Source organism: Prevotella multiformis (assembly GCF_018127985.1).
Lineage (GTDB): Bacteria > Bacteroidota > Bacteroidia > Bacteroidales > Bacteroidaceae > Prevotella > Prevotella multiformis.
On the sequence record NZ_CP072357.1, the window covers coordinates 1,441,372 to 1,499,042 of the forward strand.

Below are 57,671 nucleotides of genomic sequence, written 5' to 3' on the forward strand. Positions count from 1 at the left end.
ATTGGTCAATGGGCGGAAGCCTGAACCAGCCAAGTAGCGTGCAGGAGGACGGCCCTACGGGTTGTAAACTGCTTTTATGCGGGGATAAAGTGAGGGACGTGTCCCTTTTTGCAGGTACCGCATGAATAAGGACCGGCTAATTCCGTGCCAGCAGCCGCGGTAATACGGAAGGTCCGGGCGTTATCCGGATTTATTGGGTTTAAAGGGAGCGTAGGCCGGGGATTAAGTGTGTTGTGAAATGTAGGCGCTCAACGTCTGATGTGCAGCGCATACTGGTCCCCTTGAGTACGCGCAACGCCGGCGGAATTCGTCGTGTAGCGGTGAAATGCTTAGATATGACGAAGAACCCCGATTGCGAAGGCAGCCGGCGGGAGCGCAACTGACGCTGAAGCTCGAAGGTGCGGGTATCGAACAGGATTAGATACCCTGGTAGTCCGCACGGTAAACGATGGATGCCCGCTCTCGGCGCCTGGCGCCGGGGGCCAAGCGAAAGCGTTAAGCATCCCACCTGGGGAGTACGCCGGCAACGGTGAAACTCAAAGGAATTGACGGGGGCCCGCACAAGCGGAGGAACATGTGGTTTAATTCGATGATACGCGAGGAACCTTACCCGGGCTTGAATTGCAGGAGAACGATACAGAGATGTTGAGGTCCTTCGGGACTCCTGCGAAGGTGCTGCATGGTTGTCGTCAGCTCGTGCCGTGAGGTGTCGGCTCAAGTGCCATAACGAGCGCAACCCCTCTCCCCAGTTGCCATCGGGTTATGCCGGGCACTCCGGGGACACTGCCGCCGCAAGGTGCGAGGAAGGTGGGGACGACGTCAAATCAGCACGGCCCTTACGTCCGGGGCTACACACGTGTTACAATGGCCGGTACAGAGGGCTGGCGCTCCGCGAGGCGCGCCGAATCTATAAAGCCGGTCTCAGTTCGGACTGGGGTCTGCAACCCGACCCCACGAAGCTGGATTCGCTAGTAATCGCGCATCAGCCACGGCGCGGTGAATACGTTCCCGGGCCTTGTACACACCGCCCGTCAAGCCATGAAAGCCGGGGGTGCCTGAAGTCCGTGACCGCGAGGATCGGCCTAGGGCAAAACTGGTGATTGGGGCTAAGTCGTAACAAGGTAGCCGTACCGGAAGGTGCGGCTGGAACACCTCCTTTCTGGAGCGGTCGTCTTTCCGCTTCAGGCGACGGGGGCGTCTCGGGTTCGTTTCCCTTCCTGTGCTGCTCTGTCTCTGTCTTTTCCTTTTCCAGGAGTCCGGGTACGAGGCCCGCATGCGTGAGGTTCGAGTCCTCCGTCTCCGCCAGCGGGGCCGGCCGGCTCCGGGAGCAGGGTTCCGCCCCGCGTCCCCTTCCGGCCGTTTCCACACGATCTTTGACATATTGACACAGGCAAGACTGTAAAGCAGAGCCGGTCTCCTTTCGGAGTCCGGCGTTCTCCGGGGGTTCTTTCCCCCGGATGGAATCTGAAAGACAGCTGAAAGTATGAGCTGCCTCCCCGCGTTTTTCCGCGGGGAAGGCGAAGAAAGTAAGAAAGGGCGCATGGCGGATGCCTTGGCTCACGGAGGCGATGAAGGACGTGATAAGCTGCGATAAGCCCCGGGTAGGTGCAAATGACCGTTGATCCTGGGATTTCCGAATGGGACAACCCGGCAGGCTGAAGGCCTGTCATCACTGCATATGCAGTGAGGCGAACGGAGGGAACTGAAACATCTTAGTACCTCCAGGAAGAGAAAATAAACGAATGATTCCCCCAGTAGCGGCGAGCGAACGGGAAAGAGCCTAAACCTGCTTTGTGGCAACGCTTAGCAGGGGTTGTAGGACCACGCTGTCGTACTTAGATTGTGAGGAGAATCTACTGGAAAGTAGAATCATAGAAGGTGATAATCCTGTATCCGAAGCATGACGAGACGTAGTGGTATCCTGAGTAACGCGGAACACGTGAAATTCTGCGCGAATCTGCCGGGACCATCCGGCAAGGCTAAATACTCCCGTGAGACCGATAGTGTACGAGTACCGTGAGGGAAAGGTGAAAAGCACCCCGCGAGGGGAGTGAAAGAGTTCCTGAAACCGTGCGCCTACAAGCGGTCGGAGCCGCGCGAGCGGTGACGGCGTGCCTTTTGCATAATGAACCTACGAGTTGCCGTGTCCGGCGAGGATAAGCGTCATGAGACGCGCATCCGCAGTGGAAGCGAGCCTGAAGAGGGCGTCGAGTCGGACGGGGCAGACGCGAAACCAAGTGATCTACACTTGCCCAGGCTGAAGTCCGGGTAACACCGGATGGAGGGCCGCACGGATAAGCGTTGAAAAGCTTCCCGATGAGGCGAGTGTAGGAGTGAAAGGCCAATCAAACTTGGAGATAGCTCGTACTCCCCGAAAGGCATTTAGGTGCCGCGTGCGGCGATATCCATGAGAGGTAGAGCGACCGATAGGTCGAGAGGGCTTCACCGCCTGTCGAGACCTGACGAACTCCGAATGCTCATGGACTGCAGCCGTGCAGTAAGGGGGCGGGTGCTAAGGTCCGTCCCCGAGAGGAGAAGAATCCAGACCGCCGTCTAAGGCCCCGGAATTCTGCCTGAGTTAGTCTAACGAAGTCTGGTCCCCGTGACAGCCAGGATGTTGGCTTGGAAGCAGCCATTCATTCAAAGAGTGCGTAACAGCTCACTGGTCGAGGGTCCGGGCGTGGATAATAATCGGGTATAAGGCAGATGCCGAAGGCGCGGGATAGCGATGTGCATTGCAAGTATCGGTAGGGGAGCATTCCATGCCCGCTGAATGGTGAGGGCGACCGATCCTGGAGGGCATGGAAAAGCAAATGTAGGTATGAGTAACGATAAAAAGGGTGGGATTCCCTTTCGCCGAAAGACCGAGGTTTCCCGGGCGATGCCAGTCAGCCCGGGGTCAGTCGGGTCCTAAGCCTCAGCCGAACGGCGATGGCGATGGCAGATGCGGTCAACATTCCGCAACTCGCATTATCAGTGACGTGGAGACGGAGCAGTGACACTGCCGCGCCCTGACGGAACAGGGCGTTTAAGTGCGTAGGCTTTGACAGCGGCAGGCAAATCCGCCGCTGGAGCTGAAACACGAAAGTACGGCTCTTCCTCCGGGAAGGGCCGAGCGCAGGTAACCATACTCCCGAGAAAATCCGCTAAACTTAATGGTACTGCGACCCGTACCGCAAACGGACACACGTGGTCGGGTAGAACATACTGAGGCGTTGAGAGATTCATGGTCAAGGAACTAGGCAAACTGACCCCGTAACTTCGGGATAAGGGGTCCTCGTGGCGACACGAGGCGCAGAGAATAGGTCCAGGCAACTGTTTAACAAAAACACAGGGCTGTGCGAACTCGAAAGATGAGGTATACAGCCTGACACCTGCCCGGTGCCGGAAGGTTAAGAGGAGACGTCACCAGCGATGGGAAGCGTCGAATTGAAGCCCCGGTAAACGGCGGCCGTAACTATAACGGTCCTAAGGTAGCGAAATTCCTTGTCGGGTAAGTTCCGACCTGCACGAATGGTGTAATGATCCGGACGCTGTCTCGACCATGATCTCAGTGAAATTGTAGTATCGGTGAAGATGCCGATTACCCGCGATGGGACGAAAAGACCCCGTGAACCTTTACTGCAGCTTAGCACTGACCTCGGTCATCCGATGTGTAGGATAGGCCGGAGGCTTCGAGGCGGGCGCGCCAGCGTCCGCGGAGCCGCCCTTGAAATACGGCCCTTCGGCTGTCTGAGGTCTAACGCGCCTGTGGCGCGGACACTGCTTGGCGGGCAGTTTGACTGGGGTGGTCGCCTCCAAAAGCGTAACGGAGGCTTCCAAAGGTGCCCTCGGGCCGATCGGTAACCGGCCTCATGGAGTGCAATGGCATAAGGGCGCCTGACTGGGAGGCAGACATGCCGAGCAGGTGGGAAACCAGGGCATAGTGATCCGGCGGACGTGCATGGAAACTCCGTCGCTCAAAGGATAAAAGGTACTCCGGGGATAACAGGCTGATCCCCCCCAAGAGCTCATATCGACGGGGTGGTTTGGCACCTCGATGTCGGCTCGTCACATCCTGGGGCTGGAGAAGGTCCCAAGGGTTGGGCTGTTCGCCCATTAAAGTGGCACGCGAGCTGGGTTCAGAACGTCGTGAGACAGTTCGGTCTCTATCTATCGTGGGCGTTGGAGTTTTGCGTGGTGCCGTCACTAGTACGAGAGGACCGTGGCGGACAGACCTCCGGTCAGCCGGTTGTGCCGCCAGGTGCACCGCCGGGTAGCTGAGTCTGGATCGGATAAGCGCTGAAAGCATCTAAGTGCGAAGCCGGCCGCAAGATTAGAACTCCTCATGAGGGCCGTCAGAGACGATGACGTTGATAGGGCGCAGGTGTAAAGACGGCGACGTCAAAGCCGAGCGCTACTAATTGCCCGAGACTTTCTTCCGGGTCTCCCCCGCCTTTCCGGCGCCGGGGAGGCCGGCGCTCACTCTTCCGGCTGTCCCCTCCCCCCTCCGGGGGACGGGTTCCTGTCCTGCCTGTGCGATACGTCACCCATACGGGCGCCGCGTCCCTGCGGAAGGACATTCCGCGGGAGCGCCGTCCCGGATACATTCAGGTGGTTATTGCGGCGGGGTCCCACCTCTTCCCATTCCGAACAGAGAAGTTAAGCCCGCCTGCGCCGATGGTACTGCAATGCAATGCGGGAGAGTAGGTGGCCGCCTCCTTTCAGACACGGGAGAGCCCCGGAGAGAAATCTCCGGGGCTCTCCCTTTTTCTGTTGGGGGCAGGCGGTGATAAGCGATGTTAGGCGGTTATAGGAGGGAGAAGAGGGTCAGTAGAAAATAAGGGGTCAGTCCTAAAACCCAGTTGCAAGCCTACCCGCTTAAACACACAATTTCATAAGCCTATATAAAAAGAAAGGAATATCTGTAACTCCTCTGAACTGTGCCCTGAATGCCTTAACCTTAGCATTGAATGACTCGGCATTTGCATTCGTAGCTCTGTTTACAAAGAAATTGAGTATGGTTTGATAATGATTTTCAAACGTGTCAATCACTGTGTAGAAATTGTCCACTCCCAGCTCTTCAACCTCATTAAACCATTTTGCCAGCTTCAGCCTTGCAGCATCCTTGATGCTCTTGATGTTATAAATGTCGGTAAGTTTCATAGCCAAATCATATGCCTTTTTCAGTGTCGGATAATGTTCAAAGATGATCTGTGCCCTACCTTTCTGTGTTTCAGTCCACTTGGTCTTGTGCTTGGTCAATATGAACTTTGCTCTGGCGAGCAACTGCTTGCGCGTGTCACCATTGCTGTATCTAAATGGTATATATTCCTTTCCCTTACTTTTAGCTTCTTTTATCTCCTCATTCTCTTTATCTCTTGCCATCCATCGGTAAGCGATACGCATGTCATCCAGAGCATCATAATATAGTTTCTGCACATGAAATCTGTCATTGGTAATAAGTGCTTTGGGAAAAACAGAGCGGGCTATGCGCATCATCGAAGATGACAAATCGAGTGTTATCTCCTTGACAGTCTTCCGTTTAGAAAGGTTTATCTTCTTGAGAACCTGGATGACGTCCTCAGCCTTGGTCCCTTTAACCACAGCCACTAAAGTCCCTTTTCTGCCCTTTCCCGCCTTGTTGGTCAGAAAAGTATAAACCTCGCCACTGCTTAGACAGGTCTCATCGATACTTAGACTCTCTCCTATGTTATCTTCAAACAATAGCCAGTCTTGAGCATGATCCAACTGATTCCAGCTACGATAATCACTGAAATGTTCCTTGTACTGTGTGGATAACAGCTTGCCATTTACGCCATAGTGCGCACCAATGCTTGCGATGCTCTCTGCAGTGGACTCAATTCTATTCTTTTAAAAAAGAAACGAACTCGGGGGATAGTTTACTGCCCTCGGCCGTCAAATCATCATATGAATAAGTAAATATCTCTCCGTTGGAACTGTCACGCCACTTGCGACGGCGAACATGGAGGTAAACTGCTTTGCCACGAAGGGGAAAGTCCTGAATAACACGCTCGCTGGTAAAACCATAACTGCTTACAGTGCCTAACTTATGGTCTGACTTTTCCATGAAGTTACGCTCGTCAAGCCAAAAGTCAAACTGGGAAACACTCTCTTGAATATCGACAACATCAAAGTAGTCGGCAAGTACATCTGGAAAGATGCAACGTAATAATTGGTGACTCTTCATGATGCAAAGGTAATAAATACTTATGAGATTGTGTGCTTAAGCGGATAGACTTGCAACTGGGTTTTAGGACTGACCCAAAATAAGGGGGAGAAGAGGGGCAGTAGAAAAAAAGCCTCATTAGGAAATAGGGGGGACAGTAGATATTTAGTCGGTGATAAGCGATGATAGGCGGCGATAAGTGATAATGGGTAGTGATAGACGGTAATAGGCTGTGATAACATAGCCATTTAAAAATACTTTGTTTTGATGCAACGCAACAAAAGAATTGATGTACATGATGTATAAAAGGGTGGAGAAGGAGATTTTTTCTTATTTTTTTATGAGCATTGTATTTTTCTTCTCAATATTTAATACCTTTGTCAAAGAAACAATCTGTGTAGAAGGACGGTATGATGTTGAGGATATGGAACCAGAATACTGCTTAACTTGAAACTATAAATTTGCCGTTTATGGAAAAGTCATTATTGTATCTGCTTGTTTTACCTGTACTTATGTTGTTATTGGCAGGCTGCCATAGTGAAGAGGACGACTTTATTGATAAGCCAGATCCGAAGAGTCTTATTGTCAAAGGTGTTGCCAGAACGTCAGGCGGGCAGCCGTTGCCGAATATAGAGGTGAAGTTGGATTTCAGAGAAGCATCTCTGATTACTACCAAGGTGTACCATAAAGCAAAGGCCACGACTGATAAAGATGGCAGCTATATTATGTTTTTCAATTTAAGTGATGAAGAATTAAAGTCTTTGACAACTTTTGTAGGAGATGCCCGTGTCTCATACAATCTGCAACTTACATTGGACTTGAATGAATTAGATGACAGAGAGTATCTTTTACCTTCAGATGATTCATCGGTGCGTGACCCGAAAGAAAAGAAACTTTTCTACTACTCCTATAGACCACAAGGAGCGTTGCAATTAGGAAAGGTTTATGAGGAGAACATATTTATCCCTCGCAAGCAGCTGGTGAGTGTAAGGATAGAAAGCAATGGAACAATAAACGAAAAGGATAAGTTTGCTGTCAGAAATAGGGTTAAGTATGGTTTGGAAAGCCAGATGCCTGCTCAATTCGACCTTGAAGGCGGATTGGTTGTTTTCTACAGACCAGTAACATTGAAGAATACCCATAGCCAAGTTATTCAGGTAGCTTGTGCCGTTGCAGAAGGAAGTAAGATTGCTTTGTACCGTATGCCTGAAGGAGAATATAATTATAAGGCGTTCTCTTCAGAGATTGAAGTGCCTGTGACAAAGACGGTGGGAGGGGGCGTATTCAGGACTTATTAAGGTTGCCCCGTAGTTATGTAGATTTTTCTTGTTGGCATAAAGTATCATGGGGCTGATTTCTAAGCCCCTATGAATGAGTTGTCATTTGGCGTAGAACGTTATCTCCTTTGGTATCTTCACCCACTTGTTATTGACGACAATCTTCATCGTACTGCCGGCAAGGCGGGTGAGGGTGTAGGTTCCGTCAGGATTACGTTTCAGTTCGGCCGTGAGATCTTCGCTTCCATAATCGTTGATAATGGTCAGGAATGCTTTTCCCCCTTTGATGGCAGCATCTGATATGATCCATTTGCGTGTATCCCTTTTTGCGCCGAAGTAGCCGGGAACTTCACCGAATATCTCCTGCCGTGGCACGGTGATGTCATTGTGATAGAAGTCTATGTCCATCCATACCTGATATTCATCATTGACGAGATGCGCCTTGAAGATAGAGTCTTTTTCCTGTACGGTTCCGGCACATTGCATACAGGATGCTGTCCTGTCGGTTTCCGGCAGATTGCCATATGCTCTGAAGCAGGAAGAGGCAGCCAGTAAAGCCGTTATTGTGAGTATGTTTCTTTGTCTCATGTCCGTGAATGTTTGGTTGTTGCAAAGATAATGCTTTTGCGTAATAATTTATGATTCATACATAAAAATATGCAGTTTAAATTGTTGTTTCCCTTATTTTGTATTACCTTTGTACACGATACGTATCAATTGTTTAAAGGAGAAGATGTTGTTTCCGGATTATATTTTTGAGACCAGCTGGGAAGTGTGTAATAAGGTCGGAGGAATTTATACCGTACTTTCCACCCGTGCGAAGACTTTACAGGACAGAATAAAAGATCACGTGATATTCCTCGGGCCCGACTGCTGGCACGATTCGCCATCCCCTTATTTCAAGGAGGATGAAAAGCTCTTTACCGCCTGGCAGCAGAAGGCTGCATCCGAAGGGCTGCCGGTCAAAGTCGGCCGTTGGGATGTTCCCGGTGAGCCGATTGCCATGCTCGTTGATTTCCAGACATTCTTCAGCCGGAAAGACGAACTGTACGGAAAGCTGTGGGAGTATTACCATGTGGACAGTCTCCATGCGTACGGAGATTACGATGAATCAGCTCTGTTCGCTTATGCTACGGCACTTGTCGTAGAAAGTTTCTATAAGTTTTATCTCAGTGAGAACGACAAGGTCGTCTTCCATGCGAACGAATGGCAGACGGGATTCGCCGCACTCGTTCTGCAGCACCGTCAGCCACAGATAGCTTCTATCTTCACAACCCATGCCACCTGTATCGGTCGCAGTATAGCGGGCAATAACAAGCCGTTGTACGAATATCTTTGGGCATATAATGGCGACCAGATGGCTTCGGAGTTGAATATGGAGAGCAAGCACTCAATCGAAAAACAGACTGCCCACCACGTTGACTGCTTCACGACAGTGAGCGATATTACGGCAACAGAGTGCAAGGAACTGCTTGACAAGCCGGTGGACGTAGTTCTTCCCAACGGTTTCGAGAACGACTTTGTACCAAAAGGCGCAACTTTCACAAAGAAGCGTAAGGCAGCACGTAAGCGTCTGCTCGACGTAGCCAATGCACTCACTGGTGACGATATACAGGATGATGCGTTGATTGTATCAACCAGCGGACGCTATGAGTTCCGCAATAAAGGTATCGATGTATTCATAGAATCAATGAACCGTCTGCGCTTTGACGAGAACCTGAAAAAGCAGGTCGTAGCCTTCATCGAGGTTCCTGGCTGGGTGGTCGGACCGCGGCAGGATCTTGTAGAGCGGCTGGACAGCGGACGGCATTTCGATACCCCGCTGGAGAATCCCGTGCTGACTCACAGGCTGCACAACATGGACAGCGACAAAGTGCTGAATATGTCCAGGACGCTCGGTATGGGCAATGCCCGGGCCGACAGGGTAAAGCTCATCTTTGTTCCATGTTACCTGACAGGCGATGACGGCATACTGAACATGAGCTATTATGACCTCGTATTGGGCAATGATCTCTGCGTCTATCCGTCTTACTACGAGCCGTGGGGTTACACACCGTTGGAGGCCGTCGCCTTCAAGGTCCCCTGCATCACGACCGATCTCGCCGGTTTCGGCTTGTGGGCGAATACGGAGAAAGGTGCGTACAGCGAGATTGAGGACGGTGTGAAGGTACTGCACCGTACCGATTACAACTTTTCGGAAGTGGCTGACGGAATCAAGGAAACTATCATCCGTTATGCCGGATTCCCGAAAGCGGAAGTGGACAGATGCCGTTCAAATGCCGGGAAGCTCTCCCATAAGGCACTGTGGAGCAAGTTCATCAAGTATTATGAGCGGGCATACGACATTGCATTAGAGAAGGCAGCTGAAAGAAACAGCTGAAAAACTGCTTTAATAACGATATAAAGATAAAACAGTCAAACTAAGTTAAGTTATGAAGATTAAATCAGATTATTCCAATGAGCCTCAGTGGAAAGAGGTAACCGTTAAGTCGACCCTGCCGAAGGAACTGGCTTGTCTCGACGAGATTGCTCACAACATGTGGTGGGCTTGGAATTACGAGGCGCGCAACATGTTCAAAGCTCTTGACGAGGTGCTCTATGAAGAGGTTGGACATAATCCCGTCCAGCTTCTCGAGCGGCTCAGCTACGAACGCAAGGAGGCGATCGTCAAGGACAAGAAGCTGATGAAGCAGGTGGGTGAGGTCTACAAGAAGTTCCGTGCCTACATGGATGTCAAGCCCGACAGCAAACGTGCTTCAGTCGCTTACTTCTGTATGGAATTCGGTCTGAACCAGACGCTGAAGATCTATTCCGGCGGTCTGGGCATGTTGGCCGGCGACTATCTCAAGGAGGCTTCCGACTCCAATGTCGACCTCTGTGCCGTAGGTTTCCTCTATCGTTTCGGTTACTTCACACAGAGCCTCTCCATGGACGGACAGCAGATTGCCAAATACGACGCACAGAATTTCAATTCCCTGCCCATCGAGCGTGAACTGGACGAGAACGGCAATCAGGTGGTCGTGGATGTTCCTTACCGCAACTATCAGGTACACGCACTTGTATGGCGTGTGAATGTCGGCCGTATCAAGCTCTATCTGCTCGATACCGACAACGACATGAACTCGGAGTTCGACCGTCCGATTACCCACTCGCTCTACGGCGGCGACTGGGAGAACCGCCTGAAGCAGGAGATCCTCCTCGGTATCGGCGGTATGCTCACACTGAAGAAGCTCGGCATCAAGAAGGATATTTACCACTGCAACGAGGGGCATGCGGCACTCTGCAACCTCCAGCGTCTCTGCGACTACATCGAAGGCGGACTGACATTCAACCAGGCCATGGAGCTGGTACGTGCATCTTCGCTCTATACTGTACATACGCCGGTGCCTGCCGGTCACGACTACTTCGACGAGGCACTCTTCGGCAAGTACATGGGCGACTATCCTGCACGGCTGGGTATCTCCTGGGACGAGTTCATCGGTATGGGACGTACCAATCCCGACGACCACAGCGAGCGTTTCTGCATGAGTACCTTTGCCTGCAACACCTGTCAGGAAATCAACGGTGTGTCGAAGCTCCACGGCTGGGTAAGCCAGAAGATGTTCGCACCGCTGTGGAAAGGCTATTTCCCGGAGGAGAATGCCGTAGGCTACGTGACCAACGGCGTACACCTTCCGACCTGGACCGCTACGGAGTGGCGCAAGGTCTACGACAAGTACTTTGACAAGAGCTTCATGGGCGACCAGAGCAACGAGCAGATCTGGCATGCCATTTACAACGTTCCTGACGCGGAAATCTGGGAGACCCGCATGGCACTGAAGCAGAAGCTCATCAAATACATCCGCGACAAGTTCACTCAGCAGTGGCTCCGCAACCAGGGCGATCCTGCCAAGGTGGTCTCCATCCTTGAGAAGATCAATCCTAATGCTTTGATGATCGGTTTCTGCCGCCGCTTTGCCACTTACAAGCGTGCGCATCTGCTTTTCACCGACCTTGAACGTCTGGAGAAAATCGTCAACAATCCGGAGCGTCCGGTTCTGTTCTTCTTCTCGGGCAAGGCGCATCCGGCTGACGGTGCCGGTCAAGGGCTCATCAAACGCATCTTCGAGATTTCCCGTATGCCGCAGTTCCTCGGCAAGATCATCTTCCTTGAAGACTATGATATGCAGCTGGCCCGCCGTCTGGTATCAGGTGTCGACATCTGGATGAATACCCCGACCCGTCCGCTCGAGGCAAGTGGTACGTCCGGCGAGAAGGCCGAGATGAACGGTGTCATCAACCTCTCCGTACTCGACGGCTGGTGGGTTGAAGGCTATCGTGAGGGTGCCGGTTGGGCACTGCCGGAGAAGCGTACCTATCAGAACCAGGGCTATCAGGACCAGCTTGATGCTGCGACCATCTACAGTCTGCTCGAGAACGAAATCGTCCCGCTCTATTTCAACAAGGACAAGAAGAAAGGCTACTCTGAAGGCTGGGTAAAGGTTGTGAAGAACTCCATTGCGACGATTGCGCCTCACTATACGATGAAGCGCCAGCTGGACGACTATTACGACAAGTTCTACGAGGGTCAGGCCAAGCGTGCGCACAAGCTCGAAGCCCACGACAACAAGCTTGCCAAGGAGATTGCACTCTGGAAAGAGTCGGTTGCCGAGCGCTGGGACAGCATCTATGTCGTATCCAAGAACGAGGAAGAGCTGCAGGACATCGCTACCGGACATAAGGTGAAAGTCACCTACACGATCGACGAACAGGGACTGAACGACGCCATCGGTCTGGAGCTTGTCTTCCTGAAGAATGCACCGGTCGATGATGTGAACATCCACAACGTCATTCCGTTCAAACTCGTCAAGACAGAGGGCAACCACTATACCTTCGAGGCTTCCTTCGAAGCCAGTGAGGCCGGTGCCTACAAGTGCGATGTCCGTATGTTCCCGAAGAACAGTCTTCTGCCGCACCGTCAGGACTTCGCATACGTGAAGTGGATCGGATAAGAACACTGAAAACTGATCAATAGCAAAAAGCCATTCCTAAGCTCTGAAAGGAGATCGGGAATGGTTTTTTTATGCACTTGCAGAGTATGGCTGCCCAAAAACAGATGGTCTTACAAAGGAGGATAAACTACGGGTGAAATGCTGAAAAGACGAATTGATACGATGCCTGTCCATCAGCCTGTCTTTTTTTCTTCTACAAACGACTTATCCCCATATCTTCGGTGTTTGTAAACTGTTTTCATGCAACGCAAAGCGACACATGCTCTTCTGGCTTCTAACAGATGCCTGATTGACTTGCGACAGGTGCTCTCTTGGCGTGTTACCAACGCCCTTTTGGAGTCCAATCAAGCACCTTTTCTGGACGGCTTGACAACCGGTTGATTTACTGTCGGTTACGAAATCGTTTTTTACACGTGTTCTTTTTATTTGCAGATGATTTATTTGAAATTATGTAATGACTTTTCAAAATCTTGTCTGTACTTCCAACGTATTAAAATGAAAAGGTCTTTGTATCGGAGGATGATAATAGAATAGGCCGCCAAGGCGGTCTTGCCCATGTTTTTTGTTTAATGAACAACCTCAGTTCTTCCGTCAAAGCTATGCGAAAAGCATCCATGCGTTTAACGGAAGAACCCTTTTATGCACCCGCTGTAATCTTTCAGGAAGCAGGCGGAGTCTGCTTGTCTGGAAGGCGTAGGATCGTCGAAAATCATCCTCAGAGACTGATTAGTGGGGGAGGCAGGGGGGAGACCGACTTGTTCCTACCTCGTCTTATCTCCGTTCGTAGGTTATGATGGCGTTCCCATAATGCTCGATGCCTGTGATGTGTATGTTTCCGGGCAGCCGGGGGGCTTCTATACCTTCGCCGATCGTGAAAGGTGCAGTCTCAATGCGTATCTCATCCCATAGTCCTGCGTCAAGGAAACTCTGCAAGGTCTTTGCACCGCCTTCGACGATGAGACTCTGTTTCTTCTCGGCATAGAGGTGTGACAGTGCTTCGGCAGGCGTAGCATATTCCCCCTCCCTTGTCGGATGTCTTGTCAGCACCAGTTTCTCGGGATTCGGACCGCTCCATTCCCTTACCGTCAGCTGTGGATGTTCCAGTTCTTCCGTTGTTTTGCCAACGAGTATTGCGTCGTTCTCTGCTCTCAGCTTATGTACCAGCATCTTTGTGAAGGGCGTAGAGATGATCAGCGGATGATAGTCTCTGCCCGGCAAGTTGCCAATGTAAGCCGCAGAAGTTTTTTTCTCACGAGCCGTTATTTCATCTTGGCTGCCATTTATAATACTCAGATCATCAGGGGAATCCCGGTGTTCACTCCCCTCCCTATGGGGGAGGGGTGAGGGGGAGGGGCTGGCAGGTGTGTTGGATAGTGTGTTTGTTGGTGTGTTGAATAGTGTGTTAGTTGTTACTCTTTTTGTCTGCGCCCACTTCAGTATCACGTACGGTCGGTGATGCGTGTTATAAGTGATGAACCGCTTGTTCAGCTCCAGGCACTCCTTTTCCAATACACCTACCGTCACGTCAATGCCGGCCTCACGGAGCTTCTTCACGCCACGCCCCTGTACCTTGGAAAAAGGGTCGATGCAGCCGCAGACTACACGCCGCACGCCTTTGCTGATAATCAGGTCGGCGCAGGGAGGTGTCTTGCCGTAATGGGAACAAGGCTCGAGGCTGACATACACCGTTGCTTCGTGCAGCAAAGCCTCGTCCTCTTTCCTCACAGATGCAAAAGCGTTCACTTCGGCGTGTCCTTCGCCGCAGCGGACATGATAGCCTTCACCGATAATCCTGCCATCCTTGCTCACAATGACCGCCCCCACCATCGGGTTCGGCTTGGCCAGCTGCTGTCCGTTGCGTGCCAGCTGCAGGCAGCGGTGCATATAGATTTCGTCAGTTTCTTCTTGTTTCATATCTTTAAAATTCCTATCTTTGCAGTCATGACATACCAGGATTTATGGCACAGACTCACTCCCTTGTACGATGACGGTGAGGCACAGGCAATCATTCGGCTCGTGCTGGAGGTGCAGTCTGGCATTTCGCTGACCGATATTTATACGGGCAAAGTTAATGAATTATCACGAGACGAAGCTGACGGATTGGAGAAAATCATGTCACGGCTGGAACGTGCAGAGCCAGTGCAGTATGTTCTCGGGTATGCAATGTTCTGCGGGCGACCCTTTCATGTTGCGTCCGGAGTACTGATTCCACGCCCGGAGACGGAAGTGCTGTGCCGGTGGATAGAAGAAGATTACAACCGCCCTTACTGTGCCCTGCAGCCTCCTGTGCCGCTTCAGGTGCTGGACGTGGGGACCGGGAGCGGATGCGTAGCTGTCAGTCTGGCACTGGACCTTTACAATTCCGCCCTTACGGCGTGGGATGTATCGGGTGATGCTTTGTTGATTGCACGTGAGAATATCCACCGATGGGATGCCCGTGTTGAGTTGAAGATGGAAGACGCACTCCATCCCTCTCCTGCTGCCATGGAGCGGCAATGGGACATCATCGTCAGCAATCCGCCCTATATCTGCAACAGGGAGAGGGCGGCAATGACGGCGAACGTGCTGGAATACGAGCCGGAGACCGCCCTTTTCGTACCGGATGACGACCCGCTGCAGTTCTATCGGGCAATAGCTGAATACGGCGTGCAGACGCTGTCGGATGAAGGTGTACTCTACTTCGAGACCAACCCATTATATATAAATAAGGTGAAGGAGATGCTGGACGAGTCTGGTTATAAGCAGGTCATGCTTAGGGAAGACCAGTTCGGCAAGTTACGCTTCACGAAAGCCCTCCGACCATGATACAGAAACGGCCTATGCCGGAGCCGCAGGCTCTGAAGAAACTTGCCGACCTGTGTGCGAAAGGCGAACATTGCTCGGGAGAAATGCTGGAAAAAATGCGCAGGTGGGGACTGGCGGAAGACGCCCAGGCACGCATTATGGAGAAACTCTTAAGGCTGCATTATGTGGACGACAGCCGTTATACGGAGTCTTTCGTCTACGATAAAATCCGTTACAACAAGTGGGGACGCCGGAAGATAGAGCAGGCTCTGTGGATGAAGAAGGTGGACAGTTCCGTCTCGTCGCCCATCCTGGATGCTGTCGGGGATGAGGAGTATCTTGCCGTCCTGCGCCCGCTGCTGGCTGGCAAGTACCGCACCATCAAGGCTGACAATGACTATGAACGCTCGATGAAGCTGATCAGATTTGCCATGGGACGCGGGTTCACGATGGATCTGATCAGGAAGTGTATTGACGAAGGGATTGTCGCAGCGGACGGCAACATAGACTTTGCTGATGACGATGACGAGACCGATTAGTGTGCTTGCCCGTCTGATAGACACCCTTGCTCCTCGGTCGTGTACCATCTGCGGAGGGCGTCTGACCGTTACGGAGGAGGTGATGTGTGCCTGCTGCAACCAGAGCCTCCCCCGTACAGGCTATGCCCGTAATGCCTGTGACAACCGGCTTGTGCGGCTCTTCTGGGGGAGAATCCCCATTGAGAGAGGGGCATCCCTCTTCTTCTACAAGGCTCACTCGGACACCAGCCGCCTGTTGTATCAGCTCAAGTATGGCGGACATCCCGAGACAGGGGAGCTGCTTGGCCGCCTTGTTGCCGACGAGTTTGCAGCGGACGGCTTCTTCGACGGCATCACCGCACTGGTCCCTGTGCCGCTTGCCCGGCAGCGTGAACGGGAGAGAGGATACAACCAGAGCGTGGAGATAGCCCGGGGCATCAGCACTGCAGCCGGGATTCCTGTAGTCGGCGACGTCCTTGAACGTATCTCTTTCCATGGCAGCCAGACGCAGAAGAGCCGTTGGGAACGTAACGAGAATGTGGAAAAGGCGTTCCGGCTGACGGATGCCTCTGCCGTGCGCAACCGGCATGTCCTGCTTGTTGATGATGTCATCACCACCGGGGCGACGCTCGTCGCTGCAGCCCGTGAGCTCTTCAAAGCCGGCAATGTCAAGGTCAGCGTCCTCTCTCTGGGGTTTGCGAATAATGAATAGATGCGTGGCTTCCCGCTCCGGCAGCCGTATCCTGTAAAGGGATTGACTCCTTGCCAGACCGTCTGTCGGGGCAGAACGTTCCAGATGTAATTGCAGATGAAGTTTTTATTGGGATCCATGTGGCAGACGGTATGAAAAAGCCATGGCTGTCCTTGACTGCACATGAATGGAACCGTCACGGGCATTGAACAACACAAACTACTTCTATCCGAATTATTATAATACTTAACGTGATCCGTACTAAGCCTTGACACAAATTATCTACTGATTCCATATTTTGCGGAAACTCCGGAAGAAAGGAGGGCTTTTTCTTTGTCCAATTCAAATTTTTTCTTACTTTTGCCGGGCACAAACTGAGAACCGACAAGAACCGAATACAAAACCTAATGCAAGACAGTAAACCTGAATGAAAAGTTCCGCCTATGGAAGGGATGCGTCCAGGGTATCCTCAATATAAGCGGACGGATTCTATCATATTACCTTTTGGAAAATATTAACCTAATTAACAATAAAGCTGAATGAATAACAAGAAAAATGGTCTGTACCTGACCGCATTCCTGTTATGTCTGAATCTGAGCACGGAAGCTCACGGCGTTGCGTCCGACAAGACGGATGCGATGCGGGAGAGTTCCATGACTGCATTGAGACAAAGGGATGGAAATGCCGTTTCTATTCCGTCAACACAGGTTCCGCAGAAGCCGCAGAACGCCGGCGAGAAGAAGAAAGTCGTAGGAGTTGTAAAGGAGGAGAACGGAGAACCGGTCATCGGTGCTACTGTCCGTCTGAAAGGTACCCAGGGCGGTGCTGTCACAGATATTGACGGACGGTTTACGCTGATGGCGGAGGAGGGTTCTGAACTTGAAATCTCCTACATCGGCTACACCACCAGGACAGTGCGTGTCGGTAAGGCTGATACATACGACATCAGCCTTTCCATGGGCAGTGCCAAGGAGCTGAACGAAGTGGTTGTCACGGCCCTCGGCATCAAGCGTGAACAGAAGGCGTTGAGCTACAATGTGCAGCAGGTGAGCGGTGAATCTTTGGGGACTAACAAGGATGCCAACTTCATCAATTCGCTCAGCGGTAAGGTAGCCGGCGTGAACATCAATGCCAGTTCGTCCGGTGCCGGTGGTGCTTCAAAGGTCGTGATGCGTGGTACACGCAGCATCGAGCAGTCGAGCAACGTTCTGTATGTCATCGATGGCGTGCCGATGTTCAACCTCGGCGGCAGCGGTGATGCGATCTTCGGATCGAACGGTACGACAGAGGCCATCGCAGATATCAATCCGGAGGATATTGAGAGTATGTCTGTCTTGACGGGTGCTGCAGCAGCGGCACTTTATGGTAACCGTGCTTCCAACGGTGCCATCGTCATCACAACGAAGAAGGGAAAGGTGGGACATACGGAGTTTACCGTCAGCCAGAGCACGGAGTTCTCCACGGCTTTCCGTCTGCCGGAGTTCCAGAACCGTTACGGGACAGGCAGCAGTCTGCGTACAGCCGGCGGTGACAGTTACAGCTGGGGACGCCTGCTGAATGATGCCAACTACATGGGTTATGACCCAAAGAAGGACTATCTCAAGACAGGCATCATGACCACAGAGGCGTTCACGGTTTCTACAGGTTCGGAGAAGAACCAGAGTTACTTCTCTGCCAGTGCGTTGAATTCGGGCGGTATCATTCCCAACAACCGTTACAACCGTTACAACTTTACGTTCCGGAACACATCCAGCATGCTGGGCGACAGGTTGCTGCTGGATGTCGGTGCAAGCTATATCATCCAGAACGACCGCAACATGACCAACCAGGGTGTGTATGCCAATCCGCTGGTTTCGGCTTACCTCTATCCGCGTGGCAACGACTACAACGATATGGCGATGTTTGAACACTTCGATACGACACGCAATATCTACACGCAGAACTGGAACAACCTGCTCAGCGAGTTTGTCGGTCAGAATCCTTACTGGATCAACTACCGTAACCTCCGTACCAACAAGAAGTACCGCTACATGATGAATGCCGGACTTACCTATAAGGTGACAGACTGGTTGAACGTCGTGGGACGTATCCGTATTGACAATGCTACGAATACTTTCGAGAAGAAGTACTATGCCAGCACGAACACGACCATCGCCGGTGCCAACGGCCAGTATGCCAAGGTAAAGACCGACGACAAGCAGGTGTACGGCGATGTGATGCTGAATGTCAACAAGCACTTCCTTCAGAACAAGCTGTCACTGGTGGCTAATATCGGTGCTTCTCTCTCTGACATCAAGCAGGACCAGACGGGTCTTGACGGTCCGATAGCCGACAACCTGATTCCCAATGTCTTCAATGAGTATCAGGTGGATGCGGCACGTGAGAAACGGCTGCCGGCAGGCTATCATGAGCAGACGAAGTCACTTCTCGGTAGTCTGGAACTGGGATGGAAGAGCCAGCTGTATCTTACGGTCACGGGGCGTAACGACTGGCCTTCAATGTTGGCAGGTCCTCATTCCAACAAGCATTCTTTCTTCTATCCGTCAGTGGGCGGCTCGTGGATTGTCTCTGAGTCTGTCAAGCTGCCACGGGCTATTGACTATCTGAAAGTACGCGGCTCGTTCGCCTCTGTCGGTATTCCGTTCCTCCGCAACATTGCCAATCCGAAGTACGAGTGGGACAATACGACGAAGCAGTGGAAGAGCCAGATGGTCTATCCGATCTACGACTTGAAACCGGAGACGACGAACTCGTGGGAAATCGGTCTGCAGGCCCGCTTCCTCAAGCACTTCAGTCTGGATGCGACACTCTATTGGACAAAGACCTTCAACCAGACTTTCAATCCTGACATCTCTGTGTCATCAGGTTACTCTGCTCTTTATATCCAGACAGGTAATGTGTCAAACAATGGAATCGAGTTAGCTCTGGGTTACAGCAATAACTGGGCTGGTTTCGGATGGTCGAGCAACTATACTTTGAGTTCCAACCGCAACCGTATCAACGAGCTGGTGCGTAACTACGTTCATCCAGAGACAGGGGCAGTCATCAACAAGGACCGTCTTGATGTCGGAGGACTGGGCAATGCACACTTCATTCTCAAGGAGGGCGGCACGTTAGGCGACCTTTACTCCCTGACGGATGTGAAGCGTGACGACAAGGGACGTATCTATGTCGACAAGAACGGCAAGGTCTATCGTAACAATAACGTCGGCGACGTGAAGCTGGGTTCTGTATTCCCCAAGGCGAACATGGCATGGCGCAATGATTTCTCTTATAAGGGATTCAACCTCAGTGTGATGGTCAGCGCACGTTTCGGCGGCATCGTTTACTCGGCGACACAGGCTGCGCTCGACCTCTATGGAGTATCAGAGGCAAGTGCAAAGGCACGTGACAGGGGATATGTGGAGGTGAACGGCAATGACCGCCTCAACCCCGAATCATGGTATTCGACCATCGGTGGCAGTGACGGTATTCCGCAGTTCTACACTTACAGTGCAACGAATGTCCGCTTGCAGGAAGCAAGTCTCAGCTATACCTTCAAGAAGAATCACTTCTTCGGTCTGGGCGACCTGACGCTTTCCGTGACAGGCCGCAACCTGTTGATGTTCTACTGTAAGGCTCCTTTCGATCCTGAGACAACAGCTACGACCGGCAACTACTATCAGGGTATAGACAAGTTCATGACGCCCAGTACGAGAAATATCGGGTTCAACATCAAGCTTAAATTCTAAATCAAAGTTATGAAACACTTAAGAAATATCATATTGTCAACGGTATCGGCCGGTCTGGTTGTGAGTCTGGCGGGCTGTACCAACAGCTACGAGGACTATAACCAGGATCCCTACGGCGTGTCGAAGAAGGAGACGGAACGTGATGCTTATTCATTGGGCGCAGCCATGGTGAACCTGCAGAGCTGGGTGATTCCTACGGATGTCAATACCAATCAGTTCACAGAATGCCTGTGCGGCGGTTCATATGGCGGCTATCTTTCCGATTCCAATGCCGGCTTTATAGGCAAGAACTTTGCGCAGTTCAGTCCGGAGAACAGCTGGAACCGCGTGTTGTTCAGGGACTTCCTTCCTAAGCTCTCCATCTATTTCAACGAAGTGAAGAGCGCCACCGACGAGCCTGTTCCATTGGCTGTCGCACAGATCATAAAGGTTGCCGGTATCCATCGTGTTACCGATGCCTATGGCCCGATACCTTATTCCAAGGTGGGACAGAATGGTGAAATCACTGCACCTTACGATTCCCAGCAGGAGGTATATAAGCTCATGTTCAAGCAGCTGGACGAGGCCATTGCTACGCTGACGGCCAATCGCACGCTCAACTTCTCGCCTAAGGCCGACAATGTGTATGGCGGGAATGTGGAGAAGTGGATCAAGTTTGGCAATTCTCTTCGGCTTCGTCTGGCTGTCCGCATATCAAAGGCTGACCCGACGCTGGCCAAACAGGAGGCAGAGGCTTCAGTGAGCAATGAGGTCGGTGTGATGACTTCCAATGATGACAACGCTTTCATGACCTTGTCGAATACCAATCCTTTCGAGGTTGTCATGTATGAGTATAACGGTGGCGACTCGCGTATCGGCGCCGACATCACCACTTACATGAACGGTTACAAGGATCCGCGTCGTGAAGCGATGTTCACAAAGTCCACTTTCTCAAGAGGAACCAACGGCTACTATGGCCTGCGTTCCGGCATCCAGATTCCGGGTGCGGAGATTGCCCATGCTTACAGCAACTACAATGTAAAGACCGACACCAGGCTCTTGTGGATGAATGCGGCCGAAGTGGCTTTCCTACGTGCTGAAGGTGCTTTGAAGAACTGGAACATGGGAGGTACAGCCGGCAGTTTCTATAAGAAGGGTGTTGAGCTGTCCTTTGAGCAGTGGGGCGTAAAGGGTGCTGCGGCTTATCTGGCTGATAATACCAGTACACCTGCTGTCTATACAGATCCCGCCGGACTTAATTCTTATTCAGGACCGGTTTCATCCATCACGGTTGCCTGGGACGACAGCAATCCCGTTGAGCAGCAGTTGGAACGTATCATCACCCAGAAGTGGCTGGCTATGTTCCCACTTGGCTTGGAGGCGTGGTCAGACTATCGCCGTACAGGTTACCCGAAGCTGATGCCGGTGAAGGTGAACAACAGTGGCGGCGTGGTAAGCAGTGAGCGGGGTGCCCGGCGTCTGGCTTATCCACAGGAAGAACGCAGCAACAACCTTGACAACTACAATGCAGCTGTGGGAATGCTCGGCGGAGCCGACAACATGGCTACAGATGTCTGGTGGGCAAAATAATGATTACCGATTAAATAGAAAGAAAAATGAAACATATCATTCAATATATAGCATATTCAACGGTCTGTGCGGCGGCTTTGCTTATGTCCAGCTGTGATACAGACGTTGAACCTGTAGACATCAACCAGCCCGGTATAGAGCGTCAGAATCCGGAACTCTATCAGAACTATCTTGCAGGCATCCGTGCTTACAAGGCAAGCAGTCATAAGATCATGATGGCGTGGTTCGATAACAGCCAGGCTGTTCCATTCACACAGGCGCAGCATATCAACGCTGTTCCTGACAGTGTGGATTACGTTGTGCTGACGAACCCTGGAACGGTTACTGGACAGATGATGCAGGAAATCGAGGAAGTAAGAAGTCAGAAAGGTATGAAAGTCGTATTTCAGGTAAGCTGTGATGCTATCAAGACAGTTTACGAAGCACGGAAGAAAGCCTTTATGGCAAAGCCTGAGAATGCTGGTAAGCACTTCCGTGACTTCAATGGTTTCCTGGTTGATTCTGTCAATACACAGTTACGTCTTGCTGATAAGTATAACTATGATGGTGTGATCATGGGATTCAATGCGAAGCTCACACATTATCTCAATGAGCAGGAAAAGGCTGAGGCTATTGCCTTGGAGAACGTTTTCTTAGGTATAACCAAGGACTGGAAAGAACGCCATAAGGACAAGGAACTGATAATAATGGGTCGTCCGCAGCATGTAACTGACAAGAGTCTTTTTGCACAGGCGCGCTATCTCATTATCCCAACACAGGATGAGAAGTCCATATCGGGTGTTGATTATCTGGTCCGTAAGGCTGCGGTAGAAGGTGTGCCGACTGACAAGTTCATTCTTTTGGCAAACAATAAGTCTATCGACGAAACCGATACTAAGACTGGTTATTGGGGTAAGACATTGGCAATGCATGGTATTGCAAAGTTCGTTGCTTCGGACCATACCGGCTATACCTGTGCTGGAATGGGCTTGCTGAACGCCAATGTTGATTATTACAATGCCTCGTTCACCTATCCGAACCTGCGTAAGGTCATCTCAACTATCAATCCAACCGTTAAAGAGTAAAAGGAAATGAAGAAGCTGTTTAAATATGTTCCTGTCCTGGCGGCAGCCCTGTTGATGGCAGCCTGCCAGAACAATGATGAAGCCGACTTCGCAAGCAAGGCGTTCATAGATGGAAAGACATTTACCAGTGAGACCATCATCAAAGATGCAAGTACCCTGGTGAAGACATTGAAACTCTCGACCTCACGCCCTGCAGAGAAAGAACTGAATGCAACTTTCGCACCAGCTCCCCAGCTGCTGGAGACTTACAACAAGGCCTATTACGGTCATGCCGTATTGCTGCCGGCGACTTGTTATAAGATACTCGTGAGTGATGTGAAAATCAATCAGGGCAGTGTGAAGAGTAACGAGGCCCGTTTTGAGTTTTCCCAACTCGGCGACCTGGACCGTTCGACGACCTATGTCCTGCCCGTAACGGTCGACTGCAAGGATATTGAAATCCTGCAGTCGGCCAAGAACTATTACTTTGTGTTCCGTGCAGGTGCGCTCATCAATGTTGTAGCTGACATGAGCAAGAACTATCTGCAGGTAGACTGGAAGACCCCGGACCTGGTCACAGACATGCACCAGATTACGATGGAGGCACTCATCTACCCGCGTGAATTCGGCAAGCTCATCTCTACCATCATGGGTATTGAGGGCAACTTCCTCATGCGTATCGGTGATGCAGGCTTCCCTGACAATCAGATTCAGATAGCGACCCGCAGCGGAAACTTCCCAGACTACGACTCCAACAAGGGTCTGCTGACCAAGCGCTGGCAGCATGTGGCCATGACCTACAATGCTGATACACGTGAGGTGAAAGTATATGTCAACGGCATGCTGCAGTCGCACGGCACGCTTCGTATGGGAACGGTAACCATCAAGGGAGATTCTCCTGACCGTATGTTCCTCATCGGCAAGTCTTATGATGACGCCCGCTGGTTCGAGGGCAATATGTCCGAAGTACGTGTCTGGAATGTTGTCCGTACGCAGGAAGAGATTGCCGGACACATCTACAGCGTTGACCCGAAGACTCCCGGTCTCGTGGGCTATTGGAAGATGGACGACAGTACCAGTCCCAACATCGTAAAGGATGCTACCGGCAACGGTAATGATGCCAAGGCTGACAAACCGCTGCCATGGCATAATGTTTCATTGCCAGAGAAATAATCTGTTAAACGTTTTAATCAAAATGACATTTATGAATATCAACAATATTAAAGCACTCGCACTCTCAATGCTCGGCATGGCTCTGGCTGTATCCTGTTCGGAGAGTATCGATGTGCCTCTTGTTCCGGAAGGCGGTTACAAGCCATTGGAGAACAGTCTTGCTTTCCTCACGGACAAGTACGGCTGCAGCAGTCAGGATTCCCTTGTTTTCAATGAGAAGGGTTCGACGGACTTTTACGTGAACCTCACCCAGGCAGCCAAGGCGAATGAAGACTATACGCTGGTGTATGATGCCAAGGCACTTGAGAATTATAACAAGACGCATGGCACAGCCTTCGAAGCACTGCCCGAATCACTCGTTACGGTGAGCGGTGGTGCTACGGTAAATGCCGGTGCGACGAAATCTTCCAAGGTGACAGTCAGCTATGCCACGGCTGCGGATCTGAAGGAAAATGGTGTTTACGCCATTCCTCTGAGTGTGAAAGGTGCAAGCCAGACATCAAAGGACAAGGGTGAGTTTGTTCTTTTCGTACGTGACATCACTAAGATGCCGAACTGTCATAAGGACAACGGCTTGCAGGTAATCAGCTGTATGGAGGTGAACGATGCCAATCCACTGCACAACCTGTGTTACACGCTGAAGGAGTCGAAGAAGTATGTCTTTGACCAGGTTATTCTTTTCTCAGGTAACATCAACTACAATGCTGAGAGCGGTGAGGTGTATAACTATAACAATGAGAACGTGCAGCACCTGCTCGATTACAAGGAAAAGTACCTGAAGCCGTTGCAGGAGAAGGGTATGAAGGTGATTCTCGGCATTCTCGGAAACCATGACCGTTCGGGTGTTGCCAACCTCTCCAAGGAGGGTGCGATTAAGTTTGCACAGGAGTTGAAGGCTGTTGTTGATGCCTACGGACTCGACGGTGTGTTCTTCGACGATGAATATTCCAACTATGGCGATTACCCCGGTTTCGTCTCACCTTCCATAGAGGCGGCATCCCGCCTCTGCTACGAGTGCAAGCGGATCATGCCCGACAAGCTCATAGAAGTCTATGTCTACAGCCGCACGGGAAGCCTGGAGACTGTTGACGGCCACAAGCCGGGCGAGTTCATCGACTATGCCCTGCAGGATTACGGACGCTACGGCGACCTTTCCAACAACTATGAAGGCCTGTCGCCTAAGGGCATGATACAGGGCTCGTCGGAGTTCGGACAGGGTCGTATCATTTCTTTTAATACTGCAAAATCTATCAAGACTGACGGTTATGGTGGTACGATGGTCTTCGGTCTGACCCCTCAGAACGGTTATGTGACCCGTCTGAACAACATCACACGTGCCTTCTATGGAGAGGAAACCGTGCGGACGGGTAGTTATGCAAAAGATTGGTAACCTGCTAAACACTTGAAACAATGAAACTGAGATATTTCTATTCAGCCGTAATGACGGCATTTCTTGCCTTGGGTTTTACAGCCTGCAGCAACGATGAAGACACACCGGAAGTGAAGCCGGAACCCAAGGTTGAGACTGCCCTCACCTTCGATACCGATACGGTGAGTGTGGGAGTGGGCGAGACGGCCACGTTCAACATCACTGCCGGAGGTGGCGAATACAGGGCTTTCTGTGAGAATCCTGATGTCGCAACGTTGACAATCAAGGGGAATGCGATTACTGTGGCCGCTGTAAAAAGCGGACTTACAGGCATCGTGGTCTCCGATGCTGCCGGCAATTACAGGCGTGTGCTTGTAAAGGCAATGTACAAGAAGATTCTTCTTGACAAAGAGGAGGTCGGCGTGCAGATAAAGGCCGGACACACCGAGAGTTCTGCCACGCTGACCGTCACCGGTGGGAACGGCGGCTATGAAGCGGTCAGCGACCATGAAGACATTGCCGAGGTCTATTCCGTCGTAGACAACGTCATCACCATCCGCGGGCTCAGCAACGGAACGGCTACGCTTACCATTACCGACAAGATGGGCGTCAGCAGGACGGTGAAGGTAACGGTTACGACGACCGATATTCCTTTCACCGATGAGGAGAAGGCTGCCATCATGGCATCCACACAGGAGAACTTCGTCTTCGATGGCAGTCATGCACAGTCGTATGGCAGTTTCTCCATCGGGGAAAAGGACGGCAAGCAGCTTGCGCAATGGAACTACAGTGATTATATCTATCTGAAGTGCTGGTTCAGCGGCGACCTCTCCGTAGGGAAGAAAGCGGACGGGAAAATTGAAGTCAAGACAGACTATTGGAGCAGTGACGTGACGGTCTACGAAGGTGCGAATGTCGAGATCCTCAAGGTTTCCGATACGCACGTATGGGGAATCATGTGGATTCTGAAAGACGACTATCTCCACTATGGCTACTTCGTCCTGCCGAAGGCTGAGGCGGATGATTAAACAGAGACCCGGTTGATTCAACCGAGGCTTGTGCCGGCCTTGACGAACCAATGGGTTTTTCCGGTGGTCGGACGAGGCCTCGAACAGCAGAAGGGATGCACCTGCCGATGGGTGCATCCCTTTTTTCGGCCGACCGGTCGCCCGATGAGGATCCGGCCACTTGCGGTTGTCCTGTTGTCTCCCGCTGGACATGACGCTGGTGGTGTCATTGCGAGCCGTCATCTGGAAATGTGCATGCCCGTATAGTTGTATTTTTTTACATGGTGATAAATATTTCTTTACGTGTTGATAAGTCATTCTTTACATGTAAATAAGTCATTATCTACGTGTAGATAGAATTTCCTGTTCCTTGTCCGTGATGTTGGTGAATCGCCATGCGTCATTCTGGCCCCATGAGGGTGTGTCAAAATACAAATGCCATTTTGACAATCTTGCAATTTGAAACAATTCATTAAAAATGACCATTTCCGTACTCGATTTTGAGTAAAGAAATGGTCTTTTCTTTGCTTTTAGGAAAAACCTGCTTATAGTTTGAAAGTCGTCAGATTATTCATCTGCATTTTGACACACCCTCATCTGTCAGCTTTCTTCCCGTGGTTTTCGACACGACTTGCAGAGGGCGTGCCGGAACGCCGACGCACCACTGAAGGCAGTTGTCCGACAGCACGGAATGACCGCTGCCCTGGAGTTGACAATTCGATGACAGCGGTCGTTTTGATGTTTGTGAGGGTCTGAAACCGTCGATATGGAAGGCGGCCTTTCCGGAATCCCGGGTCTTGGCACGCCTCTGTGCGCTGTATGGCGAAGAGGCTGTTTGCTCACAGTCTCTTCTTCTCTGCCTGTCCGGCGCCGGTTCCCTTGTATTTGCTTCGTGAAGCATTGAATTTATAGGTGACCGTGAGGACCAGCTGGCGGCTGTCATACGTGCTGACCTGTATTGTTTCCATCAGTTCAGTATAACCTATTCCTCCCTCCTTCCGGGTATGGAACAAGTCCGTTCCGCCAATACGGAAAGCCAGTCTGTCCTTCAGGAATGACTTGGTGAGGTTGATGTCAAGCGAACCTGTATTGCTTGCCAATGCCCCGATTTCATCATTGCCTTTTTTGACGAAGTAGGACTCCATCGACAGCAGCCACCCTTTCCCGAAGTTGAACGTGTTGTTGAAGCTGAGTTGCCAGATAGGCTTGTTCAGTTTATAGGTCCTCACTTTTGTCTGTAAATTGAGCCATTGCTTCTGTACAGCTGCACTGAATTCGGGAGTCCAGATGCCGATGGTAGGGGAAAAGGTGAGCCGGGCGGATATCGACTTGATGCTTGGAAGGTTCGTATAGGTAATACGTGAGACGGCCGAGTTATGGTTGTCCTGCTCGCTCCAGAACACAATGGCATGGCGGCGGTCTTTATAGGAAACACCCAGCTGGATGAACTTCCACATGGCTCCCAGAGAGAGCGTATGGATGTATTCGTGCTGGAGCAGCGGGTTACCCGACTGCATCAGAAAGCGGTTGCCGTAGGATACGTTGTTGCTCAGCTGACGGTAAGAGGGGCGGCGGGTCTTCGCGGCATAGCTCAACTGCATCTGCAGGTCTCCGATTTTGGTGGCAGCTGAGATGCTTGGAAACAGGTTGCTGAACGACCGGCTCTGGTCGGCAATGTGCAGGCCGTTCTCATAGTAGTTGAACCTCACCGCTTCCCAGCGCAGACCGACGGTCAGCTGGCAGACAGGGAGCATGTGTGTGTACTCCATGAAGGGAGCTATGTTGGACTCCTTCAGCTGTGCGAATGAGGTCGGGACATACTGCTCGGGGTTGACGTAATCGTCATTGCGGTTCGTGCTGGTGTATTCTGCACCCACGGAAAGACTGCCCCCCAGGACAGGATAGCCCAGGGTCAGCTTGGAAGCAAAGAGCCTGTTGCGCTCCTGGTTGTCGGAAGTCACGGTGCGGCTGGTCTTGTTGCGGCTGTCTTCCTGATAGACGGTATGGTCACGCTGCTTGTTGTAAAGGTAATCGGCATTGAAGTCTATGTCCATCTTTCCGATCTTCCCGACATAGTAAAGATTGAGGAACTGGGAGGGACGATGGGTCTTGCTGCGCATGGCAGAAGTGTTGATATGGTCATAGAAAGCCTCGTTTGCCCTTACGTCACTGCTGAGCATAAAAGGGGCGGGAGAATCGTGGAGGAAGTTGACCGTGTATTTCATACCGATGGAATTGCTGTCATTCAGCTGATAGTCTGCCCCTATCGTGTTCTTGAAGCGGGATGCTCTCTCTGTAGCCTCCTGTGTGAAGTCCTGCCTCCAAAGCGTATCGGCATAGACAATTGTGGTCGTTTTGCTGGGATAGCTTCCGTTGTCAAGCGAATAGCCGTGCCCGCCGAAGAGTTCCAGACGGCCGTGGCGGTACTTCCAGTTGAGCTGTTCGACGAGGTCGACATTCTCCGACTGGTAGTAAGAAGACCGTACGTCGAAGCCGAAGCCGTCGCCCTGCACCCTCTTCGTGCGTATCTTTACCACGGCCTTCACCGTTGCATCATATCTGGAACCGGGGTTGGCAATCACCTCGACGCTCCTGATGTCGCTTGATTTCAGGCGTTCAAGTTCCGTAGCATCCCGCATCTGCCGTCCGTTGATATAGATGACCGGTGCCCCTTTGCCGAAGACCTCGTAGCCGTCTTTCTTCTTTATCAGTCCCGGAATATGCGAAAGAACATCCTCGCAGGTACCGAGCTTGCTCAGCACGGTATTCTCGATGTTCGTCTGCATGCCCTCTGCCGTCATCTTGTGCAGGGGGGCATTGCCCTTTACAACCACCTCTTTCATCAGCTGTGCGTCCTCTTTCAGTACGATGGTCAGGGTTCCCTGGTCGGAAAGGACTGTGGAAAACGGTTCGTAGCCTACGAAGGAAGCCTTGAGGATGTTGCCCGGAGCGGCATTCCTGATGCTGAAAGCGCCGTCGTCGTTGGTTGTCGTACCGGCAATGAAGGCAGAATCCTCGGCTGAAAGGATAACGACATTCGCATAGGGTACAGGCTTCTTGCTTTCGTCGAGAACCTTTCCTGATACCGTTTGTGCGCTGGCACGGAGTCCTGTACAGAACAGGATGAGGAGGAATAAAAGTCTTTCCATGTTTGAATAAAGAGAGTTGTGTCGTAAGTCTCCAGGTGTCGTCACATTTCCCTGGTATTATCTGTATCTGCTGCAAATGTATAATAAAAAACGGATTTCCGCAAGGAAAAGGAAACATTTTCTGTCTGTTGTCTTTCTTTATGGTGTAGGGATTGTGCGTGCGGTTCTTCGGGTGTCTGTCGTTACAGCTGCATACCGGCAGGCCGCCAGACAGTCTGATGTCTGCCCTGCCTTTGCTCACTCGTCTTTTGTCTGTTCTCTCCTTTTATGGTGTTTTTGTCCTTTAGTCTCGGAAAAAATGCGTAAGTTTGCACTTAGAATATAACCATAAACTATCAAGATGGAAGATTTAAAGAAAGTCTTTGCGGGCAAACTGCTCGGTATCAAGGCAATCAAGTTGCAGCCCAACGAACCTTTTACATGGGCAAGCGGTTGGAAGTCACCGTTTTATTGTGACAACCGCAAGACCTTGTCGTTCCACGACGTGCGCTCGTTTGTGAAGCTCGAGCTGGTTCATGCCATCCTTGAGAACTTCCCGGAGGCTACGGCTGTGGCCGGTGTCGCCACGGGCGCCATTGCGCAGGGCATGCTTGTTGCCGATGAGCTGGCGTTGCCATACGCATACGTTCGTCCGAAACCGAAGGACCATGGCATGAAGAACCAGATTGAAGGTGAGCTGCCTGCCGGCGCCAAGGTCATTGTTGTGGAGGATCTCATCTCTACCGGCGGTTCATCACTGAAAGCGGTCGCTGCCCTTCGTGAGGCTGGATTTGAAGTGGTGGGTATGGTCGCTTCTTACACCTACGGCTTCCCTGTAGCTGAAGAGGCATTCCGTGAAGCAGGGGTGAAGCTCGTCACTCTTACCGATTACGAGCACGTTGTTGAGAAAGCCCTGGAGACCGGCTATATCAAGGAGACTGATGTTCCGATGCTGCATGAGTGGCGGAAGGATCCGGCGAACTGGAAAAAATGAAAGGTTTAAAAAGGGTGTGTCAAAAGTTCATATAATAACTGAACTGTAGGGACAGAAGCCTTCGTCCGTCGATAAATATCTGTTTCGTGGACAGACGAGGACTTCTGTCCCTACAATATGGCTATGTGACACGCTTTCTTCGACTCACCAACAATAATACAGAAATGACAAAGTTTGAAAGCAGCATAAAGCAGATACCCCATTCGCAGCAGAGCGTGTACAGGATGCTGAACGATTTGAACAACGTGCAGCGGCTGAAGGACCGTTTCCCGGAAGGCTCTACGGGCAATGCCGACATGGACAAGGTGAAGGACAAACTGCAGAGTCTCTCCTTTGACCATGACTCGCTGTCGGTCAGCGTCGCCCCTGTCGGTCAGATTTCCATGCGCATCATCGAGCGTGACGAGCCGAAGACGATAAAGTTCGAGAGCGACAACTCCCCGTTGTCGTTCAACTTCTGGATACAGATTCTGCCTGTCACCGAAACTTCTTCGAAGATGAAACTCACGATCGATGCCGATATACCTTTCTTTGCGAAGGGCATGGTGTCGAAGCCGTTGCAGGAAGGCATCGAGAAGATAGCCGATGCACTGGCCATGATTCCGTTTGAGTAATTGCCCGGTGGGCTTGTCAACCGTTCATAATCTTGTCAGCCATTCGTAATCCGGTGTTATGAAGAAAGTCTTTCCATCCATCATCGTGCTGCTTGTCCTGCTGTTGTTCTCCTGCGGTGACAAGGAGTACGAAGACAGCCATGTCTTTTTCACTTTCCATAATGATACGCACCAGGATCCCGTTCTCGCATCGGCGATGAATCTGATGTCGCCGGGCGTGTTCTGCATCATACGGTATGCGTATGTCAACGGCCGGCACAGTTTTTCTTTCGAGAACAACCAGGGGCTGAAATCAGGCAGTCCGGTATGGTTCGACGGCATCGACCAGCGGCTTGAAAGCTGGAAACACGTGGGAAAGAACAACGGACTTGTCGTGGGCTATGGCAATCTGGACAGTCCCGCTCCCTTCTATGCTTACGACCTGCAGTGTCCCAACTGTTACGAGCAGCATGTGCTTCCCCAGCGTTCCTGCGAACTGAAAATCAGCAGCAACGGTCTTGCCGTCTGCAGCCGCTGCGGGCGTAGGTACAGCCTCAATACCGGCGGGAACATCGTGGCAGGAGAGGGCGGCAGGAAGCTGACACGCTATCATGCCAGTACCACGGGTCCTTATGGCGTTCTGGGTGTCCGCTGAAGGAACAGTCTGCTGACGTCCGCAGCAGGCTTATTCCAGTTCTATCGTACCGTCCTTGTTCACCTTCAGCTTCGGTTTGCGCTGTGGTGCTGACGGCTGCGGCTCGTGCGGCCGGCCGGGAACGGCTTTATGTCTGGTCTTGGGTGGATTGTTGACAGCGACGTTCCTTCTCGGTCTTGCCGTCCCCGCACGTGGCGGTCTGGGGACAGATGCCCTTACAGCTGTCCTGGTCTTGTATGGGCAGAAGTGCTTCATGCGCGTGTAGGAGCCGTCTGCATTTTCTTTCCAGCTGATACAGACGAGGCCTCTGTCCGTTACAAAGGTGTCGGCAACCATGACACCGTTGTCGTATCTCTGCCGTTCTCTCAGTTTTCCGTCTTCATCGTAGACATATCCCATACCGTGTTCCCGGTTGTTACGGTAAGTGACCGTGAAGACGAGGACATGCTTTTCATCGGGAGCCGGCTGGTTGTTGTACCTTGCATAGATGCCGTCTTTCAGTCCCTGTTTATATTCGGCGGTTTCTTCTATCTTTCCATAGCTGTAATAGATCTTCTTACCGTCCAGTTCTCCGTTTTTGTAATTCTCTTCTAACTGGAGTTTCCCGTCCTGGTCATAATAGGTCCAGTGTCCCTCCTTGGTATCGGTCAGTTCATTCCAGTACTGTCTGGACCATATCCGCCCGTCCGAATAGGTCTCGATGTATTCCTTTATCTGTGCTGTCCCTGCGAGCGGCAGGAAAAGCAGCAGGAAAAGCAGCAGGTTGTTCCTTGTCATCATCCTGGCGTTTGAAGTCTGTCTTTCTGTCAACACCTGCTTGCCGTCGGTCCCGGCACGGCAGGTTTCCCTTTGTTCTTTTTCCAATCCGTCTGATACTTCCTTATTCAGCTGTTTTATATTCTGTCGGGAACCGATAATGGCATGCCCATGTTCCCTTGCGCAGGTCGAGACTGTAGCAGTAGTCTTCGTCCGGCTTGCTGCTGTATCTTCTTGTTCCTCTGAGCCATATCTGCTTGTCACCGCGTATGGCTCCGTTCACCTCAATGCGGATTTCAGGAGCCTGTGTCCAGACGATCCGTCCTCTGGTGTCCCGGAGCTGGAAGACCGTCGTGGCATCGTCGTCAATGTTCGGATGATAGGCTATCAGGATATAGCGGTTGTCCTGATAGACGATCTGTGCGTCGAAGGCTGAGAACCAGTCGGATACGTGCTGGAATCCGACAAGCCGTTTCCCCTCGTCATAGTTGTATCTGCTCACGTCCGTCCTCAGGAAGTCAGCATCCTGCGGGTCGCCAAGATGGAACTTGTACTGTATGCGCCAGATCCGGTACTTTCCCCCAGAAAAGGTGGAGGAGCTGGCATTCACTTTCTCGAGACGGTAGCAAACGCTGTCGCGCACTTCACCGTCCAGCTCCCCCGGAGGCAGCTTGGAGGCGTATGCGAAAGCCTCCTCCGTATAGAGCCGTCCTGTCGCAGGGAAGAAGTAATACGTCTCGGCAAGGTTGTTGGTCACCTTGAACCCCTCGCCGCTGGAGCGGTCGAGCAGTTCCACCCATGACATTCCTGTCTCCATGGCTTTCTTCCCGGAGAAGATCGTCTTCGAAACATTCGTCATACTCATCGTGTCCGGGTCAATCGCATAGATGAAGCGTTTGGGCACAACCAAATACCATCGTCCTGCCTGATGGAAATAAGCTATACTCGCCGCATACAGATTGAAGCCGCTCTCCCGTTTCTCATCGTCATCTTTCGAGAGGAAGAGCTTGTCTGCCAGTACCTCGCCTGTACCGGCATCACGGAAACCGTAGTAAAGTCCGTCGGGCTTCCTTTTCTTCTGATTGTACCCGTAATCGAAGCGTCGTTCGCAGAGATAGAAGAAGCAGGGCCTGCCCTTGTGGAGCATCGGGACAAGTGCAGTGTAATTGTCGTGTACCTCTACGGAATCCTTATCGCCGGAGAGCAGGGAGCCGGCTGCATTGTCGCATGTATTCAGCAGGAAGAGGAAAAGTCCCACGATGAGAATGCCTGCGAGAAACCATCTGTAGGTGGCGTTGTCAGAGAAGGAGTCTGCCGCCGTATATTTGGGTCTGCGGGTATCGTAGTCGAAGTGGTGGTTGACATTGATGTTGATGTCGTCATCGTCCAGATAGAACTCTGTTCCGCAGTTCCTGCACCGGTAGCGTTTTTCGTCGAGCTGTATGTGCTTCCCGCTGCCGCAGTTCGGACATTTCACCGGCTTTATCTTTGTTGCCATCGGCTTTCTTTACAAGGTTATGAATTCTTTGTGTAATGCAGTGTCAGATAAACCAGCACAGCCTGTATGGCTGTCAGTACGGCAAACAGGATGACCCACCAGTTGTCCGTCCACCGCGTGGGGGCCAGCAGTCCGCTTGCATATTCAATGATGCCCGCACCGAGGAAAATCATTCCCAGGCTCATCCGGTGAGTACTTTCCGCACGGAAGCAGAAGAGCAGGGCGACCAGGAGCGTATTGACAGCGATGGCAAGGCTGGTGAACAGCATGTTCGTCAGCGGATAGGCAGACAGGAGGAGTCCTGCCGTGATGTTTACGGCGAGTACGGCCGCCGCAGGGACGATGACCTTTATCATAGCTTGGAAAGTATTTCGTTCTTCTTCTGTTCATATTCTTCTTCTGTGATGAGCTGTTCGTCCAGCAGTTTCTTCAGTTTGCGGAGCCGTCCCGCGGCATCGCCGCCTGCGCCCTGCGTCTTGAAGAGGTCCTGTGCCAGCTGCACGCCGGCACCCAGCTGCAGTCCTGCTCCGGCCAGTCCGCCTTCGTTGCGGGCGGCATCGCGCAGCGCCTCCAGCTTCTGCATCCCCATGTAGTCGAGGTCCACTTCAGCGGCGGCTCTCTTCTCCGTCGTCATATCGGCGATGCGTCCGATGCGTTCCATCGTGTCGTCGTCGAAGGTGACGGAATTGACACGGAAGTCGGTCAGCTCCAGTCCCAGCCGGATCAGCTCCTCGGCGGTCCTGTGCCTCAGGTCGTCTGACATCTCCATGAGGTGTGTGTCAACCTCGCGGTAGGGATAGGCCTGTGCTGCAAGGAAGGCGGACAGCGGTGCGACGATGCGTGAGGAGACCAGTTCCTGCACGTCCGATGCGCTGTAATCGCTGCGCGGTCCGAGCAGCGTGACGAACATCTGTTCGGCATTGGAGATGACCACGGAGAAGTTTCCGCAGGCGCCCAGGGAGACCGGCAGCCTGTAGTCGGGCTCTATGTATTTCACGGGCGACGGCGTTCCCCATAGGATGTTCACCATCTCGGCGGTGCGGAAGAAGTAGAAGCGCATCTTGTGTTCGCTTTCCGCCCGCTGTGCAATGTTCAGCAGGGTCGTGATGAAAGGGTGGTTGGCGGTCTCCATCTCGTAGACATCCGGCTCGTCCAGCGTGGCCATCACCTTGCCGTCATACACGATGATGCAGCCCTGTCCGGGTGCGACAATGAGTTTGCTTGCGTTCTTTATCTCATCCGTCGTCGTTTCCAGCTGATGGAAAAGCAGGTCGGCGTTCTGCTCCTTCCATTCAATGACGGAACGGAGCTGTCGTTTGAAGAGTTTTCTTAATCCCATAGTCTTCTTGTCGTTTCCGGGCAGAAACCGTCTCTTGTCTTCTTCGTGCGTGGAATTGCGGACTGCCCTGTTTTTATACCGCAAATATAGTCATTTGTACGGACAGCAGCAAGAAAAAACGTGAAAATCGGTTTCTTCCCGACCGGTCGGGAATGCGATTCCCGATGGCCGGGAATATGCGTCCTTTTCAGTTCTGACGATTTCGGACGGAAACCGTTTGCCGGACGGCAGTCAGCCTGAAGGGTTGCCGACTGTCCCTGGGACGGCATGAAAAAAGCCGCATTGCCCGTGAAGGCAATACGGCTGTCTGGATATGACTGTAATGTTTCAGAGAGTTTCCTATAGCTTGACGCTGAGTCCTACGTACCAGGTCGCACCGTAGACCGGAGCATACATGAATGCTGCATCATCGGTGTGCTTCTCGTCCTGGATGTAGCTGAAGATGTTCTTCGCACCTGCGTAGACGGTACACATACCGAACCGCTTTGAAGCACGGCAGTTGAAGAGCATGAACGGGCTGGTCTTCTTGATCTTCGAGGTGGCGCCGTCATCCTCGGAGTTGTAGTCGATGTACATCCTGCCCTGGAGAGAACCTGTGACTGAGAATGTCCATGTGCCGGGCGTATAGTCGAGATCGAGGTCGCCGGTCATGGATGGGAAGCGGGAGATGTGACGGCTGTCCTTGGCATACTGAAGCCGCTGCGGGAACTGCTTTACGGTCTCGTCGTCTGGATCGGACCATTCGGCGCGCTCGTGCTTGAACTTGCCCTGGTTGAAGGTCCAGTTGAGTCCGGCCGTGAAGTTGCGGAAAAGGTTGGCTTTCGCACCCAGCTCAACCCCCTGCACGTAGGCGTCGTCGACATTCTCCCACTGATAGGAATAGCCGAACTTCTTCACCTCGTCATCAGCCGGCGAGAACTGTATCTTGTCCTTCAGGTTGGTGCGGAAGAGGTTTACGCTGAACTGGTATTTCCGGGCGTAGTAATCGGCCGAAACGTTATAGCTGACGGCACGTTCGCCCTTGAGGCTGGACGATTTCCATACGCGCGGCGAGCCGCTGCAGAGGTGAAGGTCCTCCGAGAAGCCGTAGGGGGCGCGGAAACCGGTACCGACATTGGCACGGAGAATCAGCGATGGGGTCAGTTCGTACTTGACGGCGATGCGCGGATTGACGGAGGTCTTGCTGAACTTGGTAGAGGGGAAAGCGCTGTCTGACACCTTCACGCTGGTGGAATATTCCTCGCCGGAACTGTGGGAGTCGACGCGGATGCCCGGTACGACGGTCAGCTTCGGTGTGATGTTCCATTCGTCCTGCACGAAGAAGCCTACCTCGTTGGCGTGTTTCTTGCCGATGGAGGTATAAGGCACGCCGTAGTAGGGGCTTGTCTTCTCGTCCTCGGCAGAGATGACATAGAGTCCTGTCTCGCGCAGCCGGGTAAAGTACCCCTGCACGCCGGCCAGCAGGGTATGGCTGCCGAGGATGGAGGTGAAGGTGAGGGATGGGGTGACGGTGTTCTCCTTTGCGAGGTAAGGACGCATGAGCTCTACCGGCGGTGTCGCTCCGTCCTCGTCAGGATGGGCTGGGTCTTTGTGGGAGTCCATGTAGTCGTGCAGGAAAGTGTCGTTGGTGGCCTGCCGTTTGTGGTAGACATAAGCGGCGGCAAGGTTCAGCTCGGAGTGTGCACCGACGGGCAGGGTGTACGCCAGGTCGGCTGAGAGGCGGTTCGTGCGGATGTCCTCGGTCTGGTCGGTATAGGGATTGAGGTACTGGTCATTGGTCATGACACCGCCGAAACGGTGCTCGTCAATCGCCTTCCCGCGCAGTACGAGCTTGTCGTTCTTGGCAAAAGGATGATAGAAATAGAGGCTGAAGCCAAGGTTGTTCATCGTCTCGTTGACACGGTCGGACACTCCGTCCTTGTGTTTCACCTCGCTGCGGGTAAGTCCGTTCTGCGTCTCGTCCACGGCATCCATCTGCGTACGCTGGGCGAAGACGCTCAGTCCGATGTTGTTGTAACGCATGGATCCGGAGCCCTTGTAGCTCTTGAAGCCGTAGTTGCCGAACTGGATATCGCCGCTGACGGTGGGTTCGTAGGTAGGCTCCTTGGAAATGATGTTGATGGCACCGGCTACGGCGCTGCTGCCATAGAGAGCCGACCCGGCACCTTTCACGACTTCGAGCCGGTCGATGTCATTGGTGCCGAACTGCTGCAGTCCATATACGCCTGCAAGACCGGAATAGACCGGTTCGCCGTCGATGAGGACCTGCGTGTGCTCTGCACCCAGCCCCTGCATGCGGACTTCGGAGAAGTTGCAGAACTGGCACTGCTGTTCCACGCGGATGCCCGGTACGCCCTCGAGTGCTTCGTAGAGGTTCTGAGCGTTCTTCTTGGTGAGTGCCTGTGAGGTGAGGACCTCTGTGCGGATGGGCACATCCTTGACGAAGTGGCTGGTACGGGTACCTGTTACGACGACCTGGCTCAGTTCCAGCGGATCCTTCTCCAGTTCGAAGTAGGCTCCTGTACCTTTGCCTGCGGTCATCATCACTTCTATCTCCTGCGGCTGATAGCCTGTAAGGGTAGCGACAACGGTCTGCTTCCCGACAGGGAGGTTCGCCATTTTGTAGTGGCCGGTGGCATCACACTGTGTCTTCAGGTTGGTACCCTTGACCTGGATCACTGCGTGGGCAAGGTGCTGTCCACCCTCCTTTGCTTTCACGTCACCGAACAGCATCGCATCGGTGTTCTGTGCCATGGATGCGACAGCGCACACGATGGCAACGAAAAATACTAACAATCTTTTCATTTTAGCATTAGCTTGTAAATTTTTGCAAAAGTAGTGTCTTTCATGGAATACGACAATACCTACTATTAGGTATTCGAGTGATGCGCCTGCTGGTTTCCCCTCATCATTCTGCCTGATTCTTGGGATAACTCCCATCTGTCAGCAGCAGGAATACGTCAGAACTTTAGTTTTTCTTGTCAATTTAGGAACAAGACTTGCAGGATTCAATAAAATCCTTTTACTTTGCATCATGCTTCCCGGCTGATCGGGAGCGGGGATGTCTTTTGCGGCATCCTGTCGGGGTTAGTGATATTGGAAACGATAATCTTAAGCTGTTGAAGACAATTCTCACCATAACAGGTTCGGACAGTACAGGCGGATCCGGTGTGCAGGCTGACATCAGAACGATAGCGGCACTGGGAGGGTATGCCGTGTCGGCGGTCACCTCCATCACGGTGCAGAACACACTGGGCATCCAGGCTTTCCATGATCTTCCGGCAGATATTGTCAAAGGGCAGATCGAGGCGATCATCAACGACGTGCAGCCCGATACGGTGAAGGTGGGCATGATCAGGACTACGGAGACGCTGGCGGTCGTGGTAGACGCACTGCTGAAGTATCGTCCCCACCATATAATATACGACCCTATTGTCACGGCAAGCAATGGCGACCGTCTCATGACGGATGACGTTGTCAGACAGATCCGGCAGCGGCTGCTGCCCCTGTGTTCGATGGTCATTCTTCGGGAAGGAGAGGCGGAAAGACTCTTCGACTGCACTTCCTTGAAAGGACAGGGAAACGGAAGAGTCCGTTCGCTGGTACTTGACGACCCCATGCAGCATGGTCTTATCAACAGTTTCTCGTCGGCGCTGGCGGTCTATCTCAGCCAGAACGAGCCGATGGGACAGGCCATAGAGCATGCGCGGAAGTATGTCAGGACACTCGTGGCAAGGAAGAGTGACCTTAGCGGACGGAGCAGCCAGCTTTACAATGAGTTCCTTGAGGCGGTGCAGAAGCATTACCGCACCAACCGGGATGTGGCTTTCTATGCCGACTGCCTGAATGTCTCGCCGCGTTATCTCTCGCAGGTGGCGCATCGCATCTCAGGCAAGTCGCCGAAGAGCATCATCGATCACACACTCACGGAAGCCCTTGCCTGCCAGCTCCGGACGACGCAGAAGACCATCCAGGAAATCGCCTATGAGCATGGCTTTGCATCACAGGCACAGTTCTCCAAGTTCTTCCGCAAACAGACCGGAATGGCACCGAGTGGCTGGAGAAAAGCCTCCAATGGTTCCTCAAAGGCCTCACCCTCAAAGGCCTCACCCCCAGCCCCTCTCCGAATGGAGAGGGGAGTGATTACCGATAGGGACTGAGATTGGCAGCTGTCCATTACCGCCTATCACCCTTATCCCTGCCTATCACCCTTATCCCTGCCTATCGTCGCTTATCATCGCCTATCCCCGCTTACGATTCCTATCACTCCCATCCCCACCTGCGATCATTTATAATCACATAATAATAAAGAACCAAAATGACAAATCGACAAGAACTAAACCGCAATCTCGCCCAGATGCTGAAGGGCGGCGTAATCATGGACGTAACGACTCCGGAGCAGGCACGCATTGCCGAGGCTGCCGGCGCATGTGCCGTCATGGCACTGGAGCGTATCCCGGCCGACATCCGTGCAGCCGGCGGCGTGTCGCGCATGAGCGACCCCAAGATGATCAAGGGCATTCAGGAAGCTGTGACCATCCCTGTCATGGCAAAATGCCGTATCGGACATATCGCAGAAGCACAGATCCTGCAGGCTATCGAGATTGACTACATCGACGAGAGCGAGGTGCTCTCACCGGCCGACAACATCTATCACATCGACAAGACACAGTTTGAAGTGCCGTTCGTCTGCGGTGCCCGCAACCTGAGCGAGGCATTGCGCCGTATCGCCGAGGGGGCTACGATGATCCGTACGAAGGGTGAGCCCGGCACGGGTGACGTGGTGCAGGCTGTCAGCCATATGCGACTGATGCAGAGTCAGATCCGGGAGCTTGTCGGCAAGCGGGAGGATGAACTCTTCGAGGCTGCCAAGCAGCTGCAGGCTCCCTATGACCTGGTGAAGTATGTACACGAGAACGGCAAACTGCCTGTTGTGAACTTCGCTGCCGGCGGTGTGGCGACCCCTGCTGATGCGGCATTGATGATGCAGCTGGGTGCGGAAGGTGTCTTCGTCGGTTCGGGTATCTTCAAGAGCGGCGACCCTGCTAAGCGTGCTGCCGCCATCGTGAAGGCTGTAACGAACTACAATGACCCTAAGGAGTTGGCTAAACTATCAGAAGACTTAGGGGAAGCGATGGTAGGTATCAACGAGCATGAAATCGAGGTGCTCATGGCTGAACGTGGACAATGAGAATTGCTGTACTCGCCTTGCAGGGCGCATTCCTGGAGCATGAGAAGATGCTCCGGGAATTAGGTGTCGACTGCTTTGAGGTGCGCCAGTTGCAAGACTGGCAGCAAAAGAAAGACGGACTGATTATCCCGGGTGGTGAGAGCACCACCCAGGGTAAGCTGCTCCGCGACCTCGGTCTGCTCGATCCTGTCCGTGAGGCTGTCGAGAGTGGTCTGCCGGTTTTCGGCACTTGTGCCGGGCTTATTCTCCTTGCTCATGATGTGGAGGGAAACAGTCCGTCGGCTCCCGTACCGCCCCGGCTGGGCACAATGGCCATGACGGCTGCGCGCAATGCGTACGGCCGGCAGCTGGGCAGTTTCCATACAGAGGCGTTCTTCAAGGGTGCCAAGTGTAATGTCCCCATGACCTTCATCCGTGCGCCTTATATCATGAAGACCGCCGGGAATGTGGAAGTCCTCGCATCTGTCGACAACCGCATTGTGGCTGCCCGCCAGGGGAATCAGCTCGTTACGGCGTTTCATCCCGAACTGGATGCCGACACGCATGTGCATGAGTATTTCCTGAAGATGATAAAGAACCGGTAGAATGGCCTGTGGCAGGCGATGGTGGACGAGCGTAGGCGATGATAGGTGGTGGTAAGCGCTCATAGTCGGGGATAGTCGGGGATAAGCGGTGATAGGACCTATGGTTACTTGTCATCGCCTATCCTCGCCTATGATTGCTTCTCACGTCTGTCGCTGGCTTCCGTCTCCCATAGCATCAGCTTTCAGGGCATAAAAAAGGACTACCGCTGTAGTCCAACCTTTGTTAACCTTAAATCTAATACTATGAAAAACACATTGCAAAGATAAGGCATATAATCCATATCTGCAAGTTTTTGCAAATGATTTTCTCAAAATACTGTGTTTATTGATATAAATCAAGTAAAATACATGATAAAATGATAATTCAATACAAATCGGGATCGATTATGACTACCGGTTTGATGAGGTCGCGCGGCTTGTCTTTCATAAGCATGAGTGCCTCTTCCATGTGGTCAAATCCTTTGAAGCGGTGTGTCACGAGAGGCGAAAGGTCGAGCCGTCCCGATGTCACCATCTTGGCGAGCATTTCCATACGGAGCCGTCCACCGGGCATCAGTCCGCCTTTGATGGTCTTGTGTCCCATGCCGACTCCCCATGCTATGCGCGGGATGTTGACCGTGTCTCCTGAACCCAGGTAATTCACGTTGCCGATGATTCCGCCCGGCTTGAGCACCGCCACCGCCTCGGCGAACGTGTCGACCGTACCACCGGCAATGACGACACGGTCGACGCCCTGTCCGTTGGTGAGCTTCATCACCTGCTCCGCAATCGGTCCGTTGTGATAGTCGATGATTTCCGATGCACCGTAGGCCCGTGCCGCATCGGCACACACCTTCCTGCTCCCGACCGCATAGACGTAGGAAGCGCCGGCAAGTGCCGCACCGGCGACAGCCATCAGTCCGACCGGACCGATGCCGATGACAAGTACTTCGTCGCCGAACTTCACGTCGGCCAGTTCAACCCCATGGAATCCCGTAGGCACCATGTCGGACAGCATGACTGCATCCACCGGATCCATGCCTTCCGGTATCAGTGCCAGGTTTCCGTCAGCATCGTTGACATGGAAGTATTCCGCGAAGACGCCGTCTTTGAAGTTCGAGAACTTCCAGCCGGCCAGCATGCCGTTCGAGTGCATGGAGTACCCTGCCTGGGCCTCCAGCGAGTTCCAGTCGGGCGTGATGGCCGGTACGAGAACCCTGTCTCCCGGCTTGAAGTCTTTCACCAGCGAACCGACTTCCACCACTTCGCCTGTCGCCTCGTGTCCGAGGATCATGTCCTTCCGGTCGCCGATGGCTCCTTCCCATACCGTGTGTACGTCTGATGTACAGGGGGCGACTGCCAATGGTCTGACGATGGCATCCATTGGCCCGCAGGTCGGACGAGCTTTCTCAATCCATCCTGCCTTTCCGATTCCTAACATTGCAAATGCTTTCATAATGTTTCTCCCGTTAAAAATGTTTATACCAGGTTCTGTCGAGCGCTTGCTCAGGATCATTGTTGCATATCGCAAATATAAACAGTTATTTTCAAAAATGCAAGCAATTTTCCGGGAAAATCGAACGTCAGGACAGAACCTTTCGCAACCTTTCGCAAGGTGCGGATCTTTCCCTTGCAACACCTGCTGCGCCTCCGCCGTCTCCCGTTTTCCAGCCTCCTGCCCGCACCTGCCGGTCTGCACTTTCCCGTATTTCTCCCGGCCTCCCCGCCATTTCCTGCACGGAAAGTATTTTTAACCTCTAAAACTTTGCCGTTTCATTTATTAGGGCTACCTTTGCAGAAAATAAAGAGGTTAAGGCATTTAAGGAAATGGGATTCCGGCATTCAGAGAGTACGATGTTGGAATTCTGTCTTTTTTATGTCTATTGAAAAACGATTAACTTTAACGGATAAGTATATGGCTTATATGTCACAGGAAGGTTACGACAAGCTCGTAGCCGATTTGCAGTATTTAGAGTCGGTTGAACGCCCGAAGGCATCAGCTGCCATCGCCGAGGCGGCGGACAAAGGTGACCTGAGTGAAAACTCGGAGTATGATGCCGCCAAGGAGGCGCAGCGGCATCTTGAGGCACGCATCGCCGAGATGAAGATGACCGTGGCACAGGCAAAGATCGTCGATGTGTCACGGTTGAGCACCGATGCCGTACAGATCATGTCTACCGTCGAGATGACCAATGTCAAGACCCATGCGAAGATGAAGTACACCATCGTCAGCGAGACGGAGGCGAACCTGAAGCAGAACAAGATTTCCATCAAGACTCCTGTCGCACAGGGGCTGCTGAACAAGAAGGTCGGCGACGAGGTTGACATCAAGATTCCTCGCGGCACCATCAGACTGCGTATTGACAATATTACCATCGAGGGGTAAGCGGTCGGTGTCCGGCCAAGGCGCCCACGGTCTTCTCCGGCCGGGATTCCCAGGTCACCTTCGGCGGCTCTCTGCCTTCCGGACGGGCTGGTTCCGAGAGAAGAACGGCTTTGCGGCACCCCGATGGACTATACTTCAGAACAACTTGCCTATCAACTTAAAAACAAGGAGGTCCGTATGACAATATTCAGCAAGATCGCAGCGGGAGAGATTCCCAGCTACAAGTGTGCAGAGAACGACCAGTTCTATGCTTTTCTCGACATTGACCCTGTAACGAAGGGGCATACTCTGGTCGTCCCCCGCAGGGAGGTCGATTATATCTTCGACATGGACGACAAGGACCTTGCCGCCTTCGAGCTTTTTGCCAAGAGGGTGGCGCGTGCCATCAAGGCCGTCTTTCCGTGCAGGAAGGTGGCGCAGGTCGTACTGGGACTGGAAGTCAACCATGCCCATATCCATCTGCTGCCGATGAACAGCGAGGCAGATGTCGACTTCAAGCACCATGTGGAGGTCAGTGCAGAGGAGCAGAAAGAGATTGCTGCCAAGATCTTCAAGGCTTTCCAGGAGCAGGGATAAGCCTTGTTTCGCACAATGGCTGTCAGGACGGGGATGTACCATGCGTACATCCCCGCCTGTCATTTTTGCAGGCGGGGGCTTGCGGGATGCGTCCGGAGCATCCTGTCAGAGACCGGGAAAGCTGCGAAGCGACACCTTCCGGAACGTTGCTGCCTGCCGGCATCCTGTACCCGACGGCCGGGAGTCGGGTTCCCGACCGGTTGGGAATCCTGTTCCCGGCCGTCGGGAATCGTATTCCCAAGCGTCGGGAATGACATTCCCATGCAAGTGCTGACATCCCATCAAGGGGAATTCCTGCGACTGCCGAGGCTCAGGGCAGTTCCAGCGGACGGTCGAAAATCATCCGCTGCTGCGTCACCGGATGCGTGAAGGCAAGGTGCTCCGCATGCAGCCAGAGCCGCCCGGCACGCTGTCCGTAGAGGCTGTCTCCGATGATCGGTGTACCCAGTCCGTCGGGATGCGCGCAGTGTATGCGCAGCTGGTGGGTGCGTCCTGTCAGCGGATGGAGGATTATCTTCACCGCTTCCCTTCCTTCCTTGCCGTATTTTGTCCTGCCCGCCACACGGTATTCGGTGATGGCGGGCTTTCCGTTTTCAAGGTCTACACGCTGGCGGGGACGGTCGTCGGGGCAGGGGGAGAGGGGGAGCTCGATGCGCCCTTCTGCCGGGAAACGCTGCTCGGGAAAGCTGCCGGGCAGCAAGGCGACGTACCGTTTCAGCACCGTGCGTGCTGCGAACTGCGCCTGCAGAGCCTTGTGTGCCTCTGCGGTGCGTGCGACGACAAGCAGACCGCTCGTCGCCATGTCCAGCCGGTGTACCATGTAAGGTGCGCCGGATCGCTGCCACCGTTCTTTCAGGAGACTGTAGACAGAGGGCTGTCGCCCTTTTCCGGGGACGGACAGCAGTCCCGGGGGCTTGGCGACGACCGCCAGGCTGTCGTCCTCATACAGGATTTCCAAGCCTGCAGCCCCTGTCGCCTCCGTCTTGTCGTCAAGGGCTACGTCCAGCCCTTTCAGCATCCATGTCAGGATCGGCCTGCATTTCCCGTTGCAGGCCGGGTAATAGTTGCCGTGCTGCCGGACTTCCGTCTTCGGCGACGGCCCCCACCAGAATGCAGCCATGCTGACGGGTGTGTACCCTTTCCGGAAGGCATATTGCAGCAGCTTCGGCTCACAGCATTCCCCGGCACCGGAAGGCGGAAGCAGCGATGGGGCGAGGCTTTCGGCAGAGAGCCGCCGGACGGGGGAGGCCGCCGGCCCTCCCGCCGCCCGGATGCGTGCTGGGCTGTGCAGCAGGTAGTAATCGTGGAAGATGGCAGGCAGGCTCTTGCTTTCTCCCCGTGCATTGAGCAGAGAGAACTGGGAGAAAAGCCAGCGCTGCAGCCGGTCCGACTTCAGTTTCCGCTCCCGTTTCCATGCTGTCAGCTGTTCCTCATAACCGGAGAGGGCCGCCTGTGCCTCAGCCGTCAGGGCGGCATACCTTACCTTTCTGCGATGCAGCTCGGCCTTCAGGAACTGGCTCTGGCGTGTCATCTCCCTGCGTTCTTCCTCCGACAGGAAGGCCTCCCTGCGCCGTTTGTCGCGCAGGTACTTCGCCCCCTGCATGGTGCGCCGTGCCTCGTCGATCGCCTTTTCAGCCTCCTGGCGGATTTTCAGCAGATTTTCCTTCGCCTGCCGGTAGGCGGCAGAGGATTCCATCCGTGCGATCAGGTGGTTCAGCCGGGTTATCTCCTCTTCGTGCATCTTGAAGTAGCCGTGGGGCTGCAGGTAGTCGAAGACGGCTGGGACAAAGTCTTCCTCCTGGCCGTCCATCTGTCCGGAATAAGCCTGCAGGTATCCTGTCTGTCCGTTCCGTTCTACAACCAGCACGCCATACATCTTCCCTTCGGCGGGATTCGCGGGCAGACGGCTCTGCAGATCTTCTGCGGCGGCGCGGCAGAGGGAATCCGGATGGTCGTCGAAAGGGCTGTTGAACCGGACGGGCAACGGCTGTACAGAGGGAATGGGATGGAACTTCATGGCGCAAAGGTAAGGAAAAAGCGGCGGGCGGGCAAGCGGCAGGCGGTGCTATTTTTCCGGTCTTTCCCCTTCCGGTCCTGCAATCTGTCTCCTGCCCCTGTCCGTCCCGTTCATTCCGGCGGACGGGTCGTCACGTGCGCCCGGCTTCTCCCTCAAAGGACAAAGAAACAGGAATAAAAACGAAAAAGTACTGCTTTTCTCTCGGGAGAAAACAGTACTTTTGCCGTCATGAAGAAGATGTTGCTTGTGTTTCTGATTCTGCTGCACTGTACGTTGTCCGCACCGGCACAGCAGCAGAGGAAAGGCGGGAAGGCGCGCCCCAGGGTGGGACTTGTCTTTGGCGGAGGCGGTGCCAAGGGGGCAGCGGCCATAGGAGTATTGAAGGAGATAGAGCGTGCCCATGTTCCCATCGACTATGTGGCAGGAACGAGCATCGGTGCGATTATCGGCGGACTGTATGCCCAGGGGTATCGTGCCGCAGACCTCGAGAGGCTTTTCCGTTCGCAGAACTGGTTGTCGCTCATGACCGACAGGGACACGACCCTCATGGGAAAAGTGTTCAAGGAGGTGGAAGGCGTCTGTTATCTGTTCGGCTTCCCTGTGCGGAGAAAGGACAGGATGGGACGCATGAAAGGATTCGGGATGCTGCGGGGCGACCATATCTACACCTTTCTCGATTCTCTCGTCGCCCATTCTCCGGTGCGGTGCGGAACCGTCCGAAAGGCGATCCCCTTCTCATGTGTCGCCTTCGACATCCGGAGCCGGCGTGAAATCGTGCTCGAAAAAGGTCCGCTGGCACGGAATATGCGGGCCAGTATGGCTGTTCCCGGAGCTTTCAAGCCTGTGCAGATAGACACCCTGATGCTTGTCGATGGCGGAATGTCCAACAACCTTCCGGTGGATGTCGTGCGGAAGATGGGAGCCGATCTCGTCATCGCCATTGATCTCCAGCAGCACAAACACGACAACTACCGGTCGCCTTTGGCTTTCCTGAAAGGGCTGGGCGGTGTGGCCGACTGGCTGGCGGTGCGTCCTGACATCAGGAAATACAATGTCAACCGGACGCAGGCAGACCTGTATATCAATCCTGTCCTGAGCGGTTACGGAATCCAGGACTTCAGGCCGAAGGCGATCGAGGCCATGCTCCGGATAGGCGAGAAGACCGGGGCGATGTATCGGAAACAGCTGGAGACCTTCATGAAGATCCCTCGTAGACAGACCGCCGTCAACAGGGAACCGGATCAGGAGTAAAGGGAATAGAAGAGACGACGGCCATGTCCGTGACAGGTCGGGACGCTGCCGCATTCCCTCTGCCTCGTTTCCGTCCGGCGAAGTCCGCAAGGCTATTTTCTCTGCGCTCCGCAGCTGTCTTTGATGCGTTCGTAGAACTGTCCGAGGATGCCGAGCATGTCCTCCGGGAGGTAGTCGACAGCCTTGTTTATCATCCATTCCGGCACCTGGTAGTACGCCTCGGCTACGGCACCTGCAATGCACGCCTTCGTATCCGTATCGCCGTCGCACAGCACAGCAAGGCGGATGGTCTCCTCAAAACTGTTGGCATCCATGAAACAGCGCAATGCCATCGGTACCGTCTCCTGGCACGTTCCGTCGAAATGTCCCTCGGAACCGATCTTCAAGATGTCCCGCATCGGCGGCAGCTCGTAGCCGAAGAACTTGCGCACTTTCTTCTCCACGTCAGGTTTTGAGAAGCGCATCAGCCGCAGCCAGCAGATGGTCTCTGCAATGCACTGCGCCCCCTTTATGCCTTCCGGGTGGTTGTGGCTTACGGCGGCACTCTTCTTCGCTTCCTCTATTACGTCCTCCCACTCGTCGAACAGCCAGCCGATAGGACTGACACGCATGGCAGAACCATTGCCAAACGAGTTCATGGGTTGCGGATGCTCCGAATGGATCCACTGTTCGAAACGGCTGCCGTAAGCCCCCATGGGATCCGGATAACGGCGGCACCAGTCGAGCAGACTTTCCTGGTAGTCGCGTCCGTTCAGCACCGCATCGGCAATGGCGACGGTGCAGATGGTGTCGTCCGTGTACGAACAGTCGGGGGTGAAAAGCTCGAACCCCTCCTGTGGAGCAGCTCCGAATTCGAAGCGTGAGCCCACGATGTCTCCTATAATGGCGCCAATCATAAATGTGTCCTTGGCCTCATCCCGACCCGCTTCCCGTCCTCTTCTTTCTTTTTAAAGTAGAAAGAACAGGCGTGATGTGTGGGGATGAGGGGATTATATAAAGTTTCGGTCAGGCAGTAACGGCCTGATGATGTTGTTCTGATCTGTAGGAAACCTGTTGCGGTCGCACCGGGTATCGGAATGTGCCCGGACAATGGTTAGTAAGTCGTTTTCGTGTTCCTTCAAAAGCCGGATGCCTCCGGCGGACTGTTCCGGAAAGTCCCTTTCAGGCAGACCGGAACTGTGCAGGTCCGTCAGCTCTCTGCGTATTCTTGCTTTTGTGCGGTTCTTCTGTGTTCTCTTCCGGCCGTACCAGCTGTCCTGCCCTTTCTGCAGGAAAGGAGGAACTGCCTGCCCGAAAAGCAGGAATTAGTCAAAGACAATTCGCTGAATCCGTCTGCCGGCTTCCCGTATTGCCTTCCGGAAAATCCTCCTTTGGGGAAGAGTAGGGGGAGCGGATCGTACGCTTGTACTCCGACCGGGAATCGAACCCGGATCAAAGGTTTAGGAAACCTCCGTTCTATCCATTGAACTATCAGAGCCTTTTGCACGCCTCCATAGACATATAGAGGAGAGGTGCTTCTTCGGCTGCAAAGGTAGGAAAAAAAGTTTATAATCGCTTGCGAAACGGCAGTTTTTTGCTTTTCTTCCGGGCATTACACCCCCGAAAATGCAGATTTCACCCCTGAGAAACCATACAGCCCCACGGCAAATAAACAGAAAGAGGGGTGTGCCCCATAGCCCGTCAGCACCTGTTGTCTGCTGTCACTGGCGTATCCGGCATCCCCATCCCTCTGCTTCATAGTCGTCGGACAGCGCATTGGCCTATGCTCCGTGGAAGAGATATTCCTGCTGGATATCCTGCGTCATCAGCGTGAAGAGCTGCTCTTGCAGGCGGTCGGCGAGGTCGAGTGCGCTGTTGAGGATCTTGTCCGAGAAAGCCTGCAGCAGGTCTTGGGCGTGCAGCGGCTGTGTCTTGCAGATGCGCAGATACTCTTCTTCCATTTCCCGCTGCCGCTGGTCTGTTTCCGCCTCGAACTTCGAATAGGCCTCCTTGATGACGGGTGCATATTTGTTGTAGTTGGTCATGCCCAGTGCCATCACCTTACGGAACTTCCAGTAAGCAGAGTCGGCACTCGACACGTCAGTCCCTTTTCCGTAAGCCTCCGGATAAGACGTGACCCCCTGGTAGAGCGGAAGGAACACGCCGAGGTCGGCCATGCCCATTGCGACGTAATTGACGCATCCGATGGCCTGCGGCAGCTCCGGACGGACCTGCAGGAGGTGGGTCTGTGTGGTACGGAAGATGGAGACTGGGCGGTACGGCTCTTTCGGATTGCCGTGGAGGTAGGGATCGTGCTCCGTATTGTCGTAGTGGAAACGGAATGCCGTGCGCAGTTCGGTCAGTGTGATCTTGTGTGCGGCCTTGGCGAAGACCGGGAAAGTGTTCTTCGTGACGTCGTTCTTGATGTCCGGAGAGAAGAACCGCTGCAGTCCCCATACACGCGGGTAGTTGTAGGTGGTGTCGAGTTCCACGTCGCGCGCATAGGCCTTGTGGAAATCGAAGTCACCCTGTGCCGGGTCGTAGAGACCGTGCTTCTCCGCAAACTCTATCAGGTCGGCGGAGGCAAGGTAGTTCTCCTTGTCATTGGGATGATAGGTGCGGAACCGGCTCTGGTTGCCGGTGACGAAGTACTGGTCCTTCGGCATACGGCATGCCAGCCAGCGATGGCCGCACGCCGTCTCGAGGTACCATATCTCCTTGTTGTCTACGAATCCGATGCCGAAGCCTTCGGCGATGCCGTGCTTTTCGATGAGCATTCCCAGCCGTTCTACCCCTTCGCGTGCACTGCGGATATAGGGCAGGGTGATGTTGAAGACGGCATTCTCCGCCACGCCGTTCTCTACCAGCGGATCATATTTCAGCGCCTCGTCACTGCTGAAGATGCTTTCCGTAGCGCTCATGCCCACGCCTGCCGTGTTGAAGCCGGCACTGCCCCAGTGGCGGTGTAGGTGGTGCGGGGAGAGAGCCGTATAGCCCAGGGCCTTCTCCGGAAGCTCGCAGCGGAAAGGGCTGTCCAGTGCGACGAACTCGTTGAGTCCGTGCTCCGTATCCTCGAAGATCTCATAATTCTTGGCTACCATTGCATCCCAGTCTTCCGAGCGCGACACGATCATGGATCCGTCGGCGGTCTGGTTCTGCCCGATGATGATGGTTGTACACTCTGACGGGAGGTTGTGCGTCTGCTGCACGTCGGTCTTTTTCATAAGCTTAAAGTCTTTGTTCTGTTGTTAATGCCAATGGACAAAAATAGCAATTATTTGCGAAAGCATACGAAGAATTAAAGTCAAAAAAGTATAAATGCACGTTTCGAGACGCCGGAAGCCTCCCGGTGTGATGCGGAGGAAACGTGTTTTTCCTGACATTCCGCTTGCTTTTTCGGGAAACAAAGACTATATTTGCTGCCATAATACTTTGAGACATTGACGAATGAAGAACCTGCTACTGACCCTCCTCCTTGGACTTGCCTGTCTCACAGCGGCCGCACAGCAGTCCTGTGACTGGGAAGAACTGTATGACGAACTCTATGCCGCCGGTGAGGAATCCCAGGCTGTGCGGGAAGAGAACTTTGAAATCCTGTCGGCTCTTGCGGCACATCCTGTTCCGCTCAACACGGCTTCCCGGGAGGATCTGGAGCGCATCCCTTTCCTGACGGCGGAACAGATCGAGGAACTCCAGGCCTACGTCTACCGGTACCACGGCATGCGGACACTGGGCGAACTCGCCCTGATCGAGTCCCTGGACGCTGTCCGACGGCAGCTTCTTCCCTATTTCGTATGTATCGCCCCTGCTGTGGAACAGGGGACCTTCCCATCCTTGAAAAACATTCTGACCCATGCGAAGCACACGCTGCTGTTCACCTCCCGCATTCCGTTCTACAGGCGGGAAGGCGACCGCAACGGCTACCTCGGCTATCCGTATGCCCATTCGTTCCGTTATTCGTTCCGGGCCGGCGATTACGTCCAGGCCGGGCTGGTGGGTGCGCAGGATGCCGGAGAGCCTTTCTTCGCACATGGCAACAACTTAGGCTACGACCATTACAGCTTCTATGTCCTGATACGGAAAATGGGGCGGCTGAAGACCCTGGCGGCGGGACGGTACAGGATAAGTTTCGGTCAGGGGCTCGTCATCAACAACACCTTCGGCCTCGGCAAGACAGGACTGCTCACCACGCTTGGCAGGCAGCCCGCAGGAATCCGCGCCCATTCCTCACGGTCGGCAGACGGCTATCTGCAGGGAGCGGCCGCCACGGTGGAGGTGGCCCGGCATACGGACCTAACCGCCTTTCTCTCTTACCGCACCGTCGATGCCGTGCTCTCTGACAGCGGGACGGTCAGGACGCTGCCCAAGAACGGATACCATCGCACCGAGCGTGAGATGAGCCACAAGGATGCCGCCGCGCAGCTGGCTGCCGGAACGCATCTGGGATGGACGTGCGGGGCTTTGCGCATGGGGCTGACAGGGGTATTCTCCCGCTTCAGCAGGGAACTGACTCCCAGTACGTCTTTGTATTACCGCCGTTACGCTCCGTCGGGCAATGACTTCTGGAATGTCAGCGTGGATTACAGTTACCTGCACCACCGCTGGTCTATGGGCGGCGAGACGGCGACGGACAGCAGAGGAAACCTTGCCACGGCGAACCGTCTTTCGTTCCAGCCGGTCTCCTGCCTGTCACTGCTTGCCGCCCAGCGTTATTATGGCTATCGCTACACGGCGCTCTTCGCCCGGAGTTCCGGCGACAACGCATCCGTGCAGAATGAGAGCGGCCTCCTCGTGGGAGCCGAATGGAAAGTCGCGCGCGGCCTGTCGCTCATGGGATACACGGATCTCGCCTACTTCTCCCATCCCCGCCCCGGTGCCCATACGGCCAGCAAGGCATGGGACAATCTGGCGGTGCTCGCCTATATATATAAGCGGTGGTCGCTGCGGGTACGTTATCGGGTATGGATCCGTGAGAAGGACAATGCCGGCAGGACGGCGCTCGTACGCGAGCTGACACAGCGCGGGCGGCTCTCCCTGTCGTATGCCGCCGCCTCGTGGAACTTCAGAAGCCAGATAGATTTTGCTGCAAGCCGTTATCTCCGGCGGAGCACGGGCTATATGTTCACGGAGACGGGGACGTGGCAGCCCGCCGCATGGCTCAGCCTCACCGCCACGGCAGGTTATTTCCACACCGCCGACTTCTCCTCCCGGATCTATGTCTATGAGTGCGGTCCGCTGTATGCTTTCAGCTTTCCCGCTTTCTACGGCAGGGGCGTGCGCTGCGGACTGTTCGCCAGGGCCGACCTCTCCCGCCGCCTGATGCTGATCCTTCGCAGTGCCACGACCCGCTATTTCGACCGGGACACGATAGCTTCCGGACTTCAGCAGATCAGTTCGTCCACGATGAGCGATCTTGATGTCCAGCTTCGCTGGAAGTTCTGACGCCGTACAGCCGTCCTGCTAAGCCGTTGCCGGCTGTCCCGGAGGTGCCGACTGCTCCCGTCCTGGCGGCAGATAGCAAACGTGCGGACGCCCGTCACGGCCGGTGTCAACCGGCTGCACGACTGGTGTCAGGCACCGGCACACCGGCAGAAGGTGGGAATGCAGAACCGTCCCGGTCGCTGTCTTGTCGGGCAGGATGCCGATGACCGGCTTATACGGAAAATGTCTGCCGGACGGCAATCATGAAAATTCTTGAAGCAAAATTCACGAATATGGCAGTTTTGCATTACCTTTGCGGATATGAAAAAACAAGACCTTGAGGCTGATGTAAAGCCTGTTGACTATACCATCAACGTGCGGGGTCGGCTCATGGACCTGAGCCGGCCGGTCGTCATGGGAATTATGAACATAACGCCTGACTCCTTCTTCGCAGGCAGCCGTGTGCAGACGGAGGATGCCATCCGCCAGCGTGCCCGCCAGATGGTGGCGGAAGGGGCGGGAATCCTTGATGTGGGTGCCTGCTCGACACGCCCCGGCGGAGAGGTGGCCGGCGAGGAGGAGGAGATGCGCCGTCTGGCTTTTGCCCTGCCGGTCATCCGGGAAGCGGTGCCGGATGCCATCCTCTCTATCGACACGTTCCGTGCGTCGGTCGCCCGGCGGACGGTGGAGGAGTTCGGGGCGGACATCATCAATGACGTGGAGGAAGGAAGGGATCCGGAGATGTTCCGTACGGTGGCAGAGCTGGGTACACCTTATATATTGATGTCTACGGCGGCGAATCTGCATGATATGCTTGTCAGATTTTCCGGTGAGGTGCAGGAACTGCGCGCCTTGGGGCAGAAAGACATCATCCTCGATCCCGGCTTCGGGTTCGGCAAAGGGGCGGTGGACGGAAACTATGCCCTGCTGGGCGTGATGGAACGTCTGCGGGTCATGGGACTGCCGCTGCTCGTGGGCATCAGCCGCAAGCGCATGATCCATCAGCTCCTCGGCATCACGGCGGCCGAGAGCTTGAACGGGACGACGGTCCTGAACACCATCGCCCTGCTGAAAGGAGCCGGCATCCTCCGTGTACACGACGTACGGCCCGCCGTCGAAGCCGTCAGGATCGTCGAGGCCATGCGGCAGCATACAGACGATTGAATCACTTGGACAGATTTAGTATTAACCCATAAATTTATGCCCCGGAGTGAGGCGGATACGGTCATCCGCCCGCCCTTTCTTCTCGAGGAGAGGGACATGGGGAAGAAGCCTTATGTTTTTCCCGTTTGGAATAAAAGACGTAATCGACATCGTGCTGGTAGCACTGATGCTCTACTATCTTTACCGGCTGATGAAGGAGTCGCGCTCGCTGAACGTCTTCATCGGAATCATGGTGTTTGTCATCGTATGGCTTATCGTGAGCCAGGTGTTGGAGATGCGCCTGCTGGGCAGCATTATGGACAAGCTCGTCTCGGTGGGTGTCATCGGACTGATCGTCCTTTTCCAGGAGGAGATCCGCCACTTCCTTTACAGTCTCGGTGCGCACAGGAAAGTGAACAACCTCGTGAAGCTCTTTACGAAGACCGGAAAAGAGGAGGTCGACAAGGAGACCATCATGCCCATCGTCATGGCCTGCATGAGCATGAGCCGCGGCAAGGTGGGGGCGTTGATTGTCATCGAGCGGGGGGTGATGCTGGAAGACATCGTTGAGACGGGCGACCTGATAGACGCCCGCATCAACCAGCGGCTCATCGAAAACATCTTCTTCAAGAACTCGCCGCTGCACGACGGAGCGATGGTCATCTCCAAGCGGCGCATCAAGGCGGCAGGCTGCATCCTGCCGGTGAGCCACAAACAGGATATTCCCAAGGAACTCGGTCTGCGCCACCGTGCGGCAATGGGCATCTCGCAGGACTCCGACGCACTGGCGATCATCGTCTCCGAGGAGACCGGCCGCATCAGTGTGGCTCTGCACGGCGAGTTCCAGCTTCGGCTCTCCGCCGAGCAGCTGGAGAGCATCCTGACAAAGGAGATGGCACCTGCCTGAGGTGGGCGGGGATAGGCGATGATAAGCGGGGATAGACGACGACAGGCAGGGGTAAGTGTCTGTTGTTGCTTATCCCCGCTTATCATCGCCTATCCCCGTCTATCGCTTGTCATCGCCCCTTCTCCTGTCAGTTCAGCATCAGGTTCATCTCGAGACGGTCGTCCCGGAAGATATGGTCGGCCAGCTCCGTGATCGTCAGCGGACGGGTGCCGGGGAGCGGCTGGTTCGTACGTGTGACGTGACCGTCGCGGATCTGGAAGTAGATGTTGTTCATCGGAATGTCCGAGTCGTTGTAGACACGGAGATTCTCCGTGCGGTCCGGATGACGGCCGGCGTACAGCTGGAGTGCTTTCTCGGCGTTGATGACGCGTATCATGGCCGGGATGTCCCTGCTCTGCCGTCGGGCCGAAGGGTCGATGGAAAGGGCGATGCGGTAGTCTTCCTTGATGATTTCAAAGCCCTCTTCATCGTGCAGGAGCACACAGTCTCTTGTCTGCTGCCAGTGGTCGAAGGCGGCGAAGTCCATGCTGTCGACCCCGGCAGGCGGTGGCGTGCAGGTGATATGCCGGGTGTAGCCGCAGCGGCCGTACCAGTCGTAGAGCCATTCTTCGGCGGGGATCAGCGTGGCGAAGACAATGTCCTTGTGGTAGAGGCGGAAGTGTGCCTGCGACATGAGGTTGTTGCCCACATTCTGCTTTCGGTATTCTTCCAGCACGCTTACTCCGCTGACGTAGGCCGTATGCACCTTTCTGTCGTAGTACTTCAGGGTGTAGGGAAGTGTCTGCAGGGCGGCCACCGTGCGCTGGTTCATCTGGCAGATAATGTTGTACTCGGGCTTGAAGACACGTGAGAAATACAACCGGATGAAAGGCTCTGGATCATGGAAGGTGTTGCGCCACAGGGCTATCGTCTCTTCCTTGATCTGCTCCTGCGTCTCCTCCTGTGCCAGAGGATACTTTTCCATGACCACGCTCTTCTCCAGGAGGATGTCCGGCTTGTAGGACAGCTTGGCATAGCGCAGCCCCTCCAGCCCGAGGTCTTCCTCCCGGTTCATGTATTCATATTGTTCGGGCAGATGCCGTGCGAACTCCTGGTTGATGATGGAGAACGCCCCTTCGTAGGCTGTGTCGGCCTTTTCAACGCAGACATCGAAGACCTTGTCCGTGACAGGACAGCCGAACGTGAAGGCGATCAGCTTCCCCCCTACCCATATCGTACCGCCTGTGGCACCGATCTCGTCCCAGAAATCGAAGACACGGGTCATGGAGCGGAGCTCTTCGGAGAGCTCTTCCGTCTCTTCGGTATCGTCCTTCGTGACGGTCCGCCAGTTCTCTTCTACGGCGATACATTCCGGAATCATGTCCTTGGTGAGCGGACGGTATTCATAGTCCGGATAGGCCTTGCGGAATTTGTTGCAGTGGTTGCGCTTGCCCTGCAGCTTCTTCCCGGAGAGCGTCGCCAGCTTCTCACGTGTGTAGATGTAGTCAAAGTGGTCACGGTCGGGCTTGATGAAGAAAGTGTCGGGAAAGGTCGATTCCAGTATGCCGACCATGTAGGAACAGACTCCCAGCATGAGGAAAGGATGCCCTAACGTGATGGCATCGTCGCGCATCTGCCGGACGACGGCTGCGAAACGACCGCGCATGGATTCGTCCCAGTGGCATTTCCATACCGGTGCCATATAGGCGAGATGGTGTCCAGTGTAGAAGCGGAAAACGAGGAAGCCGTCGACTTCGGCTATCTGCGTGTTGTAAAGGAAACGCCATGAGATGATGTTGGCAAAGCTGAGATCGCAGTTCTGGCGGTCGCCGCACAGCGTATAGCTCTGTATCAATTCACGGTCGGTCGTCTTCACGTCGTGAAATCTGATCATAACTTTTCTGGTTGGTTGGACTGCAAAGATATGCAGAATACTTCAAACCTCCAAGGTAATACCTGATTTATCAGAGAAAACAAGGAGCATGTTTGGCAATCTTACTTTAATTTGCTATCTTTGCATGACAAAGACCGAATTACAACTTTTACATCTTAAGAAAGGAATATGGATTTACTAGAGCAAATCGTTGCACGTGCGAAAGCCGACAAGCAGCGCATCGTGCTCCCCGAGGCAGAAGAGGAGCGTACCCTTAGAGCAGCTGACAGGGTGTTGGCTGACGACATCGCCGATCTGATCCTCATTGGAAACCCGGACAATATCCATAAGCTCGCTTCAGAGTGGGGGCTTAAGAACATTGACAAGGCTGCCATTGTCGATCCGGAGAACAACCCTAAGCGTGAAGAGTATGCCGAAAAGCTGGCCGAACTCCGCAAGAAGAAGGGTATGACGCTGGAGCAGGCCCGCGAACTGGTTACGAAGAACAATCTCTACCTTGGCTGCATGATCATCAAGACGGAGGGGGCTGACGGACAGATCTCCGGTGCCCTTTCAACTACGGGTGATACGCTGCGTCCTGCCCTGCAGATCATCAAGTGCGCGCCGGGCATCACCTGCGTGAGCGGTGCCATGCTGATCCTCACACACGAACAGCAGTATGGGGAGAACGGTATCGTCGTGATGGGCGACGTCGCCGTCACGCCGAATCCCACCGCCGACCAGCTGGCACAGATAGCCTATACTACGGCGGCGACCGCAAAGAGCGTTGCCGGATTCCGGAATCCGCACATTGCCATGCTGAGCTTCTCTACCAAAGGCTCTGCCAAGGATGCCAGAGACAAGGAGACAGGGAAAAGCGTTTATATCATCGACAAGGTGGTTGAGGCGACGAAGATCGCCAAAGAGAAGTTCCCGGAACTGGATGTGGACGGCGAGCTGCAGGCCGATGCCGCCCTTGTCCCTGCCGTTGCCGCCAAGAAAGCACCGGGTTCTGCCGTTGCCGGAAAGGCGAATGTGCTTATCGTTCCGAACCTTGAGGTCGGCAACATCGGCTATAAGCTCATCGAGCGTCTCGGCGG

At 53.7% G+C, this 57,671-nt stretch carries 40 protein-coding genes, 1 tRNA gene and 3 rRNA genes (2 of these 44 only partly in view); 28 read left to right on the top strand and 16 right to left on the bottom strand.

The genetic code is table 11. The features are described from left to right. From J4864_RS05680 to rrf, 3 genes are all read left to right on the top strand, one after another. Window positions 1–1,159, top strand: a 16S ribosomal RNA gene (locus J4864_RS05680); it begins 374 nt to the left of the window's first position. Window positions 1,160–1,520: 361 nt separating this feature from the next. Further along, a 23S ribosomal RNA gene (locus J4864_RS05685) occupies window positions 1,521–4,422 on the top strand. Between the two features lie 167 nt (window positions 4,423–4,589). Beyond that, window positions 4,590–4,702 (top strand): 5S ribosomal RNA (gene rrf / locus J4864_RS05690). The 16S, 23S and 5S rRNA genes sit together here, the layout of an rRNA operon. A gap of 158 nt (window positions 4,703–4,860) precedes the next feature. Here rrf and J4864_RS05695 read toward each other — a convergent pair. Continuing rightward, window positions 4,861–5,844 carry an ISAon1 family transposase gene (locus J4864_RS05695; protein ID WP_449579655.1) on the bottom strand — a complete coding sequence of 328 codons (984 nt, stop codon included), beginning with the start codon at window positions 5,842–5,844 and terminating at the stop codon, window positions 4,861–4,863. Between the two features lies 1 nt (window position 5,845). Next, the gene (locus J4864_RS05700; RefSeq protein WP_211813866.1) at window positions 5,846–6,190 is read right to left on the bottom strand and encodes an ISAon1 family transposase N-terminal region protein; all 345 of its coding nucleotides are present in this window, start codon (window positions 6,188–6,190) and stop codon (window positions 5,846–5,848) included. 449 nt (window positions 6,191–6,639) lie between these two features. Between J4864_RS05700 and J4864_RS05705 the strand changes: the two genes are divergently transcribed. Continuing rightward, window positions 6,640–7,467, top strand: coding sequence for a hypothetical protein (locus tag J4864_RS05705; protein WP_211814036.1), 828 nt, complete (start codon window positions 6,640–6,642; stop codon window positions 7,465–7,467). Between the two features lie 81 nt (window positions 7,468–7,548). Here the strand turns inward: J4864_RS05705 and J4864_RS05710 are convergent, their stop codons facing one another. Further along, a complete protein-coding gene (locus tag J4864_RS05710; RefSeq protein ID WP_394370997.1) occupies window positions 7,549–7,932 on the bottom strand; it encodes a hypothetical protein in 384 nt (127 codons plus the stop codon). A 247-nt stretch (window positions 7,933–8,179) separates the two neighbouring features. Here J4864_RS05710 and J4864_RS05715 point away from each other — a divergent pair, with 247 nt between their 5' ends. Together J4864_RS05715 and glgP are read left to right on the top strand one after the other, a co-directional pair. Next, window positions 8,180–9,826 carry a glycogen/starch synthase gene (locus J4864_RS05715; RefSeq protein ID WP_211814038.1) on the top strand — a complete coding sequence of 549 codons (1,647 nt, stop codon included), beginning with the start codon at window positions 8,180–8,182 and terminating at the stop codon, window positions 9,824–9,826. 52 nt (window positions 9,827–9,878) lie between these two features. Beyond that, window positions 9,879–12,437 (top strand): alpha-glucan family phosphorylase, encoded by a 2,559-nt coding sequence (gene glgP / locus J4864_RS05720; RefSeq protein WP_211814039.1) that lies wholly within the window; start codon window positions 9,879–9,881, stop codon window positions 12,435–12,437. A 771-nt stretch (window positions 12,438–13,208) separates the two neighbouring features. On the opposite strand, the gene ribD is transcribed toward glgP, so the two are convergent. Beyond that, entirely contained in the window at window positions 13,209–14,351 is a 1,143-nt protein-coding gene (gene ribD, locus J4864_RS05725; protein ID WP_211814040.1) for a bifunctional diaminohydroxyphosphoribosylaminopyrimidine deaminase/5-amino-6-(5-phosphoribosylamino)uracil reductase RibD, read from the bottom strand. A gap of 27 nt (window positions 14,352–14,378) precedes the next feature. On the opposite strand from ribD, the gene prmC reads away from it, so the two are divergent. The 9 genes from prmC to J4864_RS05770 all read left to right on the top strand — a co-directional run bounded on the left by prmC (window position 14,379) and on the right by J4864_RS05770 (window position 26,343). Beyond that, complete coding sequence (gene prmC / locus J4864_RS05730) at window positions 14,379–15,242, top strand: peptide chain release factor N(5)-glutamine methyltransferase (RefSeq protein WP_211814041.1); 864 nt, start codon at window positions 14,379–14,381, stop codon at window positions 15,240–15,242. After that, window positions 15,239–15,760: a regulatory protein RecX gene (locus J4864_RS05735; protein WP_211814042.1), complete on the top strand. Its 522-nt coding sequence runs from the start codon at window positions 15,239–15,241 to the stop codon at window positions 15,758–15,760. Before prmC ends, J4864_RS05735 begins: the two co-directional genes overlap by 4 nt. Beyond that, entirely contained in the window at window positions 15,744–16,451 is a 708-nt protein-coding gene (locus tag J4864_RS05740; protein WP_211814043.1) for a ComF family protein, read from the top strand. Before J4864_RS05735 ends, J4864_RS05740 begins: the two co-directional genes overlap by 17 nt. Before the next feature lie 518 nt (window positions 16,452–16,969). Continuing rightward, the gene (locus J4864_RS05745) at window positions 16,970–20,161 is read left to right on the top strand and encodes a SusC/RagA family TonB-linked outer membrane protein (protein WP_211814044.1); all 3,192 of its coding nucleotides are present in this window, start codon (window positions 16,970–16,972) and stop codon (window positions 20,159–20,161) included. 9 nt (window positions 20,162–20,170) lie between these two features. After that, window positions 20,171–21,730: a RagB/SusD family nutrient uptake outer membrane protein gene (locus J4864_RS05750; RefSeq protein WP_211814045.1), complete on the top strand. Its 1,560-nt coding sequence runs from the start codon at window positions 20,171–20,173 to the stop codon at window positions 21,728–21,730. 26 nt (window positions 21,731–21,756) lie between these two features. Then, window positions 21,757–22,794 carry a glycoside hydrolase family 18 gene (locus tag J4864_RS05755; RefSeq protein ID WP_211814046.1) on the top strand — a complete coding sequence of 346 codons (1,038 nt, stop codon included), beginning with the start codon at window positions 21,757–21,759 and terminating at the stop codon, window positions 22,792–22,794. Between the two features lie 6 nt (window positions 22,795–22,800). Beyond that, window positions 22,801–23,946 carry a DUF1735 and LamG domain-containing protein gene (locus J4864_RS05760; RefSeq protein WP_211814047.1) on the top strand — a complete coding sequence of 382 codons (1,146 nt, stop codon included), beginning with the start codon at window positions 22,801–22,803 and terminating at the stop codon, window positions 23,944–23,946. Window positions 23,947–23,977: 31 nt separating this feature from the next. Then, window positions 23,978–25,336, top strand: a complete 1,359-nt coding sequence (locus tag J4864_RS05765; protein WP_211814048.1) for a BT_3987 domain-containing protein — start codon at window positions 23,978–23,980, stop codon at window positions 25,334–25,336. A 20-nt stretch (window positions 25,337–25,356) separates the two neighbouring features. Further along, on the top strand, window positions 25,357–26,343 hold the full coding sequence (locus tag J4864_RS05770) for a hypothetical protein (RefSeq protein ID WP_246479387.1): 987 nt from the start codon (window positions 25,357–25,359) through the stop codon (window positions 26,341–26,343). 818 nt (window positions 26,344–27,161) lie between these two features. Here J4864_RS05770 and J4864_RS05775 read toward each other — a convergent pair. Next, window positions 27,162–29,471 carry an outer membrane beta-barrel protein gene (locus tag J4864_RS05775; RefSeq protein WP_211814049.1) on the bottom strand — a complete coding sequence of 770 codons (2,310 nt, stop codon included), beginning with the start codon at window positions 29,469–29,471 and terminating at the stop codon, window positions 27,162–27,164. A 340-nt stretch (window positions 29,472–29,811) separates the two neighbouring features. Between J4864_RS05775 and pyrE the strand changes: the two genes are divergently transcribed. The 3 genes from pyrE (at window position 29,812) to J4864_RS05790 (ending at window position 31,692) form a co-directional block, all read left to right on the top strand. Continuing rightward, window positions 29,812–30,444 carry an orotate phosphoribosyltransferase gene (gene pyrE, locus J4864_RS05780; protein ID WP_211814050.1) on the top strand — a complete coding sequence of 211 codons (633 nt, stop codon included), beginning with the start codon at window positions 29,812–29,814 and terminating at the stop codon, window positions 30,442–30,444. 164 nt (window positions 30,445–30,608) lie between these two features. Next, window positions 30,609–31,058: an SRPBCC family protein gene (locus J4864_RS05785; protein ID WP_211814051.1), complete on the top strand. Its 450-nt coding sequence runs from the start codon at window positions 30,609–30,611 to the stop codon at window positions 31,056–31,058. A gap of 58 nt (window positions 31,059–31,116) precedes the next feature. Further along, entirely contained in the window at window positions 31,117–31,692 is a 576-nt protein-coding gene (locus J4864_RS05790) for a hypothetical protein (protein WP_211814052.1), read from the top strand. 30 nt (window positions 31,693–31,722) lie between these two features. Here the strand turns inward: J4864_RS05790 and J4864_RS05795 are convergent, their stop codons facing one another. From J4864_RS05795 to J4864_RS05815, 5 genes are all read right to left on the bottom strand, one after another. Next, window positions 31,723–32,556, bottom strand: coding sequence for a toxin-antitoxin system YwqK family antitoxin (locus tag J4864_RS05795; RefSeq protein WP_211814053.1), 834 nt, complete (start codon window positions 32,554–32,556; stop codon window positions 31,723–31,725). A 16-nt stretch (window positions 32,557–32,572) separates the two neighbouring features. Continuing rightward, window positions 32,573–33,946 carry a TFIIB-type zinc ribbon-containing protein gene (locus tag J4864_RS05800; RefSeq protein ID WP_211814054.1) on the bottom strand — a complete coding sequence of 458 codons (1,374 nt, stop codon included), beginning with the start codon at window positions 33,944–33,946 and terminating at the stop codon, window positions 32,573–32,575. A 17-nt stretch (window positions 33,947–33,963) separates the two neighbouring features. Further along, entirely contained in the window at window positions 33,964–34,302 is a 339-nt protein-coding gene (locus J4864_RS05805) for a transporter (protein ID WP_211814055.1), read from the bottom strand. After that, window positions 34,299–35,285 (bottom strand): SPFH domain-containing protein, encoded by a 987-nt coding sequence (locus tag J4864_RS05810; RefSeq protein ID WP_211814056.1) that lies wholly within the window; start codon window positions 35,283–35,285, stop codon window positions 34,299–34,301. Before J4864_RS05810 ends, J4864_RS05805 begins: the two co-directional genes overlap by 4 nt. A gap of 339 nt (window positions 35,286–35,624) precedes the next feature. Further along, entirely contained in the window at window positions 35,625–38,090 is a 2,466-nt protein-coding gene (locus tag J4864_RS05815; protein WP_211814057.1) for a TonB-dependent receptor, read from the bottom strand. 314 nt (window positions 38,091–38,404) lie between these two features. Between J4864_RS05815 and J4864_RS05820 the strand changes: the two genes are divergently transcribed. The 3 genes from J4864_RS05820 to pdxT all read left to right on the top strand — a co-directional run bounded on the left by J4864_RS05820 (window position 38,405) and on the right by pdxT (window position 41,060). Continuing rightward, window positions 38,405–39,445, top strand: a complete 1,041-nt coding sequence (locus J4864_RS05820) for a hydroxymethylpyrimidine/phosphomethylpyrimidine kinase (protein ID WP_211814058.1) — start codon at window positions 38,405–38,407, stop codon at window positions 39,443–39,445. A 158-nt stretch (window positions 39,446–39,603) separates the two neighbouring features. Then, window positions 39,604–40,476, top strand: a complete 873-nt coding sequence (gene pdxS / locus J4864_RS05825; protein WP_036856525.1) for a pyridoxal 5'-phosphate synthase lyase subunit PdxS — start codon at window positions 39,604–39,606, stop codon at window positions 40,474–40,476. Beyond that, entirely contained in the window at window positions 40,473–41,060 is a 588-nt protein-coding gene (gene pdxT, locus J4864_RS05830; RefSeq protein WP_211814059.1) for a pyridoxal 5'-phosphate synthase glutaminase subunit PdxT, read from the top strand. The genes pdxS and pdxT overlap by 4 nt, the downstream gene beginning before the upstream one ends. Window positions 41,061–41,424: 364 nt before the next feature. Here the strand turns inward: pdxT and J4864_RS05835 are convergent, their stop codons facing one another. Next, complete coding sequence (locus J4864_RS05835; protein ID WP_040554642.1) at window positions 41,425–42,495, bottom strand: NAD(P)-dependent alcohol dehydrogenase; 1,071 nt, start codon at window positions 42,493–42,495, stop codon at window positions 41,425–41,427. A gap of 459 nt (window positions 42,496–42,954) precedes the next feature. On the opposite strand from J4864_RS05835, the gene greA reads away from it, so the two are divergent. Together greA and J4864_RS05845 are read left to right on the top strand one after the other, a co-directional pair. Then, window positions 42,955–43,425: a transcription elongation factor GreA gene (gene greA, locus J4864_RS05840; protein ID WP_040554644.1), complete on the top strand. Its 471-nt coding sequence runs from the start codon at window positions 42,955–42,957 to the stop codon at window positions 43,423–43,425. Window positions 43,426–43,602: 177 nt separating this feature from the next. Then, complete coding sequence (locus J4864_RS05845; protein WP_040554950.1) at window positions 43,603–44,001, top strand: HIT family protein; 399 nt, start codon at window positions 43,603–43,605, stop codon at window positions 43,999–44,001. Between the two features lie 310 nt (window positions 44,002–44,311). Here J4864_RS05845 and J4864_RS05850 read toward each other — a convergent pair whose 3' ends face one another. Then, window positions 44,312–46,018, bottom strand: a complete 1,707-nt coding sequence (locus J4864_RS05850; RefSeq protein ID WP_211814060.1) for a pseudouridine synthase — start codon at window positions 46,016–46,018, stop codon at window positions 44,312–44,314. Window positions 46,019–46,246: 228 nt separating this feature from the next. Between J4864_RS05850 and J4864_RS05855 the strand changes: the two genes are divergently transcribed. After that, window positions 46,247–47,269 (top strand): patatin-like phospholipase family protein, encoded by a 1,023-nt coding sequence (locus J4864_RS05855; RefSeq protein ID WP_211814061.1) that lies wholly within the window; start codon window positions 46,247–46,249, stop codon window positions 47,267–47,269. Between the two features lie 92 nt (window positions 47,270–47,361). Here the strand turns inward: J4864_RS05855 and J4864_RS05860 are convergent, their stop codons facing one another. The 3 genes from J4864_RS05860 to J4864_RS05870 form a co-directional block, all read right to left on the bottom strand. After that, complete coding sequence (locus tag J4864_RS05860; RefSeq protein WP_211814062.1) at window positions 47,362–48,165, bottom strand: ADP-ribosylglycohydrolase family protein; 804 nt, start codon at window positions 48,163–48,165, stop codon at window positions 47,362–47,364. Between the two features lie 509 nt (window positions 48,166–48,674). Continuing rightward, a tRNA-Arg gene (locus J4864_RS05865) sits at window positions 48,675–48,746 on the bottom strand. Between the two features lie 283 nt (window positions 48,747–49,029). Next, on the bottom strand, window positions 49,030–50,472 hold the full coding sequence (locus J4864_RS05870) for a C69 family dipeptidase (protein ID WP_211814063.1): 1,443 nt from the start codon (window positions 50,470–50,472) through the stop codon (window positions 49,030–49,032). A 223-nt stretch (window positions 50,473–50,695) separates the two neighbouring features. Between J4864_RS05870 and J4864_RS05875 the strand changes: the two genes are divergently transcribed. From J4864_RS05875 to cdaA, 3 genes are all read left to right on the top strand, one after another. After that, window positions 50,696–52,690 (top strand): helix-hairpin-helix domain-containing protein, encoded by a 1,995-nt coding sequence (locus tag J4864_RS05875; protein WP_211814064.1) that lies wholly within the window; start codon window positions 50,696–50,698, stop codon window positions 52,688–52,690. A 300-nt stretch (window positions 52,691–52,990) separates the two neighbouring features. Further along, the gene (gene folP, locus J4864_RS05880) at window positions 52,991–53,833 is read left to right on the top strand and encodes a dihydropteroate synthase (RefSeq protein WP_211814065.1); all 843 of its coding nucleotides are present in this window, start codon (window positions 52,991–52,993) and stop codon (window positions 53,831–53,833) included. A gap of 112 nt (window positions 53,834–53,945) precedes the next feature. Beyond that, entirely contained in the window at window positions 53,946–54,719 is a 774-nt protein-coding gene (gene cdaA / locus J4864_RS05885; RefSeq protein ID WP_007367884.1) for a diadenylate cyclase CdaA, read from the top strand. 127 nt (window positions 54,720–54,846) lie between these two features. Here cdaA and J4864_RS05890 read toward each other — a convergent pair whose 3' ends face one another. Beyond that, a complete protein-coding gene (locus J4864_RS05890; RefSeq protein WP_211814066.1) occupies window positions 54,847–56,592 on the bottom strand; it encodes a GNAT family N-acetyltransferase in 1,746 nt (581 codons plus the stop codon). A 168-nt stretch (window positions 56,593–56,760) separates the two neighbouring features. Between J4864_RS05890 and pta the strand changes: the two genes are divergently transcribed. Beyond that, on the top strand, window positions 56,761–57,671 hold the 5' portion of the coding sequence (gene pta, locus J4864_RS05895) for a phosphate acetyltransferase (protein WP_007367886.1). It continues 136 nt past the right edge of the window; 911 of the gene's 1,047 nt are visible here — the first part of the coding sequence; the start codon lies at window positions 56,761–56,763; its stop codon lies beyond the right edge, outside the window.

Coding starts and splice junctions, on each gene's coding strand:
- J4864_RS05700 (WP_211813866.1), bottom strand. CDS start 6,190: ATGAAGAGTCACCAATTATTACGTTGCATCTTTCCAGATGTACTTGCC.
- J4864_RS05705 (WP_211814036.1), top strand. CDS start 6,640: ATGGAAAAGTCATTATTGTATCTGCTTGTTTTACCTGTACTTATGTTG.
- J4864_RS05710 (WP_394370997.1), bottom strand. CDS start 7,932: ATGCAATGTGCCGGAACCGTACAGGAAAAAGACTCTATCTTCAAGGCG.
- J4864_RS05715 (WP_211814038.1), top strand. CDS start 8,180: ATGTTGTTTCCGGATTATATTTTTGAGACCAGCTGGGAAGTGTGTAAT.
- glgP (WP_211814039.1), top strand. CDS start 9,879: ATGAAGATTAAATCAGATTATTCCAATGAGCCTCAGTGGAAAGAGGTA.
- ribD (WP_211814040.1), bottom strand. CDS start 14,351: ATGAAACAAGAAGAAACTGACGAAATCTATATGCACCGCTGCCTGCAG.
- prmC (WP_211814041.1), top strand. CDS start 14,379: ATGACATACCAGGATTTATGGCACAGACTCACTCCCTTGTACGATGAC.
- J4864_RS05735 (WP_211814042.1), top strand. CDS start 15,239: ATGATACAGAAACGGCCTATGCCGGAGCCGCAGGCTCTGAAGAAACTT.
- J4864_RS05740 (WP_211814043.1), top strand. CDS start 15,744: ATGACGAGACCGATTAGTGTGCTTGCCCGTCTGATAGACACCCTTGCT.
- J4864_RS05745 (WP_211814044.1), top strand. CDS start 16,970: ATGAATAACAAGAAAAATGGTCTGTACCTGACCGCATTCCTGTTATGT.
- J4864_RS05750 (WP_211814045.1), top strand. CDS start 20,171: ATGAAACACTTAAGAAATATCATATTGTCAACGGTATCGGCCGGTCTG.
- J4864_RS05755 (WP_211814046.1), top strand. CDS start 21,757: ATGAAACATATCATTCAATATATAGCATATTCAACGGTCTGTGCGGCG.
- J4864_RS05760 (WP_211814047.1), top strand. CDS start 22,801: ATGAAGAAGCTGTTTAAATATGTTCCTGTCCTGGCGGCAGCCCTGTTG.
- J4864_RS05765 (WP_211814048.1), top strand. CDS start 23,978: ATGAATATCAACAATATTAAAGCACTCGCACTCTCAATGCTCGGCATG.
- J4864_RS05770 (WP_246479387.1), top strand. CDS start 25,357: ATGAAACTGAGATATTTCTATTCAGCCGTAATGACGGCATTTCTTGCC.
- J4864_RS05775 (WP_211814049.1), bottom strand. CDS start 29,471: ATGGAAAGACTTTTATTCCTCCTCATCCTGTTCTGTACAGGACTCCGT.
- pyrE (WP_211814050.1), top strand. CDS start 29,812: ATGGAAGATTTAAAGAAAGTCTTTGCGGGCAAACTGCTCGGTATCAAG.
- J4864_RS05785 (WP_211814051.1), top strand. CDS start 30,609: ATGACAAAGTTTGAAAGCAGCATAAAGCAGATACCCCATTCGCAGCAG.
- J4864_RS05790 (WP_211814052.1), top strand. CDS start 31,117: ATGAAGAAAGTCTTTCCATCCATCATCGTGCTGCTTGTCCTGCTGTTG.
- J4864_RS05800 (WP_211814054.1), bottom strand. CDS start 33,946: ATGGCAACAAAGATAAAGCCGGTGAAATGTCCGAACTGCGGCAGCGGG.
- J4864_RS05805 (WP_211814055.1), bottom strand. CDS start 34,302: ATGATAAAGGTCATCGTCCCTGCGGCGGCCGTACTCGCCGTAAACATC.
- J4864_RS05810 (WP_211814056.1), bottom strand. CDS start 35,285: ATGGGATTAAGAAAACTCTTCAAACGACAGCTCCGTTCCGTCATTGAA.
- J4864_RS05815 (WP_211814057.1), bottom strand. CDS start 38,090: ATGAAAAGATTGTTAGTATTTTTCGTTGCCATCGTGTGCGCTGTCGCA.
- pdxS (WP_036856525.1), top strand. CDS start 39,604: ATGACAAATCGACAAGAACTAAACCGCAATCTCGCCCAGATGCTGAAG.
- pdxT (WP_211814059.1), top strand. CDS start 40,473: ATGAGAATTGCTGTACTCGCCTTGCAGGGCGCATTCCTGGAGCATGAG.
- J4864_RS05835 (WP_040554642.1), bottom strand. CDS start 42,495: ATGAAAGCATTTGCAATGTTAGGAATCGGAAAGGCAGGATGGATTGAG.
- greA (WP_040554644.1), top strand. CDS start 42,955: ATGGCTTATATGTCACAGGAAGGTTACGACAAGCTCGTAGCCGATTTG.
- J4864_RS05845 (WP_040554950.1), top strand. CDS start 43,603: ATGACAATATTCAGCAAGATCGCAGCGGGAGAGATTCCCAGCTACAAG.
- J4864_RS05850 (WP_211814060.1), bottom strand. CDS start 46,018: ATGAAGTTCCATCCCATTCCCTCTGTACAGCCGTTGCCCGTCCGGTTC.
- J4864_RS05855 (WP_211814061.1), top strand. CDS start 46,247: ATGAAGAAGATGTTGCTTGTGTTTCTGATTCTGCTGCACTGTACGTTG.
- J4864_RS05860 (WP_211814062.1), bottom strand. CDS start 48,165: ATGATTGGCGCCATTATAGGAGACATCGTGGGCTCACGCTTCGAATTC.
- J4864_RS05870 (WP_211814063.1), bottom strand. CDS start 50,472: ATGAAAAAGACCGACGTGCAGCAGACGCACAACCTCCCGTCAGAGTGT.
- J4864_RS05875 (WP_211814064.1), top strand. CDS start 50,696: ATGAAGAACCTGCTACTGACCCTCCTCCTTGGACTTGCCTGTCTCACA.
- folP (WP_211814065.1), top strand. CDS start 52,991: ATGAAAAAACAAGACCTTGAGGCTGATGTAAAGCCTGTTGACTATACC.
- cdaA (WP_007367884.1), top strand. CDS start 53,946: ATGTTTTTCCCGTTTGGAATAAAAGACGTAATCGACATCGTGCTGGTA.
- J4864_RS05890 (WP_211814066.1), bottom strand. CDS start 56,592: ATGATCAGATTTCACGACGTGAAGACGACCGACCGTGAATTGATACAG.